This is a genomic window from Lederbergia sp. B243.17 (genome assembly GCF_057657925.1).
Map to the genome: position 1 here is coordinate 1 of NZ_JBWBKF010000079.1, position 57,671 is coordinate 57,671.

Sequence of the window (57,671 nt, forward strand, 5' to 3'; positions counted from 1 at the left end):
AGCGAGGGAAGCGGCTGGAGCCGTGCCCGCGGAAAGCGTCCATCCGTAGCGGAAATCAACTTTTTCAAATAATACTTCCATTGTAAAAGAAAAAAGGCTGTAGGCAAACTCCTGAATTTCTGGAGTTTGTCTACAGCCTGAAACAGACCTTATGAAAGGTCTGTTTTTCTGTGTATGGCAACGGGTTCCCACTCAAAACATGCGGTTACAAAGACAGATTTACAGCGAGGAACCGTCCCCATATTTATATTTTCTTATTGTTTCATCGGCAGGTTGAAAGTAACCGATTTTTCTTTAAAGAGCTTTTTGGCATCTTCACCAGCGAGCGGCCCGATTTGCAGTTCGAATTTCTTAAAGATCTGGAACTCATCTTCTCGGAATAAGAAGACAGCCAGTACTTCTTCGGTCTGCCCTGGTTCCAGATTGCCGCGTGCAAACGGCTCCAACATTCCTTGGCTCAACATCGTGCCGCGGTCTCCGTCGATAATCAAACGTTTGTCGATAAACGATTTTGCGAATGGTGTGTCGCTTCCGTTTTCAATCGTTAGTTTGGCTGTCAGCGATACAAGTGCGCCATCGCCGAAATTGCGGAATCTTTCCTTATTCCCTTCAGTCGGTGTTACATTGGCATACTGGACACCGTTCAGCGTCACTTTCACTTTATCAATCTGTTTTGTCTCATTGATGTCTTCTTTATCAAAGAAAAGCTCTTTTGTCGCAATCGTATCGGTCACCATGCGGTCTTGATACAATTTTGCATTGGCTGATGCTGTTTCCGCACCTTCATCGTTGAACGGAATGGCGAAGGTAGCTTCCTTTCCAATCGAGCCGCTGCCGTCTTCATTCAAGTAAGGCTTGGAGCTCGTCATAATCGGAGCCTTGAGTTTCTCATACTGCGCTTTCGTCATTACGAACGCATCCAGGCCTGTGGCTGTTTTTCCTTTTGTATAAACTGAGACTTTGTCGGTACTATCATCTTTCATCCATTGTTCACGGTCAACGAAGTGGGACTTTCTGATAATATACTCGGTTGCATCATCAGACTCCATCATAGCCCCTCTATTAAAGAATATATCCCCGTCCGAACCGTTTTTCAGCGTTTCCTTATACGTCAAGACGTAGCCTTCCTCTTCGCCATCGAAATCAACCTTCGCCGATTCGTTCATATTGCTGACACGGACAATTTGATATTCATCGATTGAATACGTAATTTCGTCATTAAAATTATGTGTAAGGCCAGGTTCTTTATTTGTAAAAACGACTTCTATGTCTCCTCCTGTCCTTTCAGCAATATAAGGATTGAGGATTTCTCCATCCGTTTCTGTACCTGTTTCTTCTTTTTCTTCTTCTGCCGGATCCTCTTTCGGTGCTTCTTCTTTCTCTTTCGTATCCTTCTTGTCTACAGTATCGGCTGCAGCCGGTGCAGCTTCTTCCTTGTTTTTCTCTTTGCTGCCGCAAGCACCAAGCATGAGCAAAGAAATGATCGCAGCAAAAAGCATCCACTTATTAAGTTTCACTACATCTTCCCCCTTGTTTCCATCGAAAATGAACAGTCGTTATGATATCGATTCCCTGTAAAAATTGACCAGAGCAGATGATCCAATCTTATCACGGCTTCTGTATAGTCAAGGGGCCTAATCTAACAAACACGACTATCCTCCCGTTCTTCTTTTTTTGAAACCTTATATTTCCACAAAAACGAAACTAAATAACTACAATTTCCCCTAGTGAAAAAGAACTTGTCGTCGATCGTGATTTACAGAAAAAGAAGGGTATGATACTTTAAACTGCGTGGAACTTGGGCTTTTTGCAATTTAGAAGCCTATTTTGTTACAGCTAGTAAATAGGGGGCTTTACCATGAAAAAACAAATACTACTTCAAGAAAACCCATCTGGCCTTCATTCATGGCTGCTGCTAATCGGTATCATTTTAATTGGTTCGAACTTGCGTGCACCACTCACGGCAGTCGGTGCGCTCATCCCCTCCATCCGTGATGATCTGGGCATGAGCAATGCATTGGCCGGATCCATTACTACTTTACCCCTGCTCGCTTTTGCTTTTTTGTCGCCGTTCGCGCCCAAAATCGCCTATAAGCTCAGCATGGAACGGACCATTTTTTACTCCATGATCGTATTGGCCTTGGGTATTGTCATCCGCACGGTGCCAAACACGGCGGCGCTTTTTGCCGGAACCATCTTGATCGGGCTCTCAATCGCGATTGGGAATGTCCTGATTCCTGGCTTTATTAAATTAAAATTTCCGCTGCGGATCGGGGTTTTGACCGGCCTCTATGCAGTCTTCATGAACGTGTTCGGCGCGCTTGCGTCGGGTCTCAGCGTCCCGCTCTCCTCGGTGAAATGGCTTGGCTGGCACGGTGCGCTCGGCTTTTGGGGAGTCTTGACAATCATCGCCATTATCGTATGGACTCCACAATTGTGCAATCAGATAGGTGCGCCGAAATCCCACATTAATGTAAAGGACAGCAGGAAAACGAGCTTGTACCGTTCCTCCCTTGCATGGAAGGTTACAATTTATATGGGATCCCAGTCCCTAATCTTTTATACGCTCTTGACATGGCTTCCCGATATTCTTCAAAATATTGGATTTAGCTCTAGTGCAGCTGGCTGGACATTGTTTTTGATGCAGTTTGCCATTATCCCGATTACGTTTATCATTCCGGTCCTTGCCGGGAGAATGAAAAACCAGCTCATGCTCAGTGCATGGACCGCTGCCTTCTATTTCATAGGGATCGGCGGATTGCTCTACGGAAACCAGTCGCTTATTCCGCTATGGGTCATTCTCATCGGTATTGCTTCAGGCAGCGCCTTCAGCCTGTCGATGATGTTTTTTACCCTGCGCACGAAAGATGCCCATCAGGCAGCTGAATTGTCGGGGATGGCTCAATCATTTGGGTACCTCTTGGCAGCAGTTGGTCCTGTCCTTTTCGGCGGTCTGCACGACTTGACAGCCAGTTGGACACTGCCGCTTGCCATGCTGCTCGCCGTTTCACTGCTCATTCTTCTAATGGGAATGGGAGCAGGAAAAGAAGGATACATTGAGCAATAAGTGAATGAAGCAGAATCGATTCTGTCCTTTCGTTTTGGAAAGACAGGATCGATTCTTTGTCTTTCAAATCAAATATCCAATTGTTATAGTATTCTTTTAGGCTTGAGGAACTTTATCCGCCAATCCACAAGGTAATATTGGTGTTTGGAGAAAGGAGTGATGGAAGTGAACCAAGCTGAACCTGCGATTCATTTCCGCGATGTGCATTATCGAATTGGCGAAGCAGAAATTTTAAAAGGTGTGACAGGCTCTTTCCCTCAAGGGAAGATCACGACGCTGGCAGGACCGTCCGGTGCAGGAAAATCGACTTTGCTAAAACTGTGCAACGGCCTAATTTCACCCTCATCCGGTGAGATTCTAATCGAAGGCCGCCCGATTGACTCCTTTCCCCCGCCTGATCTGCGGAGGCTTGCCGGGATTGCACTGCAGAATGCTCCCATGATCAAAGGCACCGTCTATGACAATCTTGCTTTGCCGCTCGAGCTGGCCGGAAAGAAGCTGGAGAAAATGCGGGCTGTGCGTTTGTTATTTGATGTTGGGTTGGATGAAAGCTTTTTGGGCCGCTCTGTCAGGGACCTTTCAGGCGGGCAGAAACAGAAGGTGTCGATTGCCCGCACCTTGGTCAATGAACCGAGAATCCTTCTGCTCGATGAGATTACCGCTTCCTTGGACCCGGCGTCAGCTGCAGAGATTGAGCAACTGATTATCCGCTTAAACAAGCAATACGGCGTCACAATCATCTGGATCACTCATCAGCTGCGGCAGGCTATGACAGTCGGCGATTATACGTGGGTGATGATGGACGGCAAGGTGGCTGAGACCGGAGAAAGCCAGTTGCTGGAAAACCCCAAAACAGAAGCAGTAAGAAGTTTTATCGAGGAGGGGCGCCAATGAGCCTGACTGCATTATCGATCACACTTGTTTTTGTCCTGATACCGATTCTCTTATCCCGCACGCTTAGGCTCGGTCTCGAAAAGGATACGGTTATTGCTACCGTCCGATCGATTATCCAGCTTTTCATCGTCGGCTATATTTTGCAATTTGTGTTTGAGGCAAATCATCCGATTTTCATGTTATTGATGGTGCTGCTCATGATTGGGGCAGCGACTGATAATGTTCGTAAAAAAGGGCATGGAGTGAAGGGGATTGCCTGGAAAGTCGCCCTGACGCTAGTAGTCATTGAGATTTTGACTCAAGGAATTTTAATCGGGTTTCGCGTTACGCCGCCGGAGCCGCAATATGTCATTTCAATCAGTGGCATGATAATCGGCAATGCTATGGTCCTTTCCATCCTCTTCCTGAACCGTTTTCTAGCCGAAATGGAAACGCGAGAGGATGAAGTTGAGCTGATTCTCTCTTTGGGGGGCACCCCAAAACAGGCGGTCCGCAGCCAGCTGATTACGTCTATCAAGGCAAGCATGATTCCCACCATCGAGAGCCAGAAAACAATCGGGCTCGTCCAGCTCCCGGGAATGATGAGCGGGCAAATCATTGCAGGTGCCGATCCGCTGCAGGCAGTCCAATTTCAGCTGCTCATCCTGTTTTTGCTCCTCACTGCGGCTGCCGTCACAAGTACCCTGCTTGGCTTTCTTTCCTACCCAGCGCTCTTTAACGAAAAAATGCAACCTCATAGAAACGGGGCCTGACCCCCGCCGCTTTCAAACAGCGGGGTCAGACCCCTGTTTTTTATTTTGTATTGAGGAGCTTGTAGATTGTTTTTGCTCCTTCTTCCCTGGTGACGACGGTGTTCGGGTTGAATTTGTCGTCCTTGAGTTCCATAAAGCCCCGTGCCAGCACGAATTGAATCGCCCTCTGCGTTTCTGCAGGAAGTTTCGCCACTTCTTCCAGCAGGATGTCCTCCACTGCCTCGCCCTCAGATTTTCCGGAATCGTAGGCACGCTTGATCATCAGCGCGAGCTGTGCCCTCGTCAATTTGCTGTTTGGCGCAAATGACTTTGCACTCACTCCTTTGATAATGCCTGCTTCATAAGCCGCGGCCACTTCCTTCTGTACGTCAGCCGGAAGCCACTTCACATCTGTAAAAGGAGAGGTTCCTTTTGATTCCAAATTCATGCCGCGCACGAGCATGGAAGCTACCTGGGATCGTGTAAATGAATCATTCGGCGCAAATACATCTGCAGATTTCCCTTTTACAACCTTGCCCTCATACAGGCTTTTGATTGCTTCATAAGCGTCGCTGTCTTTTGCGACGTCTTTGAACGGCAGTACAGAGTCTTCTTCGCCTTCATTTCCCGTCTCCCCGTTTGAAACGGTGATCCGGCCCTCCTCTTTGTTAGAAAGCGGGGAATTGTCTTTGAAATAGCTTTTCAGAATTTCCTCTAGAGCCTGGTATTCGTTGACAAGCTGCTGATCTTTCAGCATCGTGTAGTCGTCCCCGCCAATTGCCAAAAAGTCATTCGTAGCAACCAGATATTCCTGGTCCAGATTGATAGGCTCACCTTTTACACGCAAGTCTTTCACTCGTTCTCCCTTAGGTGCCGAAGCATCAAGCACAAAGCTCATTCCTCCGACCTGCGGGAATGCCCCTTTCGTATTCGGATAGTCGCTGACACCATGTTCCAGCGCTTCCTTCACAACAGAGCCCTTCATTTTCATCGTTACCACATAGTTGCCAAATGGCGATACACTGATAATATCCCCGAGCGTGATATCCCCTTCATTGATAGAAGAGCGCAAACCGCCGCCATTTGTAAAGGCAAGATCTGCGCCCGTCTCCGCAATCATTGCATCGGTAGCAAGGTTTCCAAGGTTTGTCTCGCGTGTGCGGACATTTTCCCTTTCTCCATCAAGCTTTACACTCGTCGATCCGACATGTTCATTTTTAATCGTTTTCTGTTCATTTTCAATACCCTCAATTAGCGTTGCGACCTGTTGATCCGGCACTGTATTTTCAGCGTCCTTTTTTGAGATGAGGCGAGCTGTTTTTTCAGCAAGCTTCTTATTTTCATCAAAGGTCAGCTCTACAACGCCAAGATTTTTTGTATACTCGCCTGTACTTACAATCAACGTATCTTCACCGTGCTTTTCGCCTTCAACCATAACCGTATGGCTATGACCGTCTACAATCAGGTCTATTCCCGGTGCGCCTTTTGCAACTTTGATTGATGTATCTGTGCTTGATGCATCGACACCAAGATGAGTCACAGCGATGATCGCATCAACATTTTCCTCATTGAGTGCCGCTATCACATCTTGCGCTTCTTTGACAGGATCTGTAAAGACCAGGCCTTCTACGTTTTTCGGGCTTGTCTTATAATGAGTTTCCGGAGTCGACAAGCCGAATATCCCCAGCTTAACACCGTCAACTTCTTTGATCACATACGGTTCGAGAACCCTTTCATTTGTTTCTTTGTAACGGACATTTGCGCCGAGAATAGGAAAATCCGTCAACTCTGAGAGCTCTAGCAGGCGCTTGTAACCATAGTTGAAGTCATGGTTGCCTGCAGCCATTGCATCGTAGCCGAGCATATTAAAGATTTTTGCGATGCTTTCCCCCTGTTCGAGTGTAGCGAACGGTGTCCCGTGAAATGTATCCCCGGCGTCCAACAGCAAGGTGTTCGGATTGCCCGCTTCAATTTCCTTCACAAGCGTTGCAATTTTTGCAAACCCCATGCCGTCATGCTCGCCTTCCACGATACGGGCATGCGTGTCATTCGTATGTAGAATTGTAATGCTCGTTGTGCCATCAGCACCTTCCGCCCGGACAGTTTGGAATGCAGGACCTAAACCGGCAAACACGAGCAAGGCAATAACAACTGATACAAACCCTCTTTTCAGCATCTTCTTCCTCCTCTAATATGTTTTTACCTACAAATTCAGTATAATACGAAACCTATGAAAATAGGGGTAATTTCTCAAAAAATGAAAAAAGTACCTGTAACCCGCTGAGATAACGCGTTAACACGTTATCTCAGCGGAGTCAGGTACTTCATTCGATTCATCTCTTTATTGAAATTTCTTTGCTTTGTTGTTGAACATTTCAGCTTTTTTCGCCATTGCTGCGGCCTTGTTCGGGTTTCCATTTTTGCTGGCAATGTTTGCTTTTTCATTCATGATGTTCGCCTTTTCCGTAAACATGGCGGCTTTATTGTTCGCAGTCGGTACTGCTTTAGCTGCTTCCGGCTTGGCTGGAGCTGCTGGAGCCGTCCTTTCCGTGCTGGCTGCAACAGTTGGAGCGGCTGGGGCTGTTGGAGCAGCTGGGGCCGTTGGAGCAGCCGGAGTAGTTGTGTTAGGAACGGCAGTCTCATCAGCAGTGCCAGATGGTTTCGTTGTCACAGCTGTATTGTCTTTCGTACGGACAGCCTCGGCTTTTTGCAGGAAGAGCTCCGCTTTTTTGTTCAATTCCTCTGCTTGTTTTTTGTTTCCGTATTTGCTTGCGATTTCTGCCTTTTCTTTAAACATCTCTGCTTTTTGTTCAAACAGTAATGCCTTGTTTTCCATTTTTGAATCTGCAGATAGTTTTTTATTCTGTACCAGGTTTTGAACCCGTTCTGCTTTTTGATTGAACATTTCCGCTTTTTTGTTCAGTGCGGCAGCCTTGTCAGCATTTCCATACTTCCCGGCAATCTCTGCTTTTATCTTGAAGAGATCTGCTTTGTATTCGAAAAAGCTTACCTTCGATTCAATTTGCTGTGTGCTTTGCCCTTGCATTTGAGCATGTGATGTTAATGGGGCTGCGATCATGCAAGCCGCAATCCCTGCTGCCGCGAAACCTAGTTTATAATTTTTCATATTGAATTCTCCTATTCTTATGCCTGTCCTTCATGACAGTAGTCAATCTTAAATTGTTTTTTTTGAGTGTTGCATCCCGGGACAACATAGTATCCGTTGGAAAATCTTTCTTTCAGGGGGTATGCCCAAAAGTTTTTTTAATTCATGTCGAATTATGGCAGAATACAAATAAAAATGCCCGCTCATGAGAGGAGCGGGCATTTTTTTCTATGTTGTACTTATCTGCGGCCGATTTCTCTTATTTCCAGAAAATTATCGAGGTCCACGTGAATCAGCGCATATGGCTTCGCTGTCTTATGTGCGTCTGACGTCTCCTCCAGCAACTGGTCGATGTCCACCCACTGCTGTTCCATGCTGAATCCCTCCTTGCCTCTATGTACCTTTACATACTATTCGCCGGTCCATTTCATCTTATGGGGGTTACGGTGAATTTATTTTTAGGTATATTTCCTTTACCCGGGCAAGAGAGGATCAAAACCACTGTAAAAAAAAAGACAGGAGAATGTTCTTCCCCCGTCTGATAAACCCTACAATTCCTGGTAATCCCTTTGATACCTGCCTCCGTCCTTCACATCAGAATGATATAAAGCTTTTAAGGCAAAAGGTTTTTCTAAATCATGTTCTTTCATAACCTGCTTCAGCTTCTTGTTCAATTCCGGATAATACTTCACGAGTTGCTCCATCTTTGTTTTCGAGTATTGCATATGTGCATACCTCCCATTCAGCTCTGTCTCAAGTATAGCATGGCTGCCTCGCCGTTTATTAGTATTCGAAAACATAAGATTTCATATAGTAGCGGCTTTAATAAAAAAAGCTGGCGAATCCATCCTATGGACATTCGCCAGCCCTCTTTCCACAAAGCATTACCGCTTAGCCGCTACACAGCCTTCTTCTGCCATTCTTCCTTCAGCATGCCATAAACAACATGGTCGACAAAATGGTCATACAGCCACTCTGCCTGGCGCAAACAGCCCTCTTCGACAAATCCGAGGCGCTCCGGAATGCTGCGGCTCTTGGCATTCCCGGCTGCTGCCCGGATTTCAACTTTATTGAGTGCCAGTTCATCAAAGGCATACCTTACAAGTGATTGCGCCGTCTTCGTCATGATCCCTTTTCCTTGGTACCCCTCGCCAAGCCAATAACCGATATAAGCCGTTTTGTTCGACCAATTGATAGTATTGAACCCTGCTACGCCTGCCATTTCCCCATTGAATATAATGGCTGCATGCAGACCTTTATTTTCCGCATACTCTTGTCGGCAAAATCGGATAAATGATTCGGAATCCTTGATTGTCTCCGTCCGGTCGACCCAGGAAAGCCATTCCTTCAAATAATTGCGCGACCGATCCACAAGCTCAAACATGCGCTCACTATCCTGCATATCCAGCAGCTTTAAATACAGACCGTCCTCGATTTCATGAACAAACATCAAATCTCCCCCCATTTGTCCCGCCTGCTGCTCTTTTCCAAGGTGGCGGACAGGCTCTCTATACCTTATACCTGACTGGAGTCCAAGAAATTTTCTCGGGTTATTTCAGGGTTTGAAGAAAGTTTACAAGTTTGGCAGCGTCAGTAATGTACTGGTTGCACTGGATGCTGTCTTTGCAGATCGTATTGCCTCTTTTGGTAAACGTGCCAACTGATGCTCCTTTTTTCTCCGTCAAGAACATTCCGATGTCTTCGTTGCGGTTGCAAAGAGTGCAAATGCCTTTTTGATTCAAGCTTTTAAATGTTCCCTGCAAGCCTATCAATTTGTTCTCAAAAGGGGCGACGATATATCTTTTATCAGAACCTTCATCATCCCAGCTTAAATAAGAGATTTCCCGGAAATCCTGATCCCATTTTGGCATTTTCAGCTTTTTTACCTTTGGAAACAGCTTTTTTAGTGTTTGCTCGGAAACTTCCTGAAAAGGGATCACATATTCAATCAGTTTTTCCAAATAAGCTGCCTCTTCATCATGGGTTTGAACGGTTGCCAGTTCTTGCAGCAATTGCAGCTGGCCATCATTCAGAGCATCGAACCGGTCCAATACTTTTTCAACGGAAAGGGATTTTAAGGCATCCAGCACCCCTTTATCATTCACCGTCATGTGCCCGTTTACAAGATGTTTTGCCTGCATTTTAATAAAATGGTACTGATCGCTCTTAATAAATGGTCCTTCTATTTTCTTTGCATTTGTCATTTAAAGCCAGCTCCTTATTTTTGTTTTTGAATAAGGTGCAAAGCTGTATGCAGCAGCAAGCTGCTTTATCGGCGATAACCTATAATCTCCGCCTCACACAAAGGATCGCCTTTCCATACAGGCTTTGCGTGAGACGCTGCACACCCTGGCAATAAGGAAATAATGATTGCCATGTTAGCTCCACCCCCTTAAAGGAAGTACCTTCCATCCTGCCGCGCGTATTGCGGGCAGCTAGTCTATACAAACATGATAGACGTATTATAAACGCTTGGACCCAAAAATCCAAGAACATAAAAAATAGAGCGAATTTTTTCGCCCTATTCCTAATGCCCAGTTATGATTCCTCTATCTATCCATTTCTGCTTTAGTGCGCTGCAGCCCCATGATGTTTTTTGAAGATGTGCTTGTCTTTGATCGTTTTGGCAGCTGCTGGAATCAAGAAGCGATCGACCCCGTAACGAGTTGTTCCATTTAGGACAAAGAGGAGAATGATTGCTGCTGCGAGTAGGAGCGGATTCGTGCTGATTGTACCTGCCATCAAGAAGTTCAGGTTCATGAACGCTCCTGCAATCAATGCTGGAAGTGCCAAAGCTCCAAGGATAAGTCCAGCCCCGACTAGTATTTCACCCCATGGGATGAGGATGTTGAAGATTTGCGCATTTGGCAACGCTACGTTTTCCAGGAATCCTGCGTACCAACCTTGGACTAAAGGTGCTTCTCCACCTGCTTTTGCTATTGCCCCTTGAAGGAATCCTGTCGTATCAAATCCTCCTCCTGCCAGCTTATGCCAACCTGCTTCCAGCCATTGTACACCGAGCCATACACGCAATACTGTCCAGACGACTGCTACCCAACGATTTTCATACCATTTGTTCATTTTGACTCACTCCTTATTTTTTGTAGATCTTGTGAAATTATTCACATAAACTTGTAAAAAAATAAGTTCATTATCAGCTGATTTTGTAAATTCACTTGTGAATTATTTCACATTCTCTTTACACTCTTAATATACAACCCTTCTTCAAGGAAAGCAACCCCTTTTAAGCAATGTCAACATTCTGCCACATTTCTCCTCCGCTTCCACCCCTCTTCATTCAGATACAGTAAAAGCGCCGGAGGACAAGCCCCCAGCGCTGCAGGTTCTCTCAGCGATCCCAGTCCGGAACAATGTTTTTTCCGTAAAAAATCTCGTCCATTTCAATCTTCAATCTTTCGGTGATTTCGATTGTTTGCTCAGCACTTAATTTGTCCTTCGTATAACCGAAAAGATAGTTATTCAAGTCGAATTCTTTCAATTTGCATTTCGTGTGGAAAATATTATCTTGATACACATTCACATCAATCATGTCGTACATTTCTTTTAAATCGTCCGGAATATAGTTTTGGATGGAATTGATGTCGTGATCAATGAAAAGCTTGTGGCCATCCTTTGCTCTTGTAAAGCCGCGGACCCGGTAGTCAACAGACATGACATCCGTTTCAAAAGAACGGATCAAATAATTCAGCGCCTTAAGCGGGGAAATTTCACCGCATGTTGCAACATCGATATCGGCCCGGAATGTGCTGATCCCTTCATCAGGATGATATTCCGGGTACGTATGGACCGTGATATGGCTCTTATCCAGTTGGAAGACGACGTTACCAGGAAGCGGCCCGGGTGTTTCTTCATACGTGTCTGCCGGGACTTCCACAATCGGCCCTTCAGAGATAAGTACGGTCACACTCGCCCCCTGCGGCACATAATCCTGCTTGGCCACATTCAAAACATGCGCCCCGATAATATCCGCTACATGATTTAATATTTTCGTCAGCCGGTCTGCATTATATTGTTCATCAATGTAATCAATATACGCTTCCCGCTCCTCGCGTGTCCTTGTATAACAAACATCGTACATATTAAAGCTCAGCGCTTTCGTCAGGTTATTAAAGCCATGCAATTCGACGCGCCGTTGCGGAGATATTTCCATTTCATCGCCCTCCTCGCTGACAGGGCAAAGATGCACCCAGTCTTCTTACATCTATTTTAACCATTCGCAGGCAGGAAAAAACATTCTTCTCCTTGTCCTCAGGATACTCTCTCCGTTAAAAGCACAAAAAAACCAGTTCCATCTAGGAACTGGTTTGTCAGTTTAAAGGTAACAGCCGCCTTTGCCGTATTTAAAGAAAAGAAAGTTTTAAACCACCACTCCTCAAAGTGGGTGTTTGCAGAAGCCTTCTTGCATGCCCTCCTTGTCATTTAGACGGAGATATGTCATTCCGGTTTCAATTTTAAACTCCCTGTTACAGCTTAAAGGTTAAAACTTAATATCAGTACGAACAATGCAGCTTGTATTGTTATAATACCTCTTTCTCTCTACTTTTGCAAGTGGTTTTGGCTATTAAATCTTGGGTATTCCCTCAATCGTTGACAACAACAAAGCTGCCGGATCCTTCGGTTTCAAAGCTAAGCTGATCTTTCTTATACTTCGCTTTCATGGTCTTATTGCTGTTTACATCAAGCACGGCCAACTTATTTGTCTTCACCACTTTTGATAAATCAATCGGCACAATCAGCTCGATATCCTTTTTGTAATGATCCAGAAGCTGCTTGCTTTCCCCTGCGCCTTTATAAAACTCAAGCGTGAAAAGGTCAGAAACAGCCTCTGCCATATTGCTGGCATCCCTTTTGCTGATGGCGATTGTTACTTCGCCTCCCGATTTGGATGCAAGTTCTTTTACCGCACCATCCTCAAACGTGAAGATGGCTCCCCCCTTTTGGATAACAAATGCTTTTTTCGATTCTTTAATCAGGTCAAGCACACCCAATCCAAGTTCCACATTGACTTCATCTTCCAAGTCAAGCACGTCAATGATGATTTGCTTTTCCTTCTTATTGTCCAAAAATGGAGCGATGCTTTCTGCTGTTACAATATGAGTATTCGTTTCAGGCGCCGGTACAGCCGCTTCTTCGACTTTCACCGTGACGGCCGCTGTAAAATCCCCAAATAAGACATGAATTTCGGTTGTACCCGTGCTGATTGCCGAGACCATCCCTTGCCCGCTAACGGTTGCGACATTCTCGTCAGCGCTGTACAGAGAGGCTTCTTCCGTGACGTCACGGATTGTATAGGACCCGTCCGCTTTTTCTGTCGTTTCGAGCACCATCAGCCTGTCCTGTCCTCCTGCCTGAAGTGCGATGTCTGTCTTATTAACGGAGTAAGCGACCTGATCCTGGGCAGCTTCTTCAACACTGAGCTGGATGGATGCAGTAAAATCTTTATAGGATGCGGTGATAAACGTGGACCCAGCTTTCACGGCCGTCACTTTGCCGCCCGTTGCCGTTGCCACCGCTTCATCTCCGCTGGTAAAGACCGTTTCACCGGAAACATCACGCTCTGTTTTTGTTCCGTCGGCCTTTGTTGTCGCTTCCGTAACAATCACCCTAGCTTCTTCGCCAACTTTCAGCGCAAGCGATTCCGTATCAATGGATACAGTGGTCTTATCCGCTGCTCCGCCGGTCACTTCCAAGTAGACAAAAATCGGTTCCTGTTCCGGCGCTGTTACTTTCACTTGCGTTTTGCCTGCTTTAAGAGCAGTCACCAGCCCCCGTTGCACTGTAGCCACCTCAGGGTTCACGACACCGAATTTCGAAGCGGCTGTTACGTCCTTTTCAAGGATACGCCCATCCGGCTTCATCGTTACCTGCGTAACCTTCAATTGTTCCTGCTGGCCGGTTTCAAGCTGCAAATCTTTTTTATTCACTTCATACGTGACGATGTCCTGAGGCAGATCTTTCACTTCAAGATAAACGTAAATCGGCTCCTGGCCGGAGAAGTTGGCCCGTACCTGTGTCTTCCCGGCGGTTTTTGCGGTAACAAGACCCTTTTTCACAGTGGCGACCGTATTGTCGACAACATTATACGTGCCAAGCCCCGTAATATCTTTCTCCAGCACAGTTCCGTCCGGCTTGACCGTCGTTTCGGTCACGAATAGCTGCTCCTGCTGGCCGACACCAAGTGTCAATTCTTTCTTGTTCACCGAGTAGGTGATAATGTCTTGCGGAAGTTCCTTCACTTCAAGGTACACATAGATCGTTTCCTGTTCCGGCAGCATGACGCGCACTTGCGTTTTGCCCGGTGCCAGAGCGGTGACCAATCCTTTTTTCACCGTCGCCACCTTATTATTGACGACATTGTATGTCCCTGTGCCTGTTACGTCTTTCTCAATGACCGTGCCATCAGGTTTTACTGTCGTTTCGGTCACGATCAGCTGCTCCTGCTGGCCGACGCCGAGCGCCAATTCTTTCTTGTTCACCGAATACGTGACAATATCCTGCGGAAGTTCCTTCACTTCCAGATAGACAAGGATGGTTTCCTGCCCAGGAATCATGACACGAGCCTGGGTTTTGCCCGTTGCTTTTGCCGTGACAAGCCCCTTATGAATCGTAGCGATGCTATTATTGACAACATTGTATTTACCGGTATCTGTTACGTCTTTTTCAATTACCGTGCCATCCGGCTTCACTTTTGTCTCGGTTACGATCAGCTGTTCCTGCTGGCCGACGCCGAGTGTGAGGCTCGTCTTGCTGACGGAGTAAGTCACTTGATCCCCGCCATCAACCGCCTTGACTTCTACTGTGACCGTCGCCTTGAATTCTTTGTATGTGACAGTAATTTCCGTTTTCCCTGCGCCTTCAGCGGTCACTTTTCCGCCTTCGACAGTAGCGACCTTCGCATCTGCCGTTTCAAACTTCGCTTCCCCTGTTACATCCTTCTCCTCAGTGGTTCCATCCGGCTTTACAGTCGTTTCTGTTACCGTAAGCTGTGCCGTCTCACCAGCTTTCAAGGAAAGCTTGTCGTCGCTCACCTTGTACTCTGGCCCCTTTTGGTCTCCTGCTTTGTAAATGACCTTTTCCGCTTTATTGCCTGCTGCGTCTTCATATTTTACAATGACACTGTTTTTCGCTTTGTCCAGCGTTTCCAGTTCAAAAGAGAAGCTGCCGTCTTGAGCCAATTGAACCGGACCTGATGCCTTTATTTCCTCTTCTTCCTTCACTTCATAAACGGCTTTCAGCTTTGTATTGAGATCATAGCCGAGCCCGTATTTTTCCAGCTCCTGCTGATACTGTACGTATAAATCATCAATCTTTCCTCTCACTGTATTGCCCGTAATGTCGCCCTCAACGGTGCCGGCCTCCGATTTGACAGTAACCGGCCCTGCATAATCGCTCACTACGCCAGAAGACGATTCAGCAGTAAAATCAACGGTATACAACCCATCTGGTATTTTTGTCTGTGGATCTCCTGACCACGGGAAATACTGTCCTTTAATAGCCAGCTGGTATGAACCCGCTGCCAGGCTTGAGGCAGCGTGAAGATAGCCGATATAGCCATCGCCGTATACTCCGCCTTCCGGATCCATTACATTCCACAGCTCGATGAAGTTAGTACCGACATCTCCGGTGATCCTAAAGGTGAGCATTGCTTCGTCCTTCACGCCATCACCGTCAAAAGATAGATCCGATTCTGAGATTTTCAGATCCTTAATCTGAGCCGCCGCAGCACCGCCGAAATCAGCCGCGAATGGAAGGGAAATCTCCGACCCGTTTCCTTTAATATGAATGTAACCGAGAATTTCATCACCGGACTTGGCAGCTGCCTTCGATGCTGTCAAGGTGACATTCAATATTTGCTCGCCGGACAGCGTGAAACTTGGCTTGTCCACAGTAACCGCCGCATCTCCGAAACTTTTTGTCACCTGTACCGTCGCCTCATAGCTGCCGCCTTTGCCGGATGGGCTTTTCACCATAATCTGCTTGGTTACGGACAAGTCTTTTTCCAGAGACTGCGGACCGAATGTCACAGTTCCCTTCTGGTTATCAACCGTCTGCCCGTCATTATCCGCCTTGTCAAGCGCATAAGCCAAAAGATCAGGATGTGCAGCCGCATAAGGCTGAACACGGCCAGCTCCTTGAGAAAAAACATCGTATTTCGCTGTATCCAATAGTTTGGCAGTATTAGAGAGTGCAACTTTCACGTCAAATGCGCTCCAACTCGGATTTGCCTGCTTCACAAGCGCCGCGATCCCTGCCACATGCGGCGTTGCCATGGATGTACCGGTCTTTCTTGTGTAGGCTTCTTCATAAGTCGCCTCTGGGAAATCCGCTTTGTACATCGGAATCGTTGACATGATGTTCGTTCCAGGTGCCGTCACGTCCGGCTTGATGTCAAAGTTCGGGGTGGATGGTCCGCGGGAGCTGGAATCATTCACTGCGTCGCCTTCTGTCATGCTCTTTTCAAAGGCGGAGAAGGTTACTTTTCCATCTTGGCCCTTCACTGCCTCCCTGATGGCTTCCCCATCCGTTTGGGATACATCAAAAGAAGGAATAAACTCAAAGGCATCGCCAAGAAACACATCCGATTTTCCAGGCGCATTTGATCCTCCTGCAAAATTATGGATAAGTACTGCAACGGCACCATTTTTCTTCGCATATTCGATTTTTTCAACGAAAGGAATATCACCTCGGGATACGAGGGCAACCTTTCCATTCACATCAAGTCCGGTGTAATCCTCAGCCTTGCCTGCTCCCGGCACGGCAACGATTGGATATTCGCCATCCAATTGTTCCGCCGGGTGGACGCCGAACATTGATGCCATCAGGTCAACTGTTTTGGAAAGCTTGAACTCTCCAGCCGTCACATTAACTTGCGCACGGTAATGCGCTTCAGGGTTTGTCGTATTGCCGACCCCGATCCCCAGGCGGGAAGTTGCCGGCGTACCGATTGTTCCGCGGTTCGGACCGGAGTTTCCTGTCGCGATTACGGAAATTGTTCCAGCTAGCATCGCATTGTTAATGGCGAACGATGCGCCGTCCGTTTCGCTGTTCGAGCCGCCGCCAAGCGATAGGTTAATGACGTCCATCCCTTCAGTGACAGCCGTGTCGATCGCCTTGATGATCCCGGAAGTTGATCCGCTTCCATACGCTCCGAGTACACGATAGGCATATAGATCAACCTTAGGCGCAATCCCCTTGATGCCGTACGGATTATCACCAATTGCGGCAATCGTCCCTGCCACGTGGGTGCCGTGAGATGTGTAAAACGAGCTTCCATTGCTATTGAACTCAGGACGGTTCGCCGGCCTGTCCAATGGGGACGTTTCGGATGCATCATCATCCGCACGAGGGCGGGCGTAATCCGTTCCAGTATGCGGAACAAAGTTCTTTCCGCCTTTGTAAATGCCTCTGAATTCAGGATGATCCGCATCAATGCCTGTATCCAGGACAGCGACCTTGATGCCCTGGCCTTCATATCCTTCCGCCCAAAGCTTCTCGATTCCAAGGAAGGAGATGCTTGTGTCCATCTTCACATCCATATCATTGCCTTTTTGTTTCAATGTTCCGGTGTCCTGGACAGGCTTTTCCAGCTTGCCGGCCGGCTTTGACTCAAGCGCATGCACTTCTGCATCCGGCTCAATAAGAGTGATGCCCTCGATCTCCAGCAGCTTTTGAAGGTCGTCGGCCTTTACTTTCCCGGACAGTCCGTTTAAGACTGTATCGAATGAGTACCCTTCAGCAAACTTGATCCCTTTTGTCACCATCTGTTTTTTAACCAATGTCTGTTGGCTTTTGACTTTCTGTTTTACAGCATTCATTTCACTGCTGCTCATTTTCTTGCCTTTCAGCCCTTTGATCCCGTTCTCTAAAGCGGGGGACTTCTCCGACAAATGAATGATGACCGATACTTGCTCATTTCCGGATACACGCTTCAATTCCTCGTGTATCCGCGCCTCCCCGCCAAGCAGATTCAGCTGTTCCGCAATAGCCGCCTTTTCCTGCAAGCGGCCTTCCTGCTGAACACTCTGCTTGAATGGCGCGGCCGAAGTCTCTTCAGCAGCATTTCCTTCATTTGCGAATGCCGACATCGGCGCTAACAAGGACAGCACCATCATAAGAATCAGAAAGGAACTGAACCACTTTTTTTGCTCTGTTTTTCTCCTCAACATTTTTCCCCCTTGTCCTTTTTCTTCTTGCAGCTTCATCGTAACAAGGGGGTAAATATTTGAAAATAGTGACAAATACACAAATGTTTACTTTTCTGAAAAATTGATTCCAAAGACTGAGATCTGTATGAAAAACCTAGAACTAAGTATACAGAGACGCTGCTCGGGTGATGGTAATATATTCCTATGGAACAATATAAAAAAGGGCAAATGATGGATTCCATCATTTGCCCGCTGCCATCAGCGATTCTCTCCGTTGGTTTTGATCACCTCGCTGTACCAGCGGAAGCTCTTTTTCTTGATTCTTCTTAGCTCTTTTTCGTCTAGCTCATCCCGGTCGATGTAGACGAATCCGTAACGTTTTTGATAGCCATTCAGCCAGCTGAGCAAGTCGGTGAAGGACCAAGTGCAGTACCCGAGCAGGTCCACTCCATCAGAAATGGCGGCCTGTAATTGGTCGATATGAGCCCGGATAAAGTCAATCCGATAATCATCATTGACTACGTCACCTTCCTCCAGCTTATCGAACTCTCCCAAGCCATTTTCGGTAACGAGTACCGGCAGATGATATCGACTTGATATCCTTCTCAGCCCAATTCTTAGGCCAACTGGGTCAATTTCCCAATCCCAGTTTGTCGTTTCGATATAGGGGTTTCTTTTCCGTTTAAACAGTCCTGCCTCTCCGCTCTCTACGAAGTTCCCTTTCTTTCCATTATGATTTTCCTTACCTGAAGCGAATTGCTCTCCTGCGAGGCTGAACGCAAAAGTTGCTGTTTGGTAATAGTTCACCCCGATAAAATCCGGTTTTGCCTCCGTTAGCATTTCCATGTCTCCATCCTGCACGGTCGGAGTTAAATTTTGTTCTTCGAGGTACTTCCAGATAGCCTGCGGATAGGTCCCCCATCCGTATACATCGAGCCACCACAAATTGTTAAACTCCTCTGCGTTTTCCGCAGCCAAAACATCCAATGGATTACTGGAAAACGAATAGGCAGGCCCATAGGCAAAGCTCGGTCCGATCTTCCCCGCAGGTATGATCTTTCTGAAGGTTTGGATGGCAGCCGCATTCGCCAAGTTCGCGATGTGATTCGCCTCGTACATCCGCTTTCTATCGCGGACACCCGGAGGATGACTTCCTTCTTCATAGCCGTGACGGATAAAAATGTTTTGTTCATTTAAGGTGACCCAATACTTCACCTTATCTTTAAAACGGTGAAACAAAACTGCGCAATAATCACTGAAGTCCTTAATGATTTCCCTTGACTCCCAGCCTCCATATTCATCTTGCAGTGCCTGGGGCAAATCCCAGTGATAGAGGGTGAGGATCGGTTCAATTCCATGTTTGAGAAGCTCGTCAATCATATTTTCATAGAATGAAATCCCTGCTTCGTTTATATTACCCTTCCCCAGCGGCAGCACCCTGCTCCAGGCGACGGAAAAGCGATAAGCTTTCAATCCCATCTCCGCCATCAGGGCAATGTCCTCCTTATAGCGGTGGTAGTGGTCGACAGCTACATCCCCATTCGTCCCTTTAAATGTTTTTCCTTCTATTTTCGAGAATCGGTCCCAGACCGACGCCCCTTTCCATCCTCATCCCAGGCTCCTTCAACCTGATAGGCGGCAGAGGCTGATCCCCAAAGAAAATCACCCGGAAACGGATCTAATTTCAGGCGGTCCATTGCTTCAACTCCCTCTTATTCAATTTCCAGCCATGCATTCGATTCATCCATCATTCCATAAACAGCTCCCAGCAAATTGGCATGCTGACGGAACAAGCAAACATCTATAACTGGCTTCACTGTCGCAGCGGGGATTTTGGCCAGCAATTCATCCAGCTTGATATTCAGCCCTTCAATCAGCTCTTCTCTCGTGCTGATTCCCCCGCCGATTAAAATGACTTCCGGGTCATATAAGTACTGCAAATTATAAATTCCCAGGGCGTTCAGCCGGTAGAAGCGGTCCACTGCATCCTTGCAGATCTTATCGCCTCTTTCAGCAAGCCCGAATATCTCTTCTCCTGTCAAATCTTCTTCGCGCATCTTTTTCAATCGGGCCGTCTCCTTCACCAAGGCCACTGTGGAGGCCGCAATGCTCCAGGTTTCGGGGTTCCCTGCTGCATCTTTATCAATCACCATATATCCAAACTCCCCGCCATGCAGATTGGTACCTTTATGCAGCTTTCCGTCCTTGATGACAGCACCCCCGATTCCGGTGCCGATTACGACAACAAGAACATCCTTCTTCCCTTTTCCATTCCCTTTCCATATTTCCGCATGTCCTGCACAGTTTGCGTCATTTTCCATATAGACTGGGATCGGCATTCTTTGTGTGATCAATTGTTTGATGTTCGGGCCATGCAAATACGGAAGCGCACTTGTTCCATAAATAACCCCCGAATTGGAGACAGCGCCTGGACAGCTGAGCGCCAGCCCCTCAACTTGTTGGTGTGAATGATAAAGCTCTTCTAAAAACATCAATAATCCATCAAGTTCTTTTGGTGTTTTTACCTTTCCGGATTCAAGTATGTCCCCTTCAGCAGTAACAACTCCGTATTTAATAAAGGTGCCGCCTATATCTGCTGCTAAGTACTGTTTCATCTTCCCACCCCAGACCTTTTGTCTTTCGCCCAACTCAGCTACATTTTGCAGGAACGTCTGATCAGCAATTCAGGATCAACCATTACTGATGAGTTCGCCTGCCCTGTTCCATTGATTAAATCATGCAGCATATATGCAGAGAGCTTGCCCATCTTCTCCTTATCCTGCTTGACTGTAGCAAGTGGTGGATCGCTGTAGCGACATGCCTCGATATCGTCACAGCCAACCAGCTTGATATCCTCGGGAACACGCAAACCGCTTTCCTTGATCGCCCTTAGCGCTCCCAGGGCCATCATGTCAGATGCTGTGAAGACAGCTTGCGGAAATGGGGCTTGAGCCAAAATCTTTTTCATCGCCTCATACCCGCTGTCTTCAAAATAATCCCCATGCTGGATCCAATGATCATATAACGTCATTCCAAATTGGTTCATATGACGGATAAAGCTTTCTTTACGAATATTGGAAACGATCGAATAATCCGGTCCTCCAATGAAAGCAACCTCCTTCACCTGATTCATGTAAAAATAGGTGACGACCTCTTCGGAGACTTTACGGTTGTCTGTAGTCACATAGCTCGAACGAGGGCCTGCCAAAGCGATATCGATCCCAACGCAAGGAATATCACTCTGGTCCAATTCATGTGTCGCTTCTTCAATCTTGTCACCGGCTATAATCAGGCACCCATCCAGTTGGAAATGCTTGCAACGGGCCAAATAATCCTGCTTCCCTCCGCGGAAGTTGCTATTGGAAAAAATCAAAATATCATAGCCTAAATTGCCGATAGAATTTTTAAAGGTGCTGACTACTGTGTTAAAAAAAGGGTGATTCAATTCGGCATGAATATCACCGGCATAAATCAAGCCGATCAAATTGGATTTTTTCGTTGCCAGCGACTTTGCCGAAAAAGTCGGCTGGTAGCCGGTCACTTCAATAATATCCTGCACTTTTTCAATGGTCTTTTTACTGATATTCCCTGTATTATTAATGACTTTCGAGACGGTACCCGGAGAAACACCGGCCATATTTGCAATATCTTTTATTGTCAGTTTCATACCTCAACCTCTTGTCATCCGTTAATACTCTCACTTTACCGATCCCTCGGTGATGCTTGAAATGAACAGTTTGTTGAACATTAAGAATACAATGACCAGAGGGGCTGTTGCCCAGAACACGCCCGACATCATCATTCCGAAATCTGTATTGCTTGTTGTGTTCATTGAAGAGAGAGCTACCTGTATTGTATACATATCCGGATCTCTCAGGACAGTAAATTGCCATAAAAACTCTCCCCATGTTGCCGTGAATACGATAATCCCGAGTGTGGCAAATGCTGGCAAAATGATTGGCAGCACGACACTCCGGTAAATTCTGAAATTGGAACAGCCGTCCAGCTTTGCCGCTTCAATCAGTTCGTCAGAAACGGATTGTGAAATGTATTGGCGCATCAAGAATATGCCAAGCGGATTTAGAAAGAAAATGATCATCGCCCCAAACAACGTATCGAGCAAGCCGAACTTTGCGACCAAGTAATATTGAGGGATCAAGCCAAGCTGCGGCGGGATGATCATTGTCAGCAAAATACTGTAAAAGAAAATGTTTTTGCCGGGAAATTTAAACTTGGCAAATGCAAACCCGGCAAGCGAACTGATCAGCAGGACGACGATCGTCACAACCAAACAGACAATCAATGAATTGAGCATCGCCCCGAAAAAAGGGATCTTATCAAGCACTGCTTGGAAATTCGCAACGAGCCGATCACCCGGTGTTACGGTCGGCGGAATGGAATTATAAGCTGCGCTTGGCCTCGTTGCCATGATGAACATCCAATAGAAAGGAAAAATTGAAAAAAAGGAGAGAAGAAGCAAAAAACCGTACATGAAAATTTGCCGGATGCTAAACCTCTTTTTCTGATAATCATTCTTCATTTATCCTTCCTCCCTCCCTTGCCGACACCGGATGTCAAATACGTATTGATTGCCGAAGCAACAACGATTATCAGCAGGAGTATTACTGCTGTCGCTGAACCGGTTCCGAAAGATTGCAAGCTGAAGGCGTCCCGATACAAGTACATGACAACCGTCATCGCCTCAGTTCTGCTGAAAGCCTGTGTACCGAGGAAAACGGTTGGCTCTGTAAACAACTGCAGGGCACCAACTGTTGAAAAGAATACCGTCAGCACAATGAACGGTTTTAGCAGAGGAATGGTAATAAACCGCAGCTGCTGGACAATGCTCGCGCCATCAATCCGGGCAGCTTCATATAGGTCCTTGGGTATACTTTGCAATCCGGCCAAGTAAATGATCGTATTGTAGCCTATCCAGCGCCAGAAGACCATGATGGAAATGGCTATTTTAGCCCCCCACTCGCTCGTTTTCCAAGCAACCGAATCCATCCCGAATAGATGGAGGATATAGTTGGCAAGCGCCGTATCATTGCTGCTGAAAAAAACACCGAAAACCAATGCTACCGCCACCATCGAGGTAATATAGGGCAGGAAAATGATGGCCCGGAATGTATTTTTGAACTTCAGATAGGTTTGATTCAGGATAAACGCCAAAACAATGCCTACTGCGATCTGAGGAGCGGTACCCATAATTCCCATGACCACTGTGTTGTACAGGGATTTCCAGAATAACGGATCATGAAGGACGACGCTGAAATTGCGGAGCCCGACGTACGTCATTTCTCCAAGTCCATTCCACTTTTGGAAGGCGAGATAAAGACTGAAAATAGCAGGGTACAGTCCGATGATGGCAAAAATGATGAAGAAAGGCGAGATGTACAAGTAAGCACTGATTTTGTCTTTTGATTGCTCCGATCGATATTTTTTGTTAAATACCATTTTCTCCCCTTCCTTTCATTTCCTTGATGCAGCAGCAGTATGCATGCTGCATCAAGGCGAAAGTTTGCTTATCTGTCAATAAGCGCCTTAATTCTATCAACCGCTGCTTTCCATTCTTTCTCGGGGTCTGCTCCCTGCTGGACATTTTTCATCGCATTCAGCACTTCATCGTTAGCAGGCTTGTATTTCGTTCCTTTGTAGACAAAACTGATGTCCTGAGCGGCATTGGCAAAATACTGCGCTGTGCTCTGTCCGCCAAAAAACTCATCTTTTGTATTTTTGAATTCTTCCATCTCATATACAGCCGGAGCGGAAGGGAACAAACCGGCATCACTTTGGAATGACTGGAGCTGGCCTTCAGGTGACACAAGCCACTTTACGAATTCATAGGCTTGTTCTGCATGTTTCGTTTCTTTCGGGATGGCGATATAAGAACCTCCCCAGTTTCCGGCGAATTCTGCCGGCAACGTTGCAACCCTGAACTTCCCATCTGCTTCCGGTGCATTATCTTTCATCCAGCCTTTTAGCCAGGCTGCTCCCAGTTCAATAGCAAAGTCGCCGTTGTTGACGGCATTTCCCCATTCAGGCGTCCACATGTCATATTCACCGACAAGGCCAAGCTGATTCAATTCCACTGCCATATCATATGCCTGCTTAACGGCATTTCCGTCCTCTTCAATCAGCAAATTGCCTTTCTCGTCGAAAAAGCTTTGTTCTGCCCCGTCAATAATGGCCCGGTACGCCATTTCCATGCTGTCCAAAAACGGTTTTCCTGTTTTCTCTTTCACGAGCTGGCCGGCTTTGATAAAATCATCTTTCGTTTTAATCGCCTTTTCCACTTCTTCCGGCTCGGTCGGCAGTCCCGCTTCTTCAAAAATATCCTGCCTGTAATACATCGCTTTCGGGCCGATATCAGTCGGCAATCCAAAGAGGAAATCCCCGCCGCTGTTTTCGCCAATTTTCCATTTCCAGTCTAAATATTCGTCCTGTACTTCACTCGCACCGACATCATACAAGTTCACGAATCGGTCTTGCGCCTCCTTAAATCGATCCAGCTGGTCGATTTCCAGCATCGCAATATCAGGGGCTCCACTGCCGGCTGAAAGGGCTGTAAATAAGCTATTGTGATGATCATCGGTTTCAGAAGTCTTCACCTTGATCTTTACGCCCGGATGTTCCTTCTCATATTGTTTGGCCATATCTTCATAATTGGTCGCTCCGAATACCCAGAAACTCAACGTCACATCTCCGTCTTTTGCGTCTGACGAGGCTTTTTTATCCCCGTCCCCGCTGCTGCATGCAACAAGCGAAAACATAAATACTGCAACGATTCCAGTCACCAACAGTTTCTTGATCCTTCTCATTGGACTGCCCCCTTTAATGGTTTGTGAGGAATTTAGAAACGCTGAACACCTATCACTTGCCCTTCAGATACCTCCTTTTTCCTTCGGTGAAGGAAACCGGTTTCTTAAAACAGAGAGGAGATGCTCTAAATTATGAGGGAAACCGCTTTCTTATTCTCATAATAATCAAATTTACTCTTTAAATCAATCAAATATTTGAAAATTTAATATAATTTAAGGAAATCGATTTCCTTTACGCTTTCCACTTTGTACAGGGACCAATGTTTTTCCACAAAATTGGGGAGGTAACTGTAGGCATAAAGAGGCAGAAAAGGAATAGTCTTTCTGCCCAATTGCTTCCTGCATTGTCCCTGTCGCTTTTTTTCCCGGAGCATTATAGTTTCTTTTTCCTAGGAAAGAGGTTTAGAATATAGGAAGTTATTGCTATCACTTTCTTCATCAACACGCAAAGGAGAGATTACCATGAATTTCAAAAACATCACTGTAGCAGGCAGCGGCGTGCTCGGCAGTCAAATTGCGTATCAAACTGCTTTCAAAGGATTCCAAGTGTTTATCTACGACATTAATGACCAAGCACTGGAGCAGGCAAAAGAAAGAATTGAAAAGCTGATGCCAAGTTACCAAAAAGATTTGAATGCGACCGAAGAGGAAGTGAATGCGGCAAAAGACCGAATTTCCTTTAGCAGCGATCTTGCTGAAGCGGCTGCAGATGCCGATCTTGTCATCGAAGCCATTCCAGAAGTTGTTAAAATTAAGGTTGATTTTTATGAAAAGCTAGGAAAAGTCGCTCCAGAGAAAACAGTTTTTGCCTCCAATTCTTCGACATTGTTGCCAAGCCAGTTCGCTGAAGCGACGGGACGTCCGGAAAAATTCCTCGCCCTTCACTTTGCAAATGAGATCTGGAAGAACAATACCGCAGAAATCATGAAACATCCGGGAACCGATATGAAGGTTTTTGATGAGGTTATTGAATTTGCCAAGGCAATTGGAATGGTGGCGCTGCCCCTGCACAAAGAACAGCCAGGCTATATTCTGAACTCGTTATTGGTACCTCTATTGGATGCAGCCCAAATTCTGCTCGTTAGGGAAATTGCCGATCCAGAAACGATTGATAAAACATGGATGGTCGGCACTGGCGCACCACTCGGCCCGTTTGCCATCCTCGATATCGTCGGTCTGACAACAGCATACAATATTACGCTTGCAAAAGCGGAAGCAACCGGAAATCCGGAATACAAAAAATTGGCCGAAGTGATGAAAACCGAGTATATCGACAAAGGAAAACTAGGCCGCGCAACAGGCGAAGGCTTTTATAAATATCCAAATCCAAGCTTTATGAAGCCTGACTTTTTAAAGCCTTGATTCATGAAAAAACGGGAACTGCCGGCGGCAGTTCCCGTTTTTCTTGCTATATAATAGGCATCCAGCTTTCATATACAGGATTCACATAAAAAGGAGGCCGTTTGCCAATGCAAGGTGCCAAAATCTCCGTATTAGATGCGGCATATTGGATTCTCGGTTTTTCCCTGCAACGGTTCATCAGCAGAAACTTCACTTCCGGATTGTAATAATATTGCATACCTGTCCCCCTCCCCTGATCTCTCTTATCCTACTCCTCTAACTCTCGGAGAGTTCCTGCACATCCCTGCCCATTTTCCATACTGTAATCCTATGATCAATCCCAAAGGGAGGCAATAGGATGGCCAATGGAGGCAAGTATCCGCTTCAACCGAATTATGGAAAAATCACACGATATGAGGAAAGAGCAATCACCGTCCCAGAGCAGAGGCAGTTTCGGCAACCCGGTTTAGAGGAACTGATGGTCCCAAGACCGATTATCGAAAACCCGAATTATCTGGGAAGCGGAAAACTCACCGGAAAGGCGGCATTGATTACAGGCGGGGACAGCGGAATGGGAGCGGCAGCGGCAATCGCCTTCGCCAAGGAAGGCGCTGATGTTGCCATTTCCTATCTTGATGAACATAATGATGCAAACCGTACAAAACAGAGGATTGAAGAATTGGGCCAGCACTGTATTCTTTTGCCCGGTGATCTTCGGGAAAAGGAACATTGTGCAAATATTGTAGAAAAAACGGTTTCTTCATTTGGACACCTGGATGTTTTATGCAATCATGTCGGCATCCAATTCCAGCAGCTGAGTCTCCTAGATATTACTGATGAGCAATTTGATGAAACGTTCAAAGTGAATATTTACTCGCATTTCTATACAACGAGGGAAGCCCTCCGCCATTTGCAGGCTGGGAGCTCCATCATCAATACGGCTTCTGTTGTACCATTCGCGGGAAACGACCAGCTCATTGACTACACGGCGACAAAAGGAGCTGTAATCGGCTTCACTAGAGCGCTTGCCAGAAACCTCGTGCCTCAAGGGATACGCGTGAACGCGATTGCCCCGGGACGGATTTGGACGCCTTTGATCCCTGCAAGTTTTTCGGCGGATGAGGTTGCGCTGGCTGATAATCCGATGGATCGCTACGGGCAACCTTTTGAAATAGCACCAGCCTTCGTCTATCTTGCATCTGATGACTCCCGTTTTGTCACCGGACAGACTCTTCATGTGAATGGGGGCGAGATATTTGGATAAACGAATGGACTCCTTTCCAGATTGGAGAGGGTCCATTTTCTATCAGCCCTTTGCCAGATCTTCCCGGTCCGCAGCGAGTGGCGGCTGCTCCAACCACTTGTTTTCCACCATGATGTTCACTCCGTCCTCTGAAAACTTTTGACTCTCCAACATCAACCTTGTAAAGTCAATGATCAGATCACTGTGCTGACTTTGGGATATTGCAAGGCCATAGTTCCCGATACCCGCATAATTCATGATGCCAAAATGATAGAGCATCAGCTTGTCCGAAAAAGGAGACTCTTGCGACTCGGTCACATCCTGTTCAAATGAAGCGGTGACCGGCAAATCCTGTTTCTCCAGGTAATCAGACATGACCGTGATATGTTTCTGGGCAATCTTCTTGCCTCTCAGAATAAGCTCCCTCACCTTTTTCGACTGAACTACCTGGCTGAAGGCTATCGCGATACTTGTGCCGAGCTGGTTTGTTTTAATGTTCGTATAAAGGCAGGCAATCTCAATACCTGTCAGCGGCCGTTTCCCGAGCCCCTCCCACAGAAAAGATTGCTTTTGGACAAATTCCACTTGTTTCGGATAGGGGATCGCAGGCGGACGGACAGCAATCCCCTTCTCCAGCTGCATGGAGATAACCTCATTGTTCAGCTCAAGATTGGACAACAGGCACTTGGTATAATAAGAGCGGATATCACTGCGGTACGTGGATGTGAGAACACCACCGTATGTAACAAAACCGCCCTTCGTCATATTCTCCAGATAATATAAATAAAAGGTATCTGAAAATAGCCGCCCGGCATCCAAATTGACATCCTGTTCGCCAAACCCTTGTGGCATTGCAATCCCTTCACTGCGAAAAATGTCACCGATTGTTCCAGCATGCTGGCGGCTGATATCAAGCGCGTGCTCAACCATACGTTTAATGTCAACATCATCCACATGCTGACGAAAATGACTCAACACACAAGCTGACATGGTGTCGGCCATATAAGAACTCCATAAATAGGAGATTTCTGCAGACGTCAACCGAATTGCATGATGATTGCTTTCCATGACGGCCTCCTCCATTATTCATTACTCCCTACTATCTCCATTCCAACCATATTAATTCCATTATTAGGTACAAATCAATCATAAAAGCACAATTGGTCACAACTGCGTTTGATTTGCTCAGTAAAAAAACAGAAAGCATTGTGCTTCCTGTTTTTTATCATGCATTATTCACCTTTTGTCTGAATCACTTGTGCGTGTTCACCTGATTTATCCTGCATCTTCCTGCCTTTGTTAGCATCAAAGTTCGTCGGGGGCGTGCCTCCCTGGTTGGATGCAAATTGATTGCGGCTATGTCTCGGCTTGGTCATTTGTTTCCCTCCCTTCCCTTTTAGGATTTCCCAAAGGGAGGGAATTATCAATCGCATGTCGGGGCTAATCAATCGTTTGATTAACGGACTTTCACACTATAATAGCGCATCGCTTTAGGGTCGCCCTGCAGTTCAAGATAGCCATCAGACACAAGGCTCCTGAGCCGGTATTCAAGAAATTCATCACCGACAATATCCTCTGTCTCGCCAAGCACTTCCCCGATTGCTCTGGCGGCTTTGACAAAACCACCGTCATGCCTCTCGACCGCTTCTAGGAGCAAAGAATCAAAATGATTTTCAGGCACCGCTATTATACGGCCATCCCTCCAAATTCTGGTCACTTCCTTTTGTTCGGCGAGCAGCAGCCATTCTTTTTCATAGTGTTCTCTTTCCGACAACGCTAAAGGTTCGCTTACCTTTGTCGTGAAAACCTTTTTTAGCTCCTCAGGCGCAGATTCGCCTGTATGAGCAAAGGAGCGCTGGTACTCGTTTGTATTGAACATTTCCCTGCAGAGGCAGGAACTGTTGATCAACCGGATTGCGTTCTTCCTGCCTCTGAGCAAATAAAGGAAATAGCGCATCCCCGTCTGCTCGTCAGCATTTTCGCCGGTCCAAACAATGAGGGGGACGGTTTCCGGAAGTCTTTGCAGTTCAGACAAAAATTCGGCTATCTTTCCTTCATACTCGTCTGCATAATAATCCCATTCATCATTCATGTGGTTTTTTAACCATTCATGCCGGTGTCGCCGTCCCTCTTCCTGATGAAGCTGCTGTATTGGACCGACGGCGAAGAAGTCGGGATACGGAATGACTTTATTCTCTCTTCCCAGTCCAACACGGAGCGAGCCGCCGGCCGCTTCACCGCAAACAAGATGGATTGCCTCAAAATCCGCATCCCCCGATTTTTCAGAACGCAGTAAACTGTCAAGCATTGTATGCAGATCACTGATCGTTTCGCCCGGGTCTGTATGGGTCTCTCGCCCGCTTTCCAGTGCATTCAGCGTGCTGAACAGCAAAAACTTCGCCTCTTTTTCCGATAACTTCTCAATCATTTCATGCAGTTGTTTACTCATATCCTGCTCCTTCACCCGAATTGAGCCTCATGCAGACGGCTGTATATCCCTTCTCTGTTAAGGAGTTCTTGGTGGCTCCCTTGCTCGGCAATCCCTTCACTTGTAACGACGAGAATTCGGTCGGCGTTTTTAATCGTTGCCAAACGGTGGGCAATGACAAGAGTCGTCCTGCCGGCTGCAAGTTCCTCAAGCGACTTCTGGATCGCCGCCTCGGTTTCCGTATCAAGGGCTGATGTCGCCTCATCCAAAATCAGGATCGGCGGGTTTTTCAGGAACATGCGGGCGATGGCGAGCCTCTGCTTCTGGCCGCCGGACAGTTTGACTCCGCGCTCCCCGATCACCGTATCCAGCCCTTCCGGCTGTTCAGCGATGAAATCATCAAGCCGCGCTTTTCGTGCCGCTTCCATAATCTCCGCATCCTCTGCCTGCAGGTTTCCATACGCGATGTTTTCTCGGATACTGCCGGAAAAGAGGAAGACGTCCTGCTGCACTATGCCGATCTGACCGCGAAGGGAAGAAAGTTTGATATTGCGGATATCTGTTCCATTAATGGTGATCGCACCCCTCTGAATTTCATAGAATCTCGGGAGCAGGCTGCATAGCGTCGTCTTTCCAGCACCGGAAGGGCCGACAAACGCGACCGTCTCCCCTGGCAGAATCGACAAATTGATTTTATCGAGGACCGGCTTTTTCCCTTCATATCCGAAAGTGACATCATCATAACGAATCAGCCCGTCCAATTCAATGTCAACCGCGTCATCGGCGTCAAGGATTTCCGGCTCCGTATCCATGATTTCCGTATATCTTTTAAACCCAGCAATCCCTTTTGGATAACTTTCGATCACCGCATTGATCTTCTGGATCGGTCCGATCAGAATATTGGAAAGCAAGATGAAAGCAACGAATTCCCCGTATGTCAAAGCACCGGTAATGACAAAAAAGGTTCCGAACAAAAGGGTGAACAATGTTATGACCCGCATCAGCAGATAATTGACCGTTACGTTTTGCGCCATGATTTTATACGATTGAAGTTTTGTCAGGCGGTAGCCTTGGTTGTTGTTCTCGAACTTTTTCTGCTCATATTTCTCATTTGCAAAAGCTTGGACAACCCGGATACCCCCGATGCTGTCCTCCACCCGCGAGTTGATTTCAGCTACGTCCTGGAACATCCTGCGGAATGTCTGTGTCATTTTTTTATTGAAGTATATAGCACAGACAATCAGAACGGGTATGACGACAAAAGAAAGGACCGCAAGCTTCCAGTTGATATTCACCATCAAGACAAACGAGCCGATCAACGTCATCACCGCAACGAAAACATCCTCCGGACCGTGATGCGCTACCTCGCCTATCTCTTCCAGGTCTTTCGTAAGCCGGGAAATACTGTGGCCTGTCTTATTGTTATCATAGTGGCTGAAAGAGAGTTTCTGCATATGGGTAAAGAGTTTTTGGCGCATATCGGTCTCAATGTTAATCCCGAGCATATGTCCCCAATACGTTACGATGTAATGCAACCCGGTATTCAGCAGATAAATCATCAGCAGAGCTGCGCAGGCGAGAAGAATGACAGCCCAATCCCCCTTCGGCAGCAGTCGGTCAATTACTTGATTAACTGCAAGCGGAAACGCGAGCTCCAGTACTCCAACAATGATGGCCGCTGAGAAATCAAGAAAAAACAGCCATTTATATGGCCGGTAATAAGAAAAGAATCGTGCCAGCAAAGAAGTTCCTCCTAAATATGTATTGGATTCAAATGATAATCAATCTCAATTGTATAGATTCTGCTATAAGAACACAATACTTTTCAAAATTTTCGTTTTTCCTGAAAGATATCAAACCGAAGCGCAAGAACGATCCAAAAAGGAAAACAAATGAAGCACTCCGGCAACAAATCAAAATGAACGGAACCGTTTCGTTCTTTCTCCGTTTTTTTTTGCTTTGTTCCCTTCCTAGTCTTTCCCCCTTTATCCCATACTGCATCTTTTTCGAAGGGGCGTGCAGTTTCCGTTAATCAGACGTTTGATTAATGGATAGACAGACGCCTTAGCTTTCTCAAGTTACTAGGCGGAGAATGCAAACAGCATTCTCCGCCCGCTTCCTAACCTTATCCCAGCTCTCTTTTTTGCTTAAGGAGCCGCTGGAACTCCGCTTCCAGCTCTTCAGTCGGTTCGATGCTCAGCCTGCTCAGTACTTCCGTTATTTTCGTTTCAATCAAGAGCCGATCATCTTCCACAGTACTTCGGCTCTGCTGGCGGCTTGCCTCCAAAAATTGCGGGTAGGTGCCGTCGAATAATTTTAGCGTTTGTTGGTCAATCGCCAATATTTTAGTCGCGACATGTTCAATAAACCGGCGGTCATGGGAGACAAACAGAACTGTCCCTTCATACTCCTGCAGAAGCGACTCCAGTTCGGCAGCCGCATCGATATCCAGGAAGTTTGTTGGCTCATCGAGGATGAGAGTGTTGCAGTCACTGACGAAGATCTTTGCGAGTGCAGTTTTTACCCGCTCTCCGCCGCTGAGTACCCCGACAGGCTTGTGAACATCTTCGCTAAAAAAGCCGAGCCTGGCCAAGACAGTGCGTATAACCGTTTCAGACTGGATCGAATTGATGCTGACGTTCTCTAAAATCGTCCGCTCTGTATCAAGGACATTCAAATTTTGGCTGAAGTAGCCGAACTTTACAGAAGGCGAGAGCTGTACGCCCGTCCCTCCGCTGATGATGTGCTTTAGCAACGTGGTCTTCCCACTCCCATTTGGCCCTATGACGGCAAGTTTATCACCACCCGAAACCTGGAATGACGTTTCCCTCCAAAGCACACGTTTTCCAAAGCCCCCCATTAATTTTTCTGCCCGGAGGATGACTCTTCCTTTAAAGGATTCTTCATGGGGCAGGCTCATTTTGAGCGGGGTGGCTTCCTTCACTTTTTCAACCTTCTCCAACTTTTCCAAGCGGGTTTCGAGAGCCTTTGCCGTTTTTTGCATCTTCTTTTGCTTTTTGGCGAAGTACGGCTTGGTACCCGTGATCCTCGCTTCAGAGCTGCTGACGTTCTTCGGTTTTTTCGTCGCTCTTTCCGCCTTTTTCTCTTTTAGCTTGACGGCATCAATGAGCTGCCTTTTCTTAGCTTCATACTGTTCGTATGCTGCTCTCTTTTGTTCAATTTCCATTTCCTTCTGCGCTGCATACGCCGAATAATTGCCTGTATATTCATGGATTTGGCCTTCATCTAATTCCCAGATCGTGGTGCACAATGCATCGAGGAAGGCCCTGTCATGTGAAACAATGACAAAAGCCCCTTGCCAGTGCGATAGTTTCTTCTCAAGCCATTCAATATGCTCTTTATCCAGATGTGTTGTCGGCTCATCGGCCAGCAAAATCCCGGCCTCCTTGCCGATTGACTTAGTAATATACTCCTGCGTGATCTCACCGCCGCTTTTGACAGCGTCCTGCCTTTTCAGCTGAGGCAGAAGTTCAATCTGGACTTGGCTCTTCATTGTTCCTTGATCGGGTCGTAATTTTCCAGCCAACACATTCAATAAGGTGGACTTGCCGCTGCCGTTCTTGCCGACCAACCCAATCCGTTCTTTCTGGTGAATCTCAACCCGCTCAATGTCGAGCAGCAGCCGATCCCCCATATAATGTTTAATACCAAGTGCTTCCAGTAGACTCATTTTGCCATCCCCTTTTTTAGGGACAAAAAATGCCCCCTATCTTCGCTCAGGATAGGAGGCATACTTATAGACGGATACCAAAAAGAGACTGTTCCTTTATGGTTCAGCTATACAATACCAATCCTATCCTGAAAACCGTCCAGAAGGCAGCAATAAACAGAGCAGACTTTGCCCCGCAATAAAATGCCTTCTATACTTGTTTTCTGCAAATAGGATTAGTACTTCATCTAATTGGGTCACCCTTCCGTTCATTTCGTTAAGGCTACTTTAAAAGAGATTCCCTCAACTGTCAATGCTTTTTCACATAAACAAGAGCCCTTTCTTCCACGTGTCAGTAATCAAGCTGCTTCAGCGACAGCAGAAATTCCTCATTATTCACCCTTTTAATCTGATAGCGGCGCAGCTGGCTTTCAATCTTTCTCTGATCTTCATCTTGCTTGCTGAATAGATGGGAAAGCTGGTAAAACCCCTCAGCCAAAACATTTACGAGCCCGGCTGAACCCAATTCCAGCCCAAGTGTTTCGGTCTCCGAGATCTGGGTTGCTGCAAACTCCTCCATCTCTTTTTTGTATGACCCTTTGATGGAAATATGCGGTTCCTTGTTTTTTAATGCCAACAACAAATCTTCCTTGCTTTCCACCTCGAAAATCGGCTTGGCCTTTTCCAACGTCAAAAGCTCATTGAGCACAGTGCCTTCATTTTTATGGACTGTCTTTGCAATAGCCTGGATCGTTTTCACCGAATAGTTGCTTACGTTCTTTTTGTTCACACTTGCGAGCATTTGCTGGCTAAGTCCTGTTTCTTTATAAACATCGTACCGCTTTTTGCCGTTCCTTTGTAAATAAATATCCAAAAGACTCATGCTCTTCCCCTCCGTTAGTAAAAATATTTTTACTAAATTATATTTTATCATATCCCTTTAATACGAACGAGGGGAAGTTGGGTATTATTATCTGAAAAAAGATAAAATATCCCAGCAAAAAGCCATGCGAAATCCATCATGCCGGGAAATCACGAAGTCACGTATGAAATAAGAGTTAAAAATGACAACATGGACTTCATTAACACCATTTCCGCCATCGAAGGCGTCGAATCGGCCGTTCAATGTTGGATCTCTCGGCATAACCGGCGACTGCGCCAACAGTATTACCACTAGTATAGATTGATGGGTTTTCAAGTGTGAGATCCCGAATCGTTGCTCTGAGTGCATATCCGAATAAACCTACATAATATATCTCGGAGTTGATGGTCAGGTTTTTGATTGTATGACCATTCCCATCGAACGTTCCTTTGTATTGAGAGGAATAATTTCCGATAGGAACCCAATTGGTTCCAGATAGGTCTATATCTCTGGTAAGTTTAAAATTACTCGATAAAAAGTTTCTAACGGCATTTAGCTGCTCTGCATTTTCGATTAAATAAGGATCGGCAGCTGTCCCACTTCCTCCTGCAAACACAGAAGACGCTTCCGCTTTCATAACCCCCAATTCCCCAATAGGCATGCTGGTGATAGCGGTCGCCGCAGCCACTGTCCCAATGAGCGCCGCTTTCCCCATCTGCTTCTTTTTCTTCTTTCTTACCAGAGTCTCTTTTTCTTCCACTATCCATTCCTCGCTTTCTGAAAATGAAAATAATCCCCATCTAAAAAGAAGGGGATTCCTTGTGAAAAGTATATAGTTCATTCCTTTCCGTTCTAAGGAGGATATTGTTTTTTAAACGAAATAAGAAGCACAAGAACCCAGGCAACAAAAAAAGAGCAACGGACATTAAAAATGGCCGCTACTCTTTTTCGAAATACGATGCTAATACCAGCAATCTTCAGGAACACTTATGACCATTTTGATTCGCGGCGTCACTTCGAAGCGCACTTCGGCTTCGGCCGGCAGATTCTTGAACGAATTGAGTACTACTTGATTGGAATAAATCCTAAAATTTTGAACACAATGAGAAGAATAACCCCTACAGACAGTGCTTTGACTCCTTTATTGTAAATCTCAAATTTAGTCTTTGTGATCTTTGAATTAATATAAACTTGAGAACGAAGGTCATTTAATGTATCTTCATCTGTGACAGCTTCCAATTCATTTTTAAAATCCATATAATGTTTTCTCTCAGCAATAGTTCCCCAGAAAATTAATGATCTAGTCTCTAAGCTATTTTGGTGATACTCTGCGGGATTAATTCTTCCTTTCAAGGCCTGTAGAAAATGAATCAGAGCTTTACCTGTATAAATAACGGCAAAAACAAAAACCCCCATATTTATAACAGCAATCCATAGTCTCCAATCTTCATTTTTGTGTATATTAATCGCCATTGCCGATTCAATTTTGGGGGTATCTTTATAAACGCCCCAAATCTCGCTTTGGTAGCTTTTATATTATTCAACAAACGACCTATTTTGTGGAACAACAGAGGAAAAAGAGTTTGCGGGGGTGAACATTTATATACCGTATATTTCTAATTAAGGAAATTTTATTTATGACTAGGTGTAAAAGTAGCTTGTCTTAGGAGAGGAGATAAAAAGATGATTGAATTACGAAAAATAGACGGGGATAACATAGATGAAGTAATAGCGCTTGATGTTGAAGAAAACCAGAAAGACTTTATACTAACTACTAATCTCAGATGCATTGCAGACGCTTATGTGTTGAACGAAAACGGCGATCCAACTATCCCCTTTGCCATTTATGCTGATGGAGTTGTGGTAGGGTTTTTGATGTATTCTTATGATATATTGGATCATGAATCATTTGAAAATAAAGATTTTTACAGAAAGATGTGCTATTTTGTTAATCATATTATGATTGACAAGCGTTATCAGGGCAAACGCTATGGCAAGCTTGCCTTTGAAAAAATGTTGATGGATATTGAAGAGATGCCTTGTGGCGAAGCAGAATATGTAGCACTCTTTTATCACACAAGTAATCTCATAGCTAGAACATTATACGCTTCATTCGGTTTTTCAGAAACAGGCATCGTTCAGGATAATTCAATGCTGGCGGTTAGAAATCTAGATGTGAAAATAACAGAAGCCGTAGTATAATAGGACCTCTTAGAAAGAGATGTAAGCTATCACGGCATGACCTATAATAAACACTGATTTTGTTAGCTCAGTTCTAGCAAAAATATAATATCTATACCGCAATCAGAAACGATTGTTTAAGAAACGTTTTTATTAAATTCAAAATTACTTTATTTTATTAAAGATTTATAAAGTATACAAAATAGGCTTAATAAACGTTCCCAAATGTAAGTTTGGACACGTCAAAAAAAGAGACAAACGCTATTACAACAACGTTTGTCTCTTTTGAGTGTAACTTTTTTTATACAATTTTTTATACAGATAGCATAAACAGTTGAAGTAGATGCATTTATACTTACAGAGCTTGTTCATAAATTTGCATAAAAACTTGAATAACACCTTTCTTATCATTGAAAGTGTTATTCAAGAATATGGCTCGATCGTGGGATAACATTATTTACCTAAAGTAACAATTTATACAAAAACGACCATAAAAAACACAACAAAGTTATGAAAACCTTGTTGTGCTTTTATTAATAAATAAATATTATTTATCTTCAGCAACGAATGGTAATAATGCCATAATACGTGAAACTTTGATTGCAGAAGTAAGTTTACGTTGGTATTTAGCAGAAGTACCTGTTACGCGACGTGGTAAGATTTTACCGCGTTCAGAGATGCTAAGCTATGACGGAAACTTTACAGCCTAAGGGACGAGCTCCGGCTCTTTTGAGCATCAAAGTCAATGTTGATGGAAGCGGTAAGGAGCATGGCTTATCCTGGTCCGCTTATGCAGCGGTAACATCATAAGAGAGAGATTCAGAAAAAGGCGTCCGCAGAAAAATCAGGTTGCACTGACTTTCTGCAGACGCCCTTTTCTCCTTTTTGCTTTTACATCACAATCAAATTGCCGCCTTGCTCAATAACAGATAAAAAGACAGGACGTTCATGCGGTGACTTGTTTGGAGAATGGACAGCGATTTTGCATTTCCCTGAGAACGTTCGGAACATCATCGCATGTCCGCCATCTTCATCCAATAATGGCTCAGAATCTTGAATCCAGGGCCCTGTTACAAGGCCGGTCACTGAGCGGGCGATGCCAACAGCGTAGCCCTTCTCACTGCGGCTTGACCAAAGCATGAGCAACTCACCGATTTGATTTACATAAAGAAATGGACCGTCCGTTACAAAATCAGTCTCATTTCTTACGGGAACCGTCCAAATTGCTTCAGAGGCCCTAAATAGCAAAGTCGGTTCACCTGCCGTATTTACTAAATCAGCGGTTAATCGCTGGGCCCATATTTCACCGTCATGAACCTGTGTCCATTCACGGCAGAAGATGATCCAAGGTTCTTGCTTGTCATCCAAGTACAGCGTTCCATCAAGACATTCCCATTCTCTTGGCGTAATCGGCTCATCCCTTAGGGTACGATACGGCCCTAAAGGATCTGCTGCAATTAGGATCTGGGTTCCCCGGCATTCCCCTTCCGCTTTAAAACTGGCAAACATGTAATAGCGATTTTGATAAAAGTAGACTTCCGGGGCCCAGAAATTCCGATCCGCCCAAAAGTCAGGGGTAGGATGGAATACCGGGAATGGGCCGCTCCAATTTTCTAGATCGCTGCTTTTATAGGCATCAAAGCCACGGGCCGTTCCTTGCCATACATTTTCATCCGTTGTACCGAAAAGGTAGTATGTTTTTGTCTCTTCCTCCACAAAGATAAAAGGATCTCTGAGCTAATACTATTTCTCTTCAGCATGTTCTCTCCCCTTATACCTATTGGTCCTCTATTTCTTTCACCAATCCAGATCCCCTTCTGCACGGAATTTATCCGCTAACAACTGCGCAAGTTCAGTATCAGACAGGGGCTTGCGATGAGTATTCTCCAAGTAAATATTCTTTTCTGTCTCCGGCATCAAGTACTCCTTATACCATAGAAAAAAGTGAGGGCTGTCCTCTTGCATGCGAATAAATTTCAGCAATGCGCCAAGGGAATAGAGGGTACTGTCTATATTTGTAAGCCAATCTGCACGGTAAAAGTTTTTCCACTTCCCGTGTTCAGCACGCTTCAGTGCATTCTTGCATTCGTTATACATTTCAATCGACTTGGAAACTTGGACGAATGCAAGCGGAAAGTGCTGATCTTGATACGTTTGAAAGGCTTGGCACATTAAAATAAACCCCTTGCAGCCGAAGAAATGCTGTTCGACCGGGAGTAGCAGATGATCGTAAAAACGTTGCCGGTCTCCATCCGGCAATGACAGCCATTGTTCCCGGCATTGATTCCTTGCTGCTTCCCAGCCCTCTAGACCGCTTTGACATTTTTCCTTAAACCAGCGCACCTGTTCTGGAAAATCCCGCTCGCCTGTTGCCCAGAACAGCTTGTCAAGAGGCTGTTCACTTCTCCCCTGCAGCCAATGGCGAATGATCCTTCTCGCATTGTGATGGTAGAATTCTTCTCCCGCTTTATCATCCCTGTTCGGACCATATTGGATTGTATGGATAAAATAGTCTGTAAATAATCTGCCTATTTCTTCATGCTTGGATTGAAAACTTCTCTGGATAAAGGACTGCAGATGCTCCTCTATATTGATGGTTCCAATGCTCCATAATTCTCTGATCATATCCAGTGGATAAAGATGGGGCCGTATATTTCCGCTATTGACTAGCAAATAGGATACCGCCCCTGCCTCGTACGCTTTTTCAATCTCTTCTTTCAGCAGGTCCGGCGGATTGGGAAACATTGTTAAATGGTTTGAAGCTTGAAGATCATGAAAGGTGATATGATAATACATTCCATGTTCGTCATTACCATTTGTAGAAGGCAAGGCCGGGACTCTCCTGTTCTCATTCCCCTGCCGTCGTGATACCATTTTCCCGTATCCATTATCCGCCCACACTTTGATCACGCCATCGGGTACCTTGACCCATCCCGCTTTGTACAGCTCTGAAATTTCTCCATATAACGCCATGCAACAGACAGGGTTGGCAACTGCTTCCCTCACCATTTCATATTGCCGCTCCACTACCTTCGATATCATTTCCCCCCGCTTTTCCGGTGTATCAAATTCAGGATCATGCTCCCAGAAAGGAGCATCGCCCTGCCCGCGGAAAGAAAGTACCCAGACTGTATTCCTGCTTTTCTGCTTTTCAATCGCCTCCTGCCAAAGCTGTTCAAAGAGTTGCGGATTTTGCTTATAGCTTGGTATTTTATCGGGAAAAGACCTTAAGAACATTTCTGCCCCCAATGGTTCCGCGTGATGATGGGTAACCCACAACCCCATTTCAGAAGCTAAATCAGCATGGATGCCGTACTTGGGGAGGTCCGTCCCTGGTATGACCATATTTCCACCGCAGCGCAGCAATGCTTCAAAAACGGGGTACCACACTTCCTTTGTCGGCGGATACACGTCTTTCCAGCCAATCAAACAAACCTCATCATTGATAAACCAACCTCGGTACCTCACCATTCTCTCTGGAGAGTCATAATCCAAGACCGGTATATTCACCTGGGGCTTGCGCTCAATAGGAAGGTCCGCCCAAAACCAAAGTGGATCCACCCCTAAATAATGCTGGCTGTAATAAAGCAGACCATAGACAATCCCCAGATCGTCGAAGCCCACAATATGGAATTGAAGCTTCCCGTTCTTCTCGGAAAAACGGAAACCGAAAGCTTCCGGCCGTTGCGGGCAGTCTCCGCTCTTTAAGGAATAGCGGACGACAAGATCTGCTTCCTTTTCATTTTCTATAAACAGCGGCCTTTCGCCGACTACTTTTTGATAATCTCGAACTACCATATCCAAAGCATGATCAATAGCCGTATTTGTTTTTATTGGTATAGAAATGGAGCTTGCACCGTCCATAACAATAAAAGAAGGTTTCATGCCGCCTCCCTCCCCTTTCTTTACTAAAACGAAAGGGTTAAGCTCTTTGTTCCTGCACATATAACTTTGATTTCCGGTATACTTTATCAAAAGATTTGGAAGAGAACTTCATGACGATCAAAGCGAGAAGATTTCCGCTGAATGTGAGGCAAATCGGTGGAGCATACGTAAGGGCCAAAAGGATCCCGAACGTTCCAGCAACCATACTAATGGTTGAGAGCGGGTTCATAATCATCACAAAAAACGAATACTTTACCACTTGACCAATTTTCATTTCATAGTGGACAAAAATCGGAATGATATAAAATGCCATGAAGATGAAAATCATAGTTATAATGACCAACGGGATGTAGAACAGAGAAACAGTCTCATACGAGGATGTCAGTATAAAACGAAAATCCGCATAAAAAACAACTCCAACCGATGCGAGAATGAGCCCCAACAAATTACTTCTGATGAACTCTTTTTTATAGACTGTAAAAAATTCGGTGAAGATCCCCACATCTTCTTCCCCATAGATCCATTTCCGTATTACTGCAAACATGGCAACGGTTGCTGGCATCAGACCGAATATAACTAACCCCAGCAGACTAAAAAAAATCCACAGCAGATTCAAAAAAACCATTTTCGTAATCCAATCCATACACCGATATAAGCCGCCCATGAAACCTTCTGTAACCATTTTGTCCTCCTATCCCCATGCGGATGTATACTGGTAAAATAGCAAAGAAGGGAAATACTGCTCCTTCAGATCCTTATCATCTAAAGCAGCAAACGCATTTGTTTACCCTTTCAATCCGCTCGTACTGATTCCTTCCACTACATAGCGCTGAAACATGAAGAAGATGAGAAATACGGGAATCAAGGTCACAATTGACATAGCAAACATCGCTCCCCAGTTCGATACCGTTTCATTGCTCAGAAACATATTCAAAGCCATAGACACCGTATACTTTGATGGGCTGTTCAAATACAATACAGGCCCAAGCAAGGCATCCCAAGTCCAATAAAACGAAAATATAGACGCAGTTGCCAAAGCTGGCGTTATGAGGGGTACAATAATCCGGGTAAAAATATTGAACGTGCCGCACCCGTCAATAATCGCAGCCTCATCCAATTCCCTCGGTATCGTCCGGATAAATTGAACGAGCAGGAAAATGAAGAATGGATGCCCAAAGTAAGCTGGTATAACAAGCGGCTTCAACGAATTCAACCAGCCTAGTTTAGAGAAGATGATGTATTGGGGCACCATTACCACTTCATATGGAAGCATCAACGTCACCATCATGACGGCAAACCAAAATCCCTTTCCTTTAAACGATAACCGGGCAAATCCAAATGCAATCACTGCTGAGGAAACAACTTGACCAATCAGCGTCAAAATAACAAGCACCGAAGTGTTCTTAATGAATACACCAAAAGAATTGCCGCCGATTCCTTCCCAGCCTTTGGAAAAGTTACTCCAGATCCACGGATCTGGGATAAGTGATTTGGCTGTCGTAAAAATAGCATTGCTTTCCTTAAACGAACTCATCAGCAGCCATAAAATCGGATAGAGCATAAGAATAGCGAAGCTGCCAACAAGGATATGATACGCCCACCATTTAACCGATTTGAACTTTCTCAATTTCATCTGCCTCCTTCTGATTCATAGTGAACCCAGAACTTGGAGGTCATGAAAATAACCGCTGTCAAAATGCCCACAATAATCAGCATAATCCATGCCATGGCAGCCGCATACCCCATGTTAAAAAATTCAAACCCTTGAAGGAATAAATATAAAGAGTAAAGAAGTGTGCCGTCCAAAGGGCCGCCTGTACCTTTTGAAATGATAAAGGCAGGGACAAATGTCATAAATGCTGCGATTGTCTGCATGACGGTATTGAATAAAATTACAGGGCTTAGCATCGGCAAGGTAATTTTGAAAAACTTCTGGAGCCCGCTTGCTCCGTCTACGCTAGCTGCTTCATAATAACTCATCGGGATGCCTTTCAATCCCGCCAGGAAAATTAACATCGAGGAACCAAATTGCCATACCGATAAAAAAATCAGCATCCATAGGGCAGCTGTAGGATCGCCAAACCAACGCACAGCAGGAACGCCAAGCAATCCCAATAACAAATTAACAATACCGATATCGCCAAAAATATTACGCCACATAATGGCTACTGCGACACTGCCGCCAATCAGCGACGGCAAATAAAACAAAGTCCGATAGAACCCTACAGCCCTGGATGCCGTATTTAATATCATCGCAATCAGCAAGGCAAATGCCAATCTCATCGGCACACCTGCAAATACGTAAATAAGTGTCACCTTTAATGACTGCCAATATCGTGGGTCGGCAGTGAACATTTTTTGATAGTTTTCTAAACCTATCCAGGTCGGCGAGGAGAATAAATTGTAGCGTGTAAAAGATAAATAAAGAGAAACAACCACAGGAATGATCGTAAAAGCAAGGAATCCAATAATGAAAGGGCTGATAAATAAATATCCCTTTATATTTTCCATTCGTGCCCGCTTCCGGGCACTCGATGAAGTCGGGATATACACCTGTTCCGGCAATACTTCTTTTGCGGCAGGTACACTCATTTTTCCATCCTCCTTTTCCCCGGATCATCATCCTTTGATAAAAGGACGATGAAAGGGCGATGAGGCATGCCGCATAACACATCCGCCTTTCCCATTAAACGGGGATCGGATTAGTTTGAGACCGGCCTCATCGGCTTGAATGTTTATTTGTTTTGTGAAAGTCTGCTTTCTGCTTGCTGCCTGAATTGTTTTGCTCCATCTTTTGGATCCAGTGAGCCGTATGCCATTTGTTCGGCCAGGCCATCCAACAGTTCAATCACCTCTCCCGCTCCTACAGGGTCCGGGCCGTCAAATTCCGAACTGTTTTCCTCCGCCCAGCTTACATAATCAAAGACTTGCTGTTGAGCCGGGGCCAGAAGCGGCTTCAGTGCATCTTTTACAGTGGAAGATCCAGGAACACCGCGATCGCCGAGCGTTAATTTATTCGCCTCCAAATCGTTGACCATAAAGTTAATAAACTTGGCAGCTTCTTCTTTATGCTTGGAGTTGTTCGCAACAGACCAGAACATGGCAGGCTTCAGGAAAAGTCCCTTCTTGCTGTCCGGTCCAGGCATATTATGGATGACCAACTCACGGTCAGCCACCTGCTGCAAACCGACGAATTGGTTTGACCATTGCCAAATACCAATCCCTTTTTCTGTTACAACATCACTGTCTTCAAGACCCTTAAGCTGCGCCAAATAGTCCGGGGTTGGAACCGACTTCTCTTTTACCAAATCAGCTGTCATGGTGAAAAACTCTTCAAAAAGCTTATCATCGTCATAGCCAAGTCCTGTCCCATCTTGGCTGTATAGCGATTTGCCTTTTGTTCTCAAGAAATAGTTGAAGAAAACATCTGCTTTCATTCCGCCATCAATATAGAGGCCAGCATCTTTTGCCTTCTTGGCAATCTCCGTGTAATCGTTCCATGTCCAATCCTCTGCGATGGATTCCACTCCGACCTTCTTCATAAGTGCCGGGTCGTATTGGAATCCGATTACGTTCACTCCCGTATTGATTCCGAACAGCTTATCGTCAAGCTTTCCACCATTAATAATAATTTCACTTGTATCACTGGTATCAATTTCTTTGCCAATATAAGGCGATAGATCGGTAATTTGATTGTTTTGGGCATACTGGGAGAAATAAGATAAATCCATTTGGATGATATCCGGCAGTTCGCTGGCTGCTGCCTGAGGGGCCAGCTTTTTCCAATAATCATCCCACGCAGCGTACTCAGCCTCAATTTTCACATTCGGATTTTGTTCCTGGTACATATCAATAATTTTCAAAGTATACTCATGTCTTGGGTCAGATCCCCACCAAGCCATTCGCAAAGTGATTTTGTCATCCTTTCCTTTCCCGCTTCCGCTTTTAGCAGTATCTTTTCCGCCTTCATTTGAACTACTTTGACTGCAGGCAGTTAACGCAAATACGAGTACAAGCGACAATATCACCGTCATCCATTTTTTCACTAACCATTCCCCCTATAATGTAAGTGTTTACATTCCGATTATATATCCGTTTACAGAATTGACTGAATATAAATAACCGCACACTTTGTTTAAAAATCAGACATCTACCGTTTGCGAAGATTAAATAAGCAATAGCACTTCAGTCTATCCACATAAAAGAAACAAAAAAAAGACCCCTTTACCGGAGTTCTATGTGCAGGTTATACCTAAGAACCGGTTTCAGCGTCTAATAAAACTTTTTCTGCCTCTCTTCTGAACGTTTCTGCCCCCTCTTTCAACGTAATTTTCTTAAAAAAAATCTGCTCAGATATATCATTCAATATGTTCACTACTTCAATTCCACCTCTAGGATGAGCTTGTTCTACCTTGTCTTGCCCTTTTTGAATCTGAAGAACGTAGTCAAAAACCTTTGTCTCATCCTCTGATAACCCTTTTCTTACCTCTTCGGCAACAGTCTCTGAGACGGGAACCCCTCGTTCTCCTTTGATGATGGTATTTGCCTCTTTATCATTGACAAAAAAATTGATAAACCGGGCAGCTTCCTCCTTATGATTGGAGTTGGTCGCAATGGAAAAGAGCATACTTGCTTTCACCTGTAATCCTTCTCCCTGTCCCGGTCCGGGTAAAGGCATAAGGTCGAGCGGACGACTTGCTGCCTGCAAAAAACCATAAAATTGATTAGAATATGCCCAGGTCATCGCGGATTGTTTTTTTACAAGCAGTTCATTTTCAATTCCCTTTATCTGTTCTGTAATATCCACTCGCGGGAGTGCCCCCTCCTTGAGCAACCGCAGCTGCCTGGCAAAATAATCAATAAACAGTTGATCGTCCGAGTAGCCTAAGGAATTGCCTTCTGCATTATAAAGGGACCCTCCATTAGTGCGTAAATAATACGGAAAAAAGACATCTGGCGGTTTCATTCCATTTGTTCCATAAATCTTCCCTTTTTCTGTAGCAGCCATGGCAAACTCTTCAAATTCATCCCATGTCCAGTCAGGATCCGGCAACTTCCCCACAACACCTGACAATAATTCGCTGTCGATGATGACCGCCGGTGCATTGACACCTAACGGGAATCCGTATACATGCTTCCCTACCATTCCTCCTGATATGATGTTCTGGTCAATTGTGGCCGTTTCAATGACATTATTCTCTATATAAGGATGCAAATCAGCCAGTAGTCCGTTATCGCTGTATGGTATTAAGTACATCAAATCCATTTGCATAACATCCGGCAATTGACTCGCCGCACCCATCGGCGCCAGGCGTTTCCAGTAATCATCCCAATTCGTATACTCATATTCGATATGAATATCAGGGTTTTTCTCCTCAAACAATTGTATAACCTCAATTGTATAATCATGTCTTGGCTGTTCACCCCACCAAGCGATCCTCAATGTGGTTATTTCTTTTTCCTTAAGCGAATTTGCTGTTTTCGGGTTCACACATCCGCTTAAGAACAAAGAGATAGTTAGGGGTAATAGCGAAATTGCTAGATTTTTCAACGTTTCCTCCCCCTTTACTTTGGAATCAAATTCAGCCAGACTCACGTTTATATTCGGATGGAGTGTATCCGGTTTGCTTTTTAAATACTTGGCTGAAGTATTGGGGGTTCCCTCCAAATCCGATTTTTTCCGCCAGTTCAAACACCTTTACGTCACCTTCCATTTCGATCAGGCGGATTGCATGTTCAATCCGAATTCTTGTTAAGTAATTAGAGAACTTCTCTCCCACTTCCTTTTTAAAAAGCTTTCCGAGATAATCTGCATTCATATAAAGCATCTCATTTGCCACTTTTTGGAGGCTCAAAGAGGGGTCACTAATATTTTCATCAATAATGTCGATGACTTTATTAATCATTGTTGAGAACCTTTTCATGTTTTGCTTATAATGAATTTCGGTAATTTCTTTAGCAATTTCCTCGCAAAACATATGCATCTTTTGGATTGTATCCATTTCTAGAAGAGAGGGCAATTCGGACAAAAGGTGATTCCTGTGAGTCTCTTCTGCCAACCTGGCCATCGCTTGAAACAAACGGATGCTAGAGGACAAAGTCTGATGGGTCTCAAGGTCCCGTTCGCCCAGACGATTGAAAAAATTCCCCATTTCATTCTGCACTTCAGGCCAATTACCTTTTTTTATCAGGCGGCATAGTGCATGTTCATCATCCGGGAAATCCGGATCTGTCTCACTTTTTGTGATGATAGTTGCTTCCCCTGCGTAAGAGCGGCCGCCAAAGCTCTCAAGCGCTTGTTTATATAATTCGTTTGCTTGGCCGATTTCCCGAAAACGCTTGTCATGTTCCTTTCGCAGCCTGATTTCCTCTTGGATTTCTTTCATCGCATTAACGATCACGTTTTCATTACAGGGCTTTAGCAGGTAATGCCTCACTCCAAATTGCATCGCTTTTTTGGCGTAGCCGAATTCACTGAATCCTGACAGCAGGATAAACCGGATATCCGGAAAGGTTCTATGTGTTTTCTCTACCAATTCCAATCCATCCAGTCCCGGCATTTTTATATCACTTATCACAATATCCGGCCTTTGCTTTTCAATCATTTCATAACCTTCTAAGCCATTCCTTGCAATCCCGATCAATTTCGCCCCATTAGACTCCCATTTAATGACCTTTGACATGCCTTCGGTAATAATCCTTTCATCATCAACTAACAATACCTTGTACATGTTCTCCCTCCTTGTCATATGGCAAGACTATGATGACTTTGGTACCGCTGCCCCGTTTGCTGTTAATTGTAAAGCCGTAATTTTGTCCAAACGAAATCTGAATCCGTTCATGGATGTTTGTTAATCCAATTCCCTGCCCCCTCGTCTCCATTTCACCCTTTCTCACCTTCTCCAATACTGCCTCATCCATCCCCGGACCATTGTCCTCCACAATAAGCTGGTAAGATTCTTTCTCCAATTTCGAGTAAATCCGGATACAGCAAGGCTCAACCATTGTCTCAAGCGCATAATGAATCGCGTTTTCAATCAATGGCTGCAGCGTCAATTTAGGGATGGGACAACCTCTTACTTCAGGATGAACATCAAGGGAAAAATCCAACCTTTCCTCAAACCGGTACGTTTGGATGACTATATAATTGCTCACCACCGTAAGCTCTTCTTCAAGCGGAATCAGCGGTTCTTTTATGCTGATCGAGTTGCGAAGCAAAAAACCGAGTGCTTCCACCATTTTGGATATTTGCTGCTGATTGTTCATCTTTGCTAACCAATTGATTGATTCCAAAGTATTGTATAAAAAATGAGGATTGATTTGTGCCTGCAGGGCTTTAAACTCCGTCTCTTTAATTGTTAGCTGCTTGGAGTAGTTCTCGTAGATGAGTTCATCCATTTCTTTTATCATTCGCTGAAAATTTGTGTGAAGCATCCCCACCTCATCTTCCCTTATATAAGCAGGTTCTATGAACCCCTTCTTCGCCTCCTTGAAATCTCCATTTTGAATCGACTGCATCCCCTCGACCAAGTTCTCCAACGGACTGGTGATACTCCTGGCAAAGCGCATCCCTAGAATTGAAACGAATAAAAACATTGTTATAAAAACAAAGAATAGGACCGTTTTTATATTTTCAATATTCTTAAAAATTGAGTTAAAAGGAATGGCATTCAGATAATACCAATCGAAATGTTTTGATTTGATTTGGACGATGAAATAGTTCTTGCCGCCGATTGATTTTATTTGATAACCGGAGTTCTGACTGAAATCCAAAGGAAAATCCTGAAAGATGCGACTCGAATTTCGAGGGTATATAACTTCATTCATATTGGCCATCACAAATTCTCCATCCATTTCCGAGGAACCTTCAAGCAGATTTCTTACAAGTTGTTCGACGTTAATCGTTATAACCAATACTCCAATTGTATCAAAGCTAAGATCCCTGTATTCCCGTATCTCCCTTGTAGAGATGATCGTAGAATTGTTTGCCTCCGGGTCATTGATCCATATCGTTTTCCCCTCGGCGGCCGTCGCTTTCTTAATTATTTTCAGCTTTTGTTTCGGTGGCATTTTCATCGCTCTCGGCCCCACAAAATACTCTTCACCGCCCGTATCAATCAAAGTTATCGACTGTATATACTTCCCAGTGCTTATATGCGCAAGTAACTTATCGATGATACTCGTCCGAATCTGGAATCTTTCATATTCACTGGTTTGATTGTTAACGGAAGCGAGTGAACGCTGAATTTGATCATCGGAAAGAATATTGTAGGTAACATCCTCCATCCTTTTCAATTCGTTTTCAATACTGTTAGAGGAGGTATTCAAAACTTGTGAGGATTTACTGTATAGTTGTTCATCATAAATATGAAACGCATATTGCACTCCAAATATAGTAAACAAAAAGGAGAGAAGCAAAATGCCCGATACAAGCAGGAACAGCTTGTATTTTATTTTTGCATTTCCGTATTTCTTATTTATTGTAGACAACAGCCTTCTCATGTTTCTCGTCTCCGGTCAAAGTTAGAATGTTGTTATTTCTCCCCATCATATTTGGAAGCGTATTCAATATTATTTTATATCAACCCCTTCTTGATTGCACCCCAAATATTGGCGCAGCTGCCTATAATATCATAATTAAAATGCACTAGGCGCTTGAAGGATGCAAGGTAAACAAGCCGAAAAGCAAAACATCTCTAAGGCCTTAAGGGTATTTATGGTACGTTTACTTTTAGCCGTAAGATTGGAAGTAGTCCTACGTTATATGGGTTTTCTAATAAATGAAACCCCATAGTGATGTAAAACTCAGAGTTTTTCTGTTACTCGAGATTAGGTGACCAGGATGCTCAATAGAAAAAAGTAACCATGCCTTTATCTCATTCCACTGGACAAGGTATGGTTACTTTTTTGTGATTTGGATTATTCCTACGACTATTCCTCTTGTATAAAAGAATTCCATCCTATACATGTTTATCTCTACTGATGGAGAAGGTCTTTATCTTATTTAAAAGATGGATAAATAATTAAGCGTTGCGGTTAATGGTGGTACTTGAGTATTTGAACGGCTCTCTAGGATATAAGCTGTTATCTTATGCATTATTATTCGACAAACTATCATTTACCAAAGTTATATGAAGCTCATTGTCTATTTGGCTTGCTATCTCCGCAGAGCTCCGTTGAGTTGGCTGTTCGCCCAACTAGCAGAGAATGCAGAGGGTGCCGGCAACCCATTGTTTTTTACAATTAATCTAAATAAAACACCTGCTTCAATGTGGTCGTGACCGGACTGTTATCCTGATTAGTCTCCATAATATCGGCCATATATGCCCACCATCTTTGGCATATTTGAGTTTCAGACATCACCCCCATTTTTCCATGCTTTCAATTTCTACATAGGCGAATAAATCCCCAGTCTGTTCATCCAAGAAAATGGAGTATTGCCGGGCCCCATGGTTTTTTAACTCTGCCGACATTTCCGGCCATAGTGCATCGTGGCGTCTTTTGTACTCATCAAAATGGCCTTCCAACACCTTCATCCTCGTCCCAAGGCGCATCAATTTACAGGCCCTCCTTCAAGGCTGAATTGGATGACTCGATACTCGAATCTTCCAAGGCCCATTCTCCCTTTATTTACCTTCTCACCCTTCAGAAGATCTTTCCCATCCTTTGGAATCGCAACACTCCCTCCCTTTCCATCCATATTAATCACAAACCACACGTCACCATCTCCGCCTGTCCTGGGAACGATGATCGTTCCTTTTGAAGCATCCATCCGCAACTGGACACCAGCTTCCATAGTATACTGTTCGATCAGCCCCTTCAGCATCCGCTCGCCCGCTTCCCCAATTGGCAATGAACCGAGCATCACGATTTTCCCATCACCGATTGAGCGTTCGGTTATAAACGCTTTCCCTGGAGAAAGTCCCTCTTCAATCAGGCCGACCGTCTTGCCGGACTCGTTTTCAAAAACAGAACTCCACAGCCCGAGTTGCGCGGATTCGCCAAATGCCCGGCCAATCGTGCCTGTTCCTTCCATCGGATAGGTGAAAAGGACGTCGATACCCGCAACTTTTTCCAATTCCCCTAATGCACAATCTGTGTGAATTGTATGTTCCTTTGTACGCCCGCCGGTTATTGGACCTGCAATCCAGATCCCGCCTTTTTCGACGAATTCCTTAGCGCTAGCAATATACTCGGAGGACAGGTAATGAATAAACGGCGTAAAAAGAAGTTTGTAACCATCTAAACTCCCCCCTTCCGGCAGCAAATCCCGATGAAATCCAAGAGTTAATAACCGCTCATAAAAGTCCAGCATTAAGGAACGGTACTGGATGCCGCGGTGGGGTTCCGTCTGTAAAAATACTCTGGCCCTATCAGAGTAGGTAATAGCTACTTCGGCCTGTGCAGGTCTTGTCGTGAGGATCACCTGCTCTATTTCCTTCCTCATTCGCTCCACATCCAAGACATTCGCGTATCCAACTGTAGGCTGACCCCAAGCACTGATCACCGAGCCATGCGGCTGCTCACAGCCCGAACGCTGCTGTCTCCATAGCCAATAGCAAAAACCCTCGGCTCCCAGCGCATAAGCGGCAACTGCTTCTGCTTTAAGATAGCCATTCGGATGGGGATCTGCATGGCTTTCAAGGGAAGCTGCATAGGATGGACTCGTTTCCATCACCCAGTGCCCTTTTCCCTTTTTCAAATTCCGCCATAGGTCATGATTCATTAGATAGGCAGGATGATGGTCAATCGTCGCATACGTATCAAACGAGGCAAAATCCAGATTCTGATATAACCGTTCATTATCAACGCTGAAAAAGGTGGTGCTGTTATGGGTGATAGGGGCATCCGAATGCCTTCTTAAAATGGCGGCCTGTTCATCAGCAAATTCAGCAATCTTTTCCATGGAAAAGAGCTGATACATCGTACTCAATGATGAGTTGTGCAGAAAGGGAGCCGGGCCAGGTTGGGGCACCTGCTCAAAGCAATGATAATATTCACTCCAAATTTGCGTTCCCCATGCCTCGTTTAAGTTCTCAATCATTCCATAGCGCTGTTGCAGCCACTGATGCCATAAGCTTTTGCAAGTTGCACACATGCACTCGCTGACATGGCACTTGAACTCGTTGTCAATCTGCCAGCCGATGATTCCCGGCAAATCCCCCAGTTCCTTGGCGATATATTCGGTGATGGCGGCCGCTCTTTCACGGAAATAAGGGTGGTTTGTGCATGGATGCTGCCTTGAGCCATGCCCCATAACTTTTCCGTCCAGACTAACATGCATTCTCTCGGGATGCCCATGTGAAAACCAGATTGGCGGGGTAGGGGTCGGCGTGCACATAATTGTCTCTATCCCATTTTCATACAGCCGACGAATAATGGCTGCAAAGAAGCGTACGTCCATCTCACCTTCTTTAGGTTCCATTGCAGCCCAGGCGAACTCACCAATTCTTGCTACGTTAATGCCCGCTTCCTTCATAAGGCGAATATCTTCATCAACCAGATCCTGATCCCAGAGTTCGGGATAGTATGCCGCACCATGATAGAGTCTTCTTTTACCCATGAACTTCTCTCCATTTATCTTGTTTATTTCAGAAAGCAGGCGATTGGCAATTGCATGGCCCTAATCCCCTTTGCCACAAGCTCTCCGATTTTTTTTGCACCGTTCTCACAGAAGTGGGTATTATCCTGAATCCCATTTGGATAATTTGGATGCTCTCCAGGCCCGAACCAAACGAATAGTTGCTTGGATAGCTCTGGCCCCATCCCTTCATAGAGGTTGCGTGTCTCCTCCCATAAATTGATGAGAGGAACCTTTTGTATTTCCGCTAATTGAATCATTGAAGCAGGATACTCCCCGAGTGTATTGACAATTTTTCCTTCCTCATCAAAATGTCTCCTGTGTACAGAAGTCACCAGTACAGGATGCGCCCCTTTTCCTCTGGCAGCCTCAATATATTGATTTAAGAATCGAGGATACGTTGTAAACGGTTGGGTACCGTATGGTTTTTGATCGTTATGGCCAAATTGGATCATTAGATAATCATCTTTTTCTATTTTCTTCAAAATCGTTTCCAATCTGCCCTCTTTTATGAAACTATTAGAACTTGCACCGCCTTTGGCGTGATTATAAACTACAATCTCTTCAGTAAAAAACTCCTGAAAAAACTGCCCCCAGCCAGCCATCGGTGCCTCATAAACCGGACAATCTGCTACTGTGGAATCACCAGCTAGAAAAAGATTGCATGCACTTTTCATTTTTCAAACCTCGATATGGGGTTACGTCGAGGATGATGTTTCGCGTGCAGCACAGTACTTTTTAGTACTTCAGAAAAAAAGGCAAGTACTAAACCTTGGCCCCATCCCTGCACACGTTTCTTAGGTGTATCTTTATATCCTTGTGCGTCATCCATTACGGCAGTTCCTGCTGATACATTCATGACGGAGCCATCTTCCTTTACTTCTTTTAAAATGCCTTCGATTGATCGCTGAATGTAGCCGTTGTACAGCTTTCCTTTCGATAAAAGAGCGGCAGCGATTCCCGCTGACCCGGATGTCTCAAGGTAGGAAGCAGAATCGGTTACGATTGTATGCCAAAGTCCCGTTTCAGACTGGAGACGGACTAAGGTGCTTAACTGATCTCGAAGTGAATCGGCGATGACCATGAAAGACGGGTGCTGGACTTTGACTAATTCAAGAGCCCGCGCCATCGTATAGGCAGCCCAGCTGTTGCCTCTTGCCCAAAAAGCACCTGACATATGATTGCCGGCAAGTTGATCCCAACCGTGATAATACAAGTTCGTTTGATGATCTTGCAATAAGTTTTCGTGGCCATGGTATTGTTTCAAGCCAAACTCTAAATAATCGGCTCTGTCTAAGAGGTGGCCCATCCTCAGCAGAAAATATCCGGCCATGAACATCGTATCCACCCATGCCTGCTCGGGAAAGGCATCATGCATACCGTTTACTGTGTGCTGAAGAACACCATCCGCAAAACTTTCTGCATCGAATAGCAGGAAGTCCGCCATCGATACCGCATTGTCTAGATATTGTTGTTCACCCGTCGCCGTATAGAGGGCAATAAGGGAATGACCGATTGAGGAGGCATTGATCGTAAGTGGAGGCAACCCTTCTTCCAATTGAACATCGACCCATTCTTTTACCATTTGCAAATAGGATTCTTGTCCCGTTGCTTCGTACGCCTTCGTTATTCCATAGAAGGCGACTCCTCCTGGCCAATCCCAGTCAAAATCCATCTGAACCGTCCTTTTGACGACAAGATCAATCGTTTCTCTTATTCTCTTTTCATCGATTAGAAGCGGCGGCATCATGAATCCCCTCTCTCTTATTGTTAGTGTTTATTTCTATATGTTCAGATACAAGTACTCAACCAACGACAGGATGGCCATCGATTGACCGTAAGGCATCCCCGTTACAGGGATCGTCTTGTAAAATTCAGCCTTATCTCCCATCGCTGTCCCAGCCGATACATTTTGCAATTCACCATTTTCATTGATATTTTCAATCACCGCATCCATTGCTCTCAATCCCATTTCCAAATAGGATTTATCGACATAGCGTTTTCGTACAGCTTTTAAGGTTCCAAAAGCAAAACCGGCTGTACAGGAAGCCTCTAAATAGGATGTTGTGTCAAGCAGCAGCGTATGCCATAAACCGCTTTCATTTTGGCATTTTTCCAATGCCTCCAACTGTCTTGCCAGTGTATCAATCAGGATTTGACGGATTGGATCATTCACGGGCAGTTCAACCAGATCCAAAAACTCCGGTATCGCAATCGTGACCCATGAGTTTCCGCGCCCCCATAGCGCCTCTGCAAAGTTATGATTTCCTTCGAATGTCCAGCCGTGGAACCATAAACCCGTTTTTTTATCGAATAAATACTTAATATGTACAAGAAATTGCTTTTTCGCTTCCTCTACGTATTCCGGCTTATCAAGCAAAAGACCGATTTTTGCCAAAGGCAGGACACTCATCATGAGCGTATCATCCCATAGTTGCTGGTTATTCTCAGAACCAAACACAACATGCTGGAAGCCTCCATCGATTGTCCTCGGCATATCAAAGTAGAGCCAGTCGCCCCATGTCTCTAAATACGGCAAATAAGCAGGATTACCCGTTTCCTCGTAAAGATAAGCCAATGTCAGCATTTGCACCATCGTATTTACATTCTTCTCAATGGCTGGACCCTTCAGTTGTTCTTCAAACCATTTCACTATAATGGATGAGATTTGCTCATTTTTTGTAAGCTTGTAATATTTCATCATTCCATACAAGCCAACTCCTGCAGTCCACTCCCAATAATTGAAGCTTTTGTTATCAATTTTTCGCCCGTCTGCCAGCGGGATAGCATATTTCCCTTCAGGATCACTTAAATTCACCAGATTATCAATCAAGAGCTCGATCTTCTGTTCAATTTCCTGTCTATGCAAATTGCCTGCCCCCTTTTTATAAGATAACGCTAGGTATTTTAACTCCAATTATATGAGAACATATCACCCCTATTAATATAAAATTCAGTAAACTTTTATCAAAAAACAGTGTTTATTCATGATACTCATTAAAAATGGGCCCGCCGCAAAGCGGCAAGCCCACACTCTCTTATTGATTACCTTTTTTCACCCATTCAGCGACTTGTACTGTGCGCTTCGCCTGGTGTTTGACTGCTCCTTCTACATCTTCAATCATTTTACCGTCTTGGCCGACTGTAACGCTTGTTCCGTATGGGTTTCCGCCTGCGCCGAAAAGAACAGGATCAGTGTAGCCCGGTGTAGCGATGATCGCACCCCAGTGCATCATTGATGTGTACAAGGACAACAATGTCGCCTCTTGTCCGCCATGCGGGTTTTGAGCAGATGTCATCGCACTCACAACTTTGTTCACTGTTTTGCCGGTAGCCCAAAGTCCGCCTTGAATATCGAGGAACTGCTTCATTTGGGAAGGCATATTGCCGAATCTTGTCGGTACGCTGAAGATGATTGCGTCTGCCCATTCAAGATCGCCGGATGTTGCAACTGGAACGTCCTTCGTTGCATCAGCTGTTGCTTTCCATGCCTCATTTGCTGCTACGACAGACTCAGGAGCCAATTCTTCTACTTTCAGCACTTTTACTTCAGCGCCGGCTTCCTTCGCTCCTTCTTCAGCCCACTTAGCCAATTGATAGTTTGTTCCACCCATGCTATAAAATACAACTGCTACTTTTACGTTTTCCATCTTATTTTCCATCTCCTTTTGTTAGGTTACTCGATTTATACCACTTTTTGGCCGTCTCAACCTCATCCAAACTGAGCCTGATGACCACGGTTCTCCAAATGGAGGACGACGTCTGCATCCGCCCCGGCAAGGAGTGATGGCAATTCCTCTGTTTCGGCGGGAGGACAGATAGGGGCATTCTTGCCGGCCGCATTAAATATGGACTTGCCAGAAAGTTCCGGGAGACCATTTCCTCTCCTTGGAACCACCGGATGAAGGAGCATCGCTCTCTTCAAGCTATCCTGAAAATGAAACAATAGTCGCAGCGATATTCGCTCCATTAGAATACCCAATTGCCATCATGTTATCCCTTCCGAGCCCATACGTTTCCAAAGTTTCATCAAGGAATCCCTGCAATTCCCGTACGGAAGATCAGGTCCTCCTCATCAAATACCCTTTCCGCCAACCTTTTAATAAAGCGGGGCATGCCATTATTCAAAAACATTTGCGCGAACGCTCAAGACAAACGCGTCCGAATTGATTCTTTCAGCGATCGGCAATAGGCCATGCTCATTCCCGCCGGTCCCCGTAAGGCAGCAGAAAGGTCGGCTTGCCGGGGGTTTTTCCCCTTATTAAAAAGGTGTTTCAGAACTTCTTCTCCTGCCGACATTAAAACGGCTGCAATCAGTCCATTTCCCGCACCGCAATTGGCAGCAATGTACGGTACAGCTGTTGCCGGTACTGTTCATATTGAACAGGGAGCATCAGCTTTTCGCCCATCACCTCCCTTGGTTCGTCAATTGCAAATCCCGGAGGATCTGTTGCGATCTCAAACAAGATTTCACCATGTTCCTTAAAATAAACAGAGTTGAAATAATTTCTGTCTTGGACAGGCGTGACGTGGTAACCGTTGGCTGCCAATAACCTTTGCCATTCAAGCTGATCCTCGTCAGCTTCCGCCCTCCATGCAATATGGTGAACAGTTCCGACACCCATATGTCCTCTTCCGGACGGGGCAGCCTTCAGGTCAATGATATTTCCGATGTCAGCAGAGGAGCGGAAACGGATATAATCTCCTTCCTTGCCGACAAGCTCGAGCCCCATCACGTTTTGAAGTAAATCTGCCGTTTCATCTGGCTGGGCGGAAAATAAAATGGCGCCGCCAAAACCTTTGATTGCCACTTCAGGTGTCACTTCTCCGAAAGACCAAGTATTTGCCGCCCCCTCACTCCGTTCAACCAACTCCAATCGAAGTCCATGAGGATCGAAAAACTGCAAGAACCTCTCTCCGAAGCGCTCTGTCTTATTGAAGGGCATCTGAAACTTTCCGAATCGCTTTTCCCAGAATCCCATCGATCCTTCTGGAATCACATAGGTTGTCACACCTGTCTGACCGTCACCGATCACGCCCTGCCTTGCATTGATCCATGGGAAAAAGGTGATGATCGTCCCCGGACGCCCACCCTCGTCACCGAAATAAAGATGATACGTGCCCGGATCATCAAAGTTCACCGTCTTTTTCACCAGCCGCAACCCTAAAATCCCTGCATAAAAATCAACGTTTTCCTGAGGATGGCCGACAATGGCCGTAATATGATGGATTCCGCTTGTGCGCATTCCCATATCATTTATGCCTTCTTTCATTAGTTCGAATTAAGATACTATGAAGTCGAGATATATAAGTAAAATAGAGATTCTGAAACGCTGCTGCTGTTTCAGAACCTGGAACCTTGTTCTTGAGCGTAATAACCTAGTTTTTTCAAATATTGTATCAAGGCCTCTTTCTCTTCAATATCCAGGCCTCCACAAATTTCTGTGATCGCCTGCTTATGTTCCGGAAAAACAGAGTCCATGAAAGTCTTCCCTTCCTCCGTAATTGCCGCATAGGTGATACGACGATCGTTCGGACAGGGTTTGCGCTTCAGGAGCCCTTTCTTTTCCAGCTTATCAACGACATAGGTAATGCTGCTGCTCGCGATCAGCACCTTCTCGCCGATCTTTTGGATTGGCTGTTCCCCTTTATTATAAATAAGTTCGAGAACAGCAAATTCTGTCGTGTTCAGACC

General features: G+C 45.2%; 45 protein-coding genes and 4 pseudogenes (1 of these 49 running past the window's edge). 6 read left to right on the forward strand and 43 right to left on the reverse strand.

Annotated elements, in window-relative coordinates; all coding sequences use genetic code 11:
* Nucleotides 1-254 precede the first annotated feature (254 nt).
* Nucleotides 255-1,517, reverse strand: a complete 1,263-nt coding sequence (locus AC0TWI_RS14970; RefSeq protein WP_488127142.1) for a DUF5068 domain-containing protein — start codon at nucleotides 1,515-1,517, stop codon at nucleotides 255-257.
* 341 nt (nucleotides 1,518-1,858) lie between these two features.
* Between AC0TWI_RS14970 and AC0TWI_RS14975 the strand changes: the two genes are divergently transcribed.
* The 3 genes from AC0TWI_RS14975 (at nucleotide 1,859) to AC0TWI_RS14985 (ending at nucleotide 4,713) form a co-directional block, all read left to right on the forward strand.
* Complete coding sequence (locus AC0TWI_RS14975) at nucleotides 1,859-3,067, forward strand: CynX/NimT family MFS transporter (protein WP_488127143.1); 1,209 nt, start codon at nucleotides 1,859-1,861, stop codon at nucleotides 3,065-3,067.
* Nucleotides 3,068-3,226: 159 nt separating this feature from the next.
* Complete coding sequence (locus AC0TWI_RS14980; protein ID WP_488127144.1) at nucleotides 3,227-3,961, forward strand: ABC transporter ATP-binding protein; 735 nt, start codon at nucleotides 3,227-3,229, stop codon at nucleotides 3,959-3,961.
* On the forward strand, nucleotides 3,958-4,713 hold the full coding sequence (locus AC0TWI_RS14985; protein WP_488127145.1) for an ABC transporter permease: 756 nt from the start codon (nucleotides 3,958-3,960) through the stop codon (nucleotides 4,711-4,713). The genes AC0TWI_RS14980 and AC0TWI_RS14985 overlap by 4 nt, the downstream gene beginning before the upstream one ends.
* 40 nt (nucleotides 4,714-4,753) lie before the next feature.
* Here AC0TWI_RS14985 and AC0TWI_RS14990 read toward each other — a convergent pair whose 3' ends face one another.
* The 15 genes and pseudogenes from AC0TWI_RS14990 to AC0TWI_RS15060 form a co-directional block, all read right to left on the reverse strand.
* Nucleotides 4,754-6,868 carry a 5'-nucleotidase C-terminal domain-containing protein gene (locus AC0TWI_RS14990; RefSeq protein ID WP_488127146.1) on the reverse strand — a complete coding sequence of 705 codons (2,115 nt, stop codon included), beginning with the start codon at nucleotides 6,866-6,868 and terminating at the stop codon, nucleotides 4,754-4,756.
* Between the two features lie 165 nt (nucleotides 6,869-7,033).
* Entirely contained in the window at nucleotides 7,034-7,819 is a 786-nt protein-coding gene (locus AC0TWI_RS14995; RefSeq protein ID WP_488127147.1) for a hypothetical protein, read from the reverse strand.
* A gap of 218 nt (nucleotides 7,820-8,037) precedes the next feature.
* Nucleotides 8,038-8,172 (reverse strand): hypothetical protein, encoded by a 135-nt coding sequence (locus AC0TWI_RS15000; RefSeq protein WP_488127148.1) that lies wholly within the window; start codon nucleotides 8,170-8,172, stop codon nucleotides 8,038-8,040.
* Nucleotides 8,173-8,346: 174 nt separating this feature from the next.
* Complete coding sequence (locus AC0TWI_RS15005) at nucleotides 8,347-8,523, reverse strand: hypothetical protein (protein ID WP_488127149.1); 177 nt, start codon at nucleotides 8,521-8,523, stop codon at nucleotides 8,347-8,349.
* A 173-nt stretch (nucleotides 8,524-8,696) separates the two neighbouring features.
* On the reverse strand, nucleotides 8,697-9,248 hold the full coding sequence (locus AC0TWI_RS15010; protein WP_488127150.1) for a GNAT family N-acetyltransferase: 552 nt from the start codon (nucleotides 9,246-9,248) through the stop codon (nucleotides 8,697-8,699).
* A gap of 100 nt (nucleotides 9,249-9,348) precedes the next feature.
* Entirely contained in the window at nucleotides 9,349-10,002 is a 654-nt protein-coding gene (locus AC0TWI_RS15015; RefSeq protein WP_488127151.1) for a FusB/FusC family EF-G-binding protein, read from the reverse strand.
* A 364-nt stretch (nucleotides 10,003-10,366) separates the two neighbouring features.
* A complete protein-coding gene (locus AC0TWI_RS15020; RefSeq protein WP_488127152.1) occupies nucleotides 10,367-10,879 on the reverse strand; it encodes a DoxX family membrane protein in 513 nt (170 codons plus the stop codon).
* Nucleotides 10,880-11,147: 268 nt separating this feature from the next.
* Nucleotides 11,148-11,969: an adenosylmethionine decarboxylase gene (speD, locus tag AC0TWI_RS15025; protein ID WP_488127153.1), complete on the reverse strand. Its 822-nt coding sequence runs from the start codon at nucleotides 11,967-11,969 to the stop codon at nucleotides 11,148-11,150.
* 430 nt (nucleotides 11,970-12,399) lie between these two features.
* Nucleotides 12,400-17,982 carry a S8 family serine peptidase gene (locus tag AC0TWI_RS15030; protein ID WP_488127154.1) on the reverse strand — a complete coding sequence of 1,861 codons (5,583 nt, stop codon included), beginning with the start codon at nucleotides 17,980-17,982 and terminating at the stop codon, nucleotides 12,400-12,402.
* 240 nt (nucleotides 17,983-18,222) lie between these two features.
* Nucleotides 18,223-19,661: pseudogene (locus AC0TWI_RS15035) on the reverse strand (glycoside hydrolase family 1 protein).
* Between the two features lie 15 nt (nucleotides 19,662-19,676).
* The gene (locus tag AC0TWI_RS15040) at nucleotides 19,677-20,579 is read right to left on the reverse strand and encodes an ROK family protein (RefSeq protein ID WP_488127155.1); all 903 of its coding nucleotides are present in this window, start codon (nucleotides 20,577-20,579) and stop codon (nucleotides 19,677-19,679) included.
* Nucleotides 20,580-20,617: 38 nt separating this feature from the next.
* The gene (locus tag AC0TWI_RS15045; RefSeq protein ID WP_488127156.1) at nucleotides 20,618-21,631 is read right to left on the reverse strand and encodes a LacI family DNA-binding transcriptional regulator; all 1,014 of its coding nucleotides are present in this window, start codon (nucleotides 21,629-21,631) and stop codon (nucleotides 20,618-20,620) included.
* Nucleotides 21,632-21,661: 30 nt separating this feature from the next.
* Complete coding sequence (locus AC0TWI_RS15050) at nucleotides 21,662-22,504, reverse strand: carbohydrate ABC transporter permease (protein WP_488127157.1); 843 nt, start codon at nucleotides 22,502-22,504, stop codon at nucleotides 21,662-21,664.
* The gene (locus AC0TWI_RS15055) at nucleotides 22,501-23,421 is read right to left on the reverse strand and encodes a carbohydrate ABC transporter permease (protein ID WP_488127158.1); all 921 of its coding nucleotides are present in this window, start codon (nucleotides 23,419-23,421) and stop codon (nucleotides 22,501-22,503) included. Before AC0TWI_RS15055 ends, AC0TWI_RS15050 begins: the two co-directional genes overlap by 4 nt.
* 68 nt (nucleotides 23,422-23,489) lie before the next feature.
* On the reverse strand, nucleotides 23,490-24,785 hold the full coding sequence (locus AC0TWI_RS15060) for an ABC transporter substrate-binding protein (RefSeq protein ID WP_488127159.1): 1,296 nt from the start codon (nucleotides 24,783-24,785) through the stop codon (nucleotides 23,490-23,492).
* A 462-nt stretch (nucleotides 24,786-25,247) separates the two neighbouring features.
* Between AC0TWI_RS15060 and AC0TWI_RS15065 the strand changes: the two genes are divergently transcribed.
* Both AC0TWI_RS15065 and AC0TWI_RS15070 read left to right on the forward strand, forming a co-directional pair.
* Nucleotides 25,248-26,147, forward strand: a complete 900-nt coding sequence (locus AC0TWI_RS15065; protein WP_488127160.1) for a 3-hydroxyacyl-CoA dehydrogenase — start codon at nucleotides 25,248-25,250, stop codon at nucleotides 26,145-26,147.
* A gap of 337 nt (nucleotides 26,148-26,484) precedes the next feature.
* Nucleotides 26,485-27,390 (forward strand): SDR family oxidoreductase, encoded by a 906-nt coding sequence (locus tag AC0TWI_RS15070; RefSeq protein WP_488127161.1) that lies wholly within the window; start codon nucleotides 26,485-26,487, stop codon nucleotides 27,388-27,390.
* A 42-nt stretch (nucleotides 27,391-27,432) separates the two neighbouring features.
* Here the strand turns inward: AC0TWI_RS15070 and AC0TWI_RS15075 are convergent, their stop codons facing one another.
* The 8 genes from AC0TWI_RS15075 to AC0TWI_RS15110 all read right to left on the reverse strand — a co-directional run bounded on the left by AC0TWI_RS15075 (nucleotide 27,433) and on the right by AC0TWI_RS15110 (nucleotide 35,802).
* On the reverse strand, nucleotides 27,433-28,437 hold the full coding sequence (locus tag AC0TWI_RS15075) for a DUF3231 family protein (RefSeq protein ID WP_488127162.1): 1,005 nt from the start codon (nucleotides 28,435-28,437) through the stop codon (nucleotides 27,433-27,435).
* 164 nt (nucleotides 28,438-28,601) lie between these two features.
* Nucleotides 28,602-28,745 carry a small acid-soluble spore protein N gene (gene sspN, locus AC0TWI_RS15080; protein WP_488127163.1) on the reverse strand — a complete coding sequence of 48 codons (144 nt, stop codon included), beginning with the start codon at nucleotides 28,743-28,745 and terminating at the stop codon, nucleotides 28,602-28,604.
* 80 nt (nucleotides 28,746-28,825) lie between these two features.
* Nucleotides 28,826-29,818, reverse strand: a complete 993-nt coding sequence (locus AC0TWI_RS15085; RefSeq protein WP_488127164.1) for a DUF1835 domain-containing protein — start codon at nucleotides 29,816-29,818, stop codon at nucleotides 28,826-28,828.
* 11 nt (nucleotides 29,819-29,829) lie between these two features.
* The gene (locus AC0TWI_RS15090; protein ID WP_488127165.1) at nucleotides 29,830-31,539 is read right to left on the reverse strand and encodes an ABC transporter ATP-binding protein; all 1,710 of its coding nucleotides are present in this window, start codon (nucleotides 31,537-31,539) and stop codon (nucleotides 29,830-29,832) included.
* 383 nt (nucleotides 31,540-31,922) lie between these two features.
* A complete protein-coding gene (locus tag AC0TWI_RS15095; protein WP_488127166.1) occupies nucleotides 31,923-33,488 on the reverse strand; it encodes a Vga family ABC-F type ribosomal protection protein in 1,566 nt (521 codons plus the stop codon).
* Between the two features lie 331 nt (nucleotides 33,489-33,819).
* A complete protein-coding gene (locus AC0TWI_RS15100; protein ID WP_488127167.1) occupies nucleotides 33,820-34,350 on the reverse strand; it encodes a hypothetical protein in 531 nt (176 codons plus the stop codon).
* Between the two features lie 199 nt (nucleotides 34,351-34,549).
* Complete coding sequence (locus AC0TWI_RS15105) at nucleotides 34,550-35,170, reverse strand: M26 family metallopeptidase (protein ID WP_488127168.1); 621 nt, start codon at nucleotides 35,168-35,170, stop codon at nucleotides 34,550-34,552.
* A gap of 224 nt (nucleotides 35,171-35,394) precedes the next feature.
* Complete coding sequence (locus AC0TWI_RS15110; RefSeq protein ID WP_488127169.1) at nucleotides 35,395-35,802, reverse strand: Pycsar system effector family protein; 408 nt, start codon at nucleotides 35,800-35,802, stop codon at nucleotides 35,395-35,397.
* A 210-nt stretch (nucleotides 35,803-36,012) separates the two neighbouring features.
* Between AC0TWI_RS15110 and AC0TWI_RS15115 the strand changes: the two genes are divergently transcribed.
* Complete coding sequence (locus tag AC0TWI_RS15115) at nucleotides 36,013-36,531, forward strand: N-acetyltransferase family protein (RefSeq protein WP_488127170.1); 519 nt, start codon at nucleotides 36,013-36,015, stop codon at nucleotides 36,529-36,531.
* A 526-nt stretch (nucleotides 36,532-37,057) separates the two neighbouring features.
* Here AC0TWI_RS15115 and rpsR read toward each other — a convergent pair.
* The 19 genes and pseudogenes from rpsR to AC0TWI_RS15210 all read right to left on the reverse strand — a co-directional run.
* Nucleotides 37,058-37,189, reverse strand: a pseudogene (gene rpsR, locus AC0TWI_RS15120) (30S ribosomal protein S18); the annotation flags it as partial.
* Nucleotides 37,190-37,401: 212 nt separating this feature from the next.
* A complete protein-coding gene (locus tag AC0TWI_RS15125; RefSeq protein WP_488127171.1) occupies nucleotides 37,402-38,226 on the reverse strand; it encodes a glycoside hydrolase family 43 protein in 825 nt (274 codons plus the stop codon).
* 81 nt (nucleotides 38,227-38,307) lie between these two features.
* A complete protein-coding gene (locus tag AC0TWI_RS15130) occupies nucleotides 38,308-40,395 on the reverse strand; it encodes a glycosyl hydrolase 115 family protein (RefSeq protein ID WP_488127172.1) in 2,088 nt (695 codons plus the stop codon).
* A gap of 37 nt (nucleotides 40,396-40,432) precedes the next feature.
* Nucleotides 40,433-41,077, reverse strand: coding sequence for a YesL family protein (locus tag AC0TWI_RS15135; RefSeq protein ID WP_488127173.1), 645 nt, complete (start codon nucleotides 41,075-41,077; stop codon nucleotides 40,433-40,435).
* 102 nt (nucleotides 41,078-41,179) lie between these two features.
* On the reverse strand, nucleotides 41,180-42,028 hold the full coding sequence (locus AC0TWI_RS15140) for a carbohydrate ABC transporter permease (protein ID WP_488127174.1): 849 nt from the start codon (nucleotides 42,026-42,028) through the stop codon (nucleotides 41,180-41,182).
* Complete coding sequence (locus AC0TWI_RS15145) at nucleotides 42,025-42,906, reverse strand: carbohydrate ABC transporter permease (RefSeq protein ID WP_488127244.1); 882 nt, start codon at nucleotides 42,904-42,906, stop codon at nucleotides 42,025-42,027. The genes AC0TWI_RS15140 and AC0TWI_RS15145 overlap by 4 nt, the downstream gene beginning before the upstream one ends.
* A 224-nt stretch (nucleotides 42,907-43,130) precedes the next feature.
* The gene (locus AC0TWI_RS15150; protein ID WP_488127245.1) at nucleotides 43,131-44,429 is read right to left on the reverse strand and encodes an ABC transporter substrate-binding protein; all 1,299 of its coding nucleotides are present in this window, start codon (nucleotides 44,427-44,429) and stop codon (nucleotides 43,131-43,133) included.
* A gap of 218 nt (nucleotides 44,430-44,647) precedes the next feature.
* Entirely contained in the window at nucleotides 44,648-45,946 is a 1,299-nt protein-coding gene (locus AC0TWI_RS15155) for an ABC transporter substrate-binding protein (RefSeq protein ID WP_488127175.1), read from the reverse strand.
* Between the two features lie 31 nt (nucleotides 45,947-45,977).
* Complete coding sequence (locus AC0TWI_RS15160) at nucleotides 45,978-47,126, reverse strand: response regulator transcription factor (protein WP_488127176.1); 1,149 nt, start codon at nucleotides 47,124-47,126, stop codon at nucleotides 45,978-45,980.
* The gene (locus tag AC0TWI_RS15165) at nucleotides 47,104-48,897 is read right to left on the reverse strand and encodes a cache domain-containing sensor histidine kinase (protein ID WP_488127177.1); all 1,794 of its coding nucleotides are present in this window, start codon (nucleotides 48,895-48,897) and stop codon (nucleotides 47,104-47,106) included. The genes AC0TWI_RS15160 and AC0TWI_RS15165 overlap by 23 nt, the downstream gene beginning before the upstream one ends.
* Before the next feature lie 741 nt (nucleotides 48,898-49,638).
* Nucleotides 49,639-49,952, reverse strand: a pseudogene (gene rhaM / locus AC0TWI_RS15170) (L-rhamnose mutarotase).
* Nucleotides 49,949-51,958 (reverse strand): beta-galactosidase, encoded by a 2,010-nt coding sequence (locus AC0TWI_RS15175; protein ID WP_488127178.1) that lies wholly within the window; start codon nucleotides 51,956-51,958, stop codon nucleotides 49,949-49,951. Before AC0TWI_RS15175 ends, rhaM begins: the two are co-directional and overlap by 4 nt.
* 23 nt (nucleotides 51,959-51,981) lie before the next feature.
* Entirely contained in the window at nucleotides 51,982-52,653 is a 672-nt protein-coding gene (locus AC0TWI_RS15180) for a rhamnogalacturonan acetylesterase (RefSeq protein WP_488127179.1), read from the reverse strand.
* Nucleotides 52,650-53,723, reverse strand: a complete 1,074-nt coding sequence (locus tag AC0TWI_RS15185; protein ID WP_488127246.1) for a glycoside hydrolase family 88/105 protein — start codon at nucleotides 53,721-53,723, stop codon at nucleotides 52,650-52,652. Before AC0TWI_RS15185 ends, AC0TWI_RS15180 begins: the two co-directional genes overlap by 4 nt.
* Nucleotides 53,724-53,759: 36 nt before the next feature.
* Nucleotides 53,760-54,845: a beta-galactosidase BglB gene (bglB, locus tag AC0TWI_RS15190; protein WP_488127180.1), complete on the reverse strand. Its 1,086-nt coding sequence runs from the start codon at nucleotides 54,843-54,845 to the stop codon at nucleotides 53,760-53,762.
* 169 nt (nucleotides 54,846-55,014) lie between these two features.
* A complete protein-coding gene (gene wrbA / locus AC0TWI_RS15195) occupies nucleotides 55,015-55,626 on the reverse strand; it encodes an NAD(P)H:quinone oxidoreductase (RefSeq protein WP_488127181.1) in 612 nt (203 codons plus the stop codon).
* A 1-nt stretch (nucleotide 55,627) separates the two neighbouring features.
* Nucleotides 55,628-56,254 (reverse strand): annotated as a pseudogene (locus AC0TWI_RS15200) (alpha/beta hydrolase).
* Nucleotides 56,255-56,289: 35 nt separating this feature from the next.
* Nucleotides 56,290-57,228, reverse strand: a complete 939-nt coding sequence (locus tag AC0TWI_RS15205; RefSeq protein WP_488127182.1) for a ring-cleaving dioxygenase — start codon at nucleotides 57,226-57,228, stop codon at nucleotides 56,290-56,292.
* 92 nt (nucleotides 57,229-57,320) lie between these two features.
* Nucleotides 57,321-57,671, reverse strand: partial view of a MarR family winged helix-turn-helix transcriptional regulator gene (locus AC0TWI_RS15210; protein ID WP_488127183.1) — the 3' portion only. Its footprint extends 117 nt past the window's final position; 351 of the gene's 468 nt are visible here — the last part of the coding sequence; its start codon lies off the right edge, out of view; it ends in the stop codon at nucleotides 57,321-57,323.

Bases quoted from the DNA above. Each gene is read 5' to 3' on its own strand.
- AC0TWI_RS15040 (WP_488127155.1), bottom strand. From the start codon at position 20,579: ATGAAACAGTACTTAGCAGCAGATATAGGCGGCACCTTTATTAAATAC.
- AC0TWI_RS14975 (WP_488127143.1), top strand. From the start codon at position 1,859: ATGAAAAAACAAATACTACTTCAAGAAAACCCATCTGGCCTTCATTCA.
- AC0TWI_RS15185 (WP_488127246.1), bottom strand. From the start codon at position 53,723: ATGCCGCCGCTTCTAATCGATGAAAAGAGAATAAGAGAAACGATTGAT.
- AC0TWI_RS15010 (WP_488127150.1), bottom strand. From the start codon at position 9,248: ATGTTTGTTCATGAAATCGAGGACGGTCTGTATTTAAAGCTGCTGGAT.
- wrbA (WP_488127181.1), bottom strand. From the start codon at position 55,626: ATGGAAAACGTAAAAGTAGCAGTTGTATTTTATAGCATGGGTGGAACA.
- AC0TWI_RS15130 (WP_488127172.1), bottom strand. From the start codon at position 40,395: ATGAAACCTTCTTTTATTGTTATGGACGGTGCAAGCTCCATTTCTATA.
- AC0TWI_RS15110 (WP_488127169.1), bottom strand. From the start codon at position 35,802: ATGGCGATTAATATACACAAAAATGAAGATTGGAGACTATGGATTGCT.
- AC0TWI_RS15180 (WP_488127179.1), bottom strand. From the start codon at position 52,653: ATGAAAAGTGCATGCAATCTTTTTCTAGCTGGTGATTCCACAGTAGCA.
- AC0TWI_RS15075 (WP_488127162.1), bottom strand. From the start codon at position 28,437: ATGGAAAGCAATCATCATGCAATTCGGTTGACGTCTGCAGAAATCTCC.
- AC0TWI_RS15175 (WP_488127178.1), bottom strand. From the start codon at position 51,958: ATGGGTAAAAGAAGACTCTATCATGGTGCGGCATACTATCCCGAACTC.
- sspN (WP_488127163.1), bottom strand. From the start codon at position 28,745: ATGACCAAGCCGAGACATAGCCGCAATCAATTTGCATCCAACCAGGGA.
- AC0TWI_RS15145 (WP_488127244.1), bottom strand. From the start codon at position 42,906: ATGGAAAATATAAAGGGATATTTATTTATCAGCCCTTTCATTATTGGA.
- AC0TWI_RS15050 (WP_488127157.1), bottom strand. From the start codon at position 22,504: ATGAAGAATGATTATCAGAAAAAGAGGTTTAGCATCCGGCAAATTTTC.
- AC0TWI_RS14980 (WP_488127144.1), top strand. From the start codon at position 3,227: ATGGAAGTGAACCAAGCTGAACCTGCGATTCATTTCCGCGATGTGCAT.
- AC0TWI_RS15055 (WP_488127158.1), bottom strand. From the start codon at position 23,421: ATGGTATTTAACAAAAAATATCGATCGGAGCAATCAAAAGACAAAATC.
- AC0TWI_RS15140 (WP_488127174.1), bottom strand. From the start codon at position 42,028: ATGAAATTGAGAAAGTTCAAATCGGTTAAATGGTGGGCGTATCATATC.
- AC0TWI_RS15020 (WP_488127152.1), bottom strand. From the start codon at position 10,879: ATGAACAAATGGTATGAAAATCGTTGGGTAGCAGTCGTCTGGACAGTA.
- AC0TWI_RS15135 (WP_488127173.1), bottom strand. From the start codon at position 41,077: ATGGTTACAGAAGGTTTCATGGGCGGCTTATATCGGTGTATGGATTGG.
- AC0TWI_RS15005 (WP_488127149.1), bottom strand. From the start codon at position 8,523: ATGCAATACTCGAAAACAAAGATGGAGCAACTCGTGAAGTATTATCCG.
- AC0TWI_RS15205 (WP_488127182.1), bottom strand. From the start codon at position 57,228: ATGGGAATGCGCACAAGCGGAATCCATCATATTACGGCCATTGTCGGC.
- AC0TWI_RS14995 (WP_488127147.1), bottom strand. From the start codon at position 7,819: ATGAAAAATTATAAACTAGGTTTCGCGGCAGCAGGGATTGCGGCTTGC.
- AC0TWI_RS15105 (WP_488127168.1), bottom strand. From the start codon at position 35,170: ATGAACTATATACTTTTCACAAGGAATCCCCTTCTTTTTAGATGGGGA.
- AC0TWI_RS15100 (WP_488127167.1), bottom strand. From the start codon at position 34,350: ATGAGTCTTTTGGATATTTATTTACAAAGGAACGGCAAAAAGCGGTAC.
- AC0TWI_RS14985 (WP_488127145.1), top strand. From the start codon at position 3,958: ATGAGCCTGACTGCATTATCGATCACACTTGTTTTTGTCCTGATACCG.
- AC0TWI_RS15065 (WP_488127160.1), top strand. From the start codon at position 25,248: ATGAATTTCAAAAACATCACTGTAGCAGGCAGCGGCGTGCTCGGCAGT.
- AC0TWI_RS15070 (WP_488127161.1), top strand. From the start codon at position 26,485: ATGGCCAATGGAGGCAAGTATCCGCTTCAACCGAATTATGGAAAAATC.
- AC0TWI_RS14990 (WP_488127146.1), bottom strand. From the start codon at position 6,868: ATGCTGAAAAGAGGGTTTGTATCAGTTGTTATTGCCTTGCTCGTGTTT.
- AC0TWI_RS15095 (WP_488127166.1), bottom strand. From the start codon at position 33,488: ATGAGTCTACTGGAAGCACTTGGTATTAAACATTATATGGGGGATCGG.
- AC0TWI_RS15060 (WP_488127159.1), bottom strand. From the start codon at position 24,785: ATGAGAAGGATCAAGAAACTGTTGGTGACTGGAATCGTTGCAGTATTT.
- AC0TWI_RS15015 (WP_488127151.1), bottom strand. From the start codon at position 10,002: ATGACAAATGCAAAGAAAATAGAAGGACCATTTATTAAGAGCGATCAG.
- AC0TWI_RS15160 (WP_488127176.1), bottom strand. From the start codon at position 47,126: ATGTACAAGGTATTGTTAGTTGATGATGAAAGGATTATTACCGAAGGC.
- AC0TWI_RS15000 (WP_488127148.1), bottom strand. From the start codon at position 8,172: ATGGAACAGCAGTGGGTGGACATCGACCAGTTGCTGGAGGAGACGTCA.
- speD (WP_488127153.1), bottom strand. From the start codon at position 11,969: ATGGAAATATCTCCGCAACGGCGCGTCGAATTGCATGGCTTTAATAAC.
- AC0TWI_RS15165 (WP_488127177.1), bottom strand. From the start codon at position 48,897: ATGAGAAGGCTGTTGTCTACAATAAATAAGAAATACGGAAATGCAAAA.
- AC0TWI_RS15085 (WP_488127164.1), bottom strand. From the start codon at position 29,818: ATGAGTAAACAACTGCATGAAATGATTGAGAAGTTATCGGAAAAAGAG.
- AC0TWI_RS15150 (WP_488127245.1), bottom strand. From the start codon at position 44,429: ATGACGGTGATATTGTCGCTTGTACTCGTATTTGCGTTAACTGCCTGC.
- AC0TWI_RS15045 (WP_488127156.1), bottom strand. From the start codon at position 21,631: ATGAAACTGACAATAAAAGATATTGCAAATATGGCCGGTGTTTCTCCG.
- AC0TWI_RS15115 (WP_488127170.1), top strand. From the start codon at position 36,013: ATGATTGAATTACGAAAAATAGACGGGGATAACATAGATGAAGTAATA.